Source organism: Mycobacterium sp. E735 (genome assembly GCF_001666955.1).
Taxonomy (GTDB): domain Bacteria; phylum Actinomycetota; class Actinomycetes; order Mycobacteriales; family Mycobacteriaceae; genus Mycobacterium.
The window spans coordinates 1-40409 of the sequence record NZ_LZIX01000242.1 but is presented as its reverse complement, the minus strand read 5'-3'; the positions used below and the strand labels follow the sequence as shown (position 1 = coordinate 40409).

The window sequence follows — 40409 nt, the reverse complement described above, 5'->3', positions numbered from 1 at the left end:
CCAGAATGCTGCGCGACCCGAATTCCCACGCCTGCAACATCGTCGGGTTGAGGCGGAGGTCCAGGTGCTCGGCCCAGCCGGACAGGCGCATTCCCACCGCGCCGCCGACGAGGGCGCCGGTCACCGCGACCAGCGATTGCTCGTTGACCTCTCCGCGCCGGCGGGCTTCGGCGATGAACACGACCGCGGCGGCCAGGACGCCCAGCGCCACGAAGACACCGTGCATCGGCAGCATCACCGAACCGATCCGCCAGTGCGGCACCACGCCGACAGACTATTACGTCGGGACCGCGTCAGCCGGTGGCCGGGCCCGCCCGCGCGGCGGCGCTCGCCGCGCTGCCGAAGACCGCCACGCGGACCGTGACGACCACATCCAGGCCGTCCACCGCACACCCGGTGTCGTCGGCCCGCATCCGCCGGGCCACCGCCGTCGCGCGGGCGCAGGCCGCATCGGCTCCGGACGGCAGCCGGGCCGCGGCGGCCAGCGCGGCCAGATCGGCCGCCGCCTGTGCGCGGTGACGCGCCACCACCACCGCACCCAGGTAAGCGCCGGCACCCGCGACGCCAAGCAACACCGCCACCATCCAGGCCGCGACCAGGGTGGCCGAGCCCCGATCATCCCGACGGCTCCGCCGCCGAGACCGCCTTGGCGGCAATGTCGAGCGCCGGCAACACCTTCGAGCGCGCGACGACGGTGGCAACCAGGAATTCACCTTCGCGGTGCACCTCGACCCGCGCCCCGCCGGGGGCGATGCGGCGGGCCGCGTTGAGGGCTGAGCGGTCGTCGCCGCGCGCGGCGAGCCTGGCGGCTTCGCGAGCGGCGTCCACGCAGCGAACCTGCATCGAGACGGCGGTGACACCGGCCAGACACAGCACCAGCACGACCACCAGGGTGGCGACGCCCAGGGCCGCCTCCACGGTGCTGGCGCCCGCACTGCCGGTCAGGCCTTGGTGTTGAGCGCGCGACCGATGATGTTGGTCAGCGCCGACACGATGGAGTCCCCGGTGACGACGGTGTACAGAATCGCACCGAAGGCGGCGGCCGCCACAGTGCCGATGGCGTATTCGACCGTGGACATGCCCGACTCGTCGGACACCACGACCGTCAGGCGCGCGATCAGCGCCCGAAAAATGTTGTGCAGCAATGCTTCCCTTTCTCTTCACCATAATCCCGATTGAAAGACTTCGCCGGCGAGCCCCGCCACCACGGGAATGATTCCCAGGCACACGAACGCCGGCAGGAAACACAACCCGAGCGGCCCGGCGATCAGCACCCCGGCGCGTTCGGCGGCGGAGGTGGCCGCGTGCGCGGCACCGTGCCGGGAGTCTTCGGCCAACTCGGCGACTCCCTCGGCCAGCGCCGCACCCGAGGCCGCCGAACGCCGAGCGAGCCGCAGCAACGCCTCGACCTGCGCGTCGGCCTCGTGCGGCCGCCGATCCGGCGAGATCGTCCAGGCGACAACGGGATCGGCGCCCAACGCCAGCAGGTCGGCGGCGCGCCGCAGCACGCGGGCCAGCGCGGGCGGGGCGGACGCCGCGGCGGCGGACGCGGCGGCGGCCACGGCCATGCCGGCGCCCAGGCACACCGCCAGCACGTCGAGACAGGACGCGACCGCCAACGGGTCGGGGCCGTTCGCCATCCCGCGCCCCGGGCGCGGCCGATGCCGGCGGACCGGTGCGCGCGCCCGCGTTCGCACCAGCGCCGGGCCCGGACCGATCCACGCCGCCACAGCCAGCAACACCGCCGCCGTGGTCACGACCCGAGCCGATCGGTGATGCGGTCGGCCCATAACAGGCCGCCACACGCCAGCGCCGAACCCACCACCAACAGCCAGCCACCCGCGCGCCCATTGAACAGGAAGGCCAACGGTCGCGCGCCGATCAGCTCGCCCAGCAGCACGCCGAGCGCCGGCAGACCCGCCAGGATCGCCGCGGTCGCCCGCGCGCCGGCCATGTTCGACGTCACCCGGGCCGAAAATCGTTGCCGCTCGGCGATATCGCGCTGCGCGGCGCGCATCAGGGTGGCGATCGCCAGACCGTGCTGGCTGGCCAGCTGCCAGCCCAGCGCGAGGCGATCCCAATGCCCGGGCAGGGCCGACGATTTCGCCGCGGCGCGTAGGCCGGCCGCGACGTCGGCCCCCAACCTGGCCCGGGCCGCGACCGCCCGAAACGACTCCGCCACCGCACCGGCGGTTTCGCCGGCAGCCACCCCGAACGCGCGCACCGGGTGGGAGCCGACACGCAGCTCACCGACGAGCACGTCGAGCGCACCTTCCAGCGCCTGCCCCTCGCGCTGGGCGCACCGGGTGCGATGGCGGCGGCGATAGCGCAGGTTCGCGGTCGTGCCGACCACCGCGACGGCGAGCACCGTCGTCAGCGGTAACAACACCGCGGCCGCACCCACGGCGACCACGGCAAGGCAAGCCGCCTCGCGTGGCCCGGCGACCGGGCGCCACCGGCGGTTCGACGCCATCGGCGCCAGGCGGCGCCGCGGCGACGCCGGAAGCACGAGCAGCGCGAGCGCCAACAGCAGCGCACCGGTGGCCGGGCCGTTCATGCCGGCAACCTGCCCCGCAGCACGCGGTGTAAGAGCTCGGCTTCGTCGGTCATGCCTTCGTCGGCACGCCACACGGTGACCGCCCGCACCCGCCCCGCGACCTGGCGAAGAACGGCGACCTCGCCGAGCCTGCGCCGCCCGCTGCGGTCGCGCGCGACGTGCAACAGCACCTGCACGGCCGCGGCGAGCTGACTGTGCAGCGCCGCGCGATCGAGACCGCCCAGCGCGCCCAGCGCCTCCAGCCGGGCGGGGACCTCGGCCGGGTTGTTCGCGTGCACCGTGCCCGCTCCCCCGTCGTGGCCCGTGTTCAGCGCCGCGAGCAGGTCCACCACCTCGGCGCCCCGCACCTCGCCGACCACGATGCGGTCCGGCCGCATCCGCAGGGCCTGGCGAACGAGCTGGCGCACCGGAACTTCGCCGATGCCTTCGACATTCGCGCACCGCGCGACGAGTTTCACCAGGTGCGGGTGCCGGGGCGCCAGCTCGGCGGCATCCTCGACGCAGACGATCCGCTCGGTGGGCGCGACCGCGCCGAGCATCGCCGCCAACAGCGTCGTCTTGCCCGCTCCTGTTCCGCCGCACACCAGGAAGGCCAACCGGGCGGCGATGATGTCGGCGACCATCGCGGCGGCCTCGGGCGCCAGCGCGCCCGCCGCGATCAGGGCCGCCAGGTCCTGACTGGCCGGCCGCAGCACCCGCAATGACAGGCACGTGCCCGCGGCCGCCACCGGCGGCAGCACGGCGTGCAATCGCACCGCGAACCCGGCGCCGATCCCGGTCAGCTGGCCATCCACCCACGGCTGCGCGTCGTCCAGCCGGCGACCGGCCGCCAGCGCCAGCCGCTGCGCCAGGCGCCGCACCGCCGCTTCGTCGGCGAACCGGACCTGCGTGCGCCGCAAGCCATTTCCGTCGTCAACCCAGACCGCGTCGGGCGCGGTGACCAACACGTCCGTGGTGCCGTCGGCGCACAACAACGGCTCGAGGATGCCGGCGCCGGTGAGCTCCGTCTGCAAGACCCGCAGGTTGGCCAGCACCTCGGTATCGCCGAGCATGCCGCCCGACTCGGCCCGAATGGCGGCGGCCACGACGTTGGCCCCCAGCGGCGCGGATTCGGCGGCCAGCCGCTCCCGTACCCGGTCGATCAGCGAACCACTCACGCGGCCTCGCCTTTTCGTGCCGGCCCCGACGCGCGCGGCAGCACCGCCAGCACCTGCCGAGCCGCCGCCGCGAGCGTAGATCGCCGCCCCAGACGCAGGCCGCCTCGCTCCAGCTGCTCGGCGACCCGGGGCTGTGCTTTGACCGACGCCAGCAACGGCAGCCCGGCGATCTCGGCGATCTCGGCTGCCCGCAACCCACCCGGTGATGGACCGCGCACCACCAATCCCACGTTGGGGTTGACCGCGGCGAGCACCGGCGCCAGCGCACCCGTCGCGGCGCACGCCGGCACGTCGCAGCGGCTGACCACGACGACGAGGTCGGCGGCATCCAGCGCGGCGTGCGCCGCATCGGTGAGACGGCGCGGCAGGTCGCAGACCACCGTCACCGCGCCGCGGCGGCCGGCGTCGACGATGGCGTGCACGGGGCCGGCCGCCAGCTCGTATCCGCGCCGGGTGCCGGAGAGCACGCTGATGCCCCGGTGCCGCGGCAACGCCGCCCGCACGGACGACCAGCTGAGCCGGCCGTCCTGCAGCGCCAGGTCCGGCCAGCGCAAGCCCGCCGCGTTCTCGGCGCCAAGCCGCAGATCGATCCCGCCGCCCCATGGGTCGAGGTCCACCAGCAGCGCGTCCGCCGCCGCGTGCGCCAAGCCGACCGCCAGCGTCGAGGCGCCGGCCCCGCCGCATCCCCCGATGACCGCGACCACCGCGCCGCGAGTCCCGTCGTCGCGCGACGATTCGGCCGCCTCTGCGAGCGCGCGCACCATGTCACGCTCCCGCTCGGGCAGCCGCAGCACGTGCTCGGCGCCGACGGCGACGGCCGCCGTCCATGTCGAGGTCGCCGGGTCGGCCGCCGCCAGCACGGTCACGTGAGCGCGGCGGGGCAGCGCCGCCCGCCCGCACCGTTCGGCCGCCGCCTCGTCCAGCACGACGGCCGCCGCCGCCGACCACGTCTTGCGGCTCACGACGCCACCGGCATGGACTACCCGGACGCCGACGGCCGCGGCCACGCGCTCCAAGTCGCGGCGCAGCTCCGGGTCCGCCAGCATCGCGAGCACGCCCGCGGGAGCCGTCGCGTCGGCCTGCGAGGTGCTCGTCACGTGCCCCACTCTGCGGGCCCGCGATATTGGACACCAGTCCCAAACTGCGGATTTGTGGAGAGAGACGCGAGTGTGCACAAACACGTCGGGCGGCGCACACGATGCGGAAAGCCCGCAACCAATCGGACGGCCACGCCAGGCGGCCCGGTGTCGGCGGAATTTACCCCAGAAAAGGGACGACCCCCGCCAGGGGGGGAGGAGGCGAGGGTCGTCGTGCATCAGCCCCGGGGGGTCGGGCTGATACACCCTCGGCTCAGGCCGAGTAATGCTTACTATACACATGACAAGCGGCGGTAACGCAATAGCTCTTTCTATGAAAGAACACGTTGAGCCGCAAAAACACTGCCGTTACCGTCGGTCCCACTTTGCTGAGCGGCCATTTCGGTCCCAGAACCGCAGCCCGGACCGACGACCCACCTATGCTGGGGCGGTGACCGTCTTCGACCCGGCCGAGGAGCAGCACACGTCGGCTACCACCGCTCCCCGCGCCCGCACAGCGGCCTTCTTCGACTTAGACAAGACCATCATCGCCAAGTCCAGCACGCTGGCTTTCAGCAAACCATTCTTCAACCAAGGACTGCTCAACCGCCGCGCCGTGCTCAAATCCAGCTACGCCCAGTTCATCTATCTGCTCTCCGGTGCTGATCATGACCAGATGGACCGGATGCGCATCCACATGACGAACATGGTCGCCGGTTGGGACGTGGAACAGGTCAAGTCGATCGTCAACGAAACTCTGCACGACATCGTGACGCCGCTGGTGTTCGCCGAAGCGGCGGACCTGATCGCCGCGCACAAATTGTGCGGCCGCGACGTCGTCGTGGTCTCCGCCTCCGGCGAGGAGATCGTGGCGCCGATCGCCCGTGCGCTTGGCGCCACCCACGCGATGGCGACCCGCATGGTCGTCGAGGACGGTCGGTACACCGGGGAGATAGCGTTCTATTGCTACGGCGAGGGCAAGGTGCAGGCGATCCGCGAGCTGGCCGCCCGCGAGGGCTACCCGCTGGAGCATTGCTACGCCTACTCCGACTCGATCACCGACCTGCCGATGCTCGAGTCCGTCGGCCACCCCAGCGTGGTGAATCCCGACCGTGGGCTGCGCCGGGAAGCCGTCGAGCGCGGTTGGCCGGTGCTGTCGTTCTCCCGGCCGGTGTCGCTGCGCGACCGCATCCCGGCACCGTCGGGCGCCGCGATCGCGACGACCGCCGCGGTGGGCGTCAGTGCGTTGGCCGCCGGCGCGGTCACCTATTCGCTGCTGCGCCGCTTCGCGTTCTAGGCCCCGCGTTTCGCAGCAAACGCATTTCCGCATCGGTGCGCGATTTCGAACAAAATTGGGCCTTGCTGCGCTAGAGGTCTAGTAGTACAAAGGAACCACGGAAGCCCGATGAGGCCAAGGTCGATCCGGAAGAGAAGGATCGTTCTCCCGAACCGGGCGCCCAGCACGGAACCCGGCACCCACGCGGAGTCATAGCCGCGATAATGGCAGAAGTGTTGCGGGCCTGCGTAATTGCGAAATACGGACGGTGTCGACGGCCCTTTGGGTGGGGTTGCAACCGGAAGTATCGCAAGATCGCCGAGGCCAACCCACGCAGCCCCGAAATGCACGCATGGTAACCGAGCTCCGTGTTAGCGGGCGGCGGACCGAATCCTTCGGGACGTCGCCCGCTTTACATTGTCCGGCGGTGTTTTCGCCCGGCGCCGGCTACCGATCCAGCTACCGGCTCGACACCGACTCCGCGATCGTCAACGCCTCCTGTGCACCGGCTCGCATCGCCCGGCAGCAGAGCAGCAGCCACGCCCCCACCCCGGCCGGAGTTCCATCCGCAAAGCCTTGCGCCGCATCGCGATAGTCGGCGGGCTGGCGCATCCAGCTCACCTCGGGTACCCCCAACCCGTGCGGGTCCAGCCCGCTGGCGATGGTCACCAACCGCGAGACCGCGCGGGCCACCACGCCGTCCGCGCTGCCGAACGGCCGCAGCGTCAACAGCTCGCCGTGCGCGACCGCGGCGACCACCGGCGCCGGTGCCTCGGTGCCACCACTCACCAAATCCGCCAGCAACTCCAGCCGCGGCCCGACGCCGGCATCGGCGCGGGGCCGGCCCAGCCGCTCCTCGTCGACTTGGTCGGCCGCCGCCAGCATGTGCAGCCGCGCGAGCGCCTGCAGCGGGGCCCGCCGCCACACCCCGACCAGCGGACCCTCGCCGCCCTCCAGCGCCTGCGCCACCCGCAGCGCCCCACCGAACACCGGATCGCTGACCACCGCCGCATCGGCGAGGTCCTCCAGCCGAACGGGGCCGCCGTCCAGCACCGACGAGGCGCGCGCGGCCCGCAACGCCGCCTCGGCGGCGGTCACCGGCCAGCCCCGCAGGTTGGCCCGGTGGCGATGGGCGCGGCCCAGCGCGTCGCGGGCCCGGTCACTGGCCTCGGCGACGCCCGGCAACTCCATCAGCGGGGCCAGTGGATCGGCGGTCACAGGTTGCCAACCTATCCCGGCTTCAACGATCGGGTGTCGGCGCCTTCGGGATGGCCTCCAGCAGCTGGCGGGTGTATTCGTGCCGGGGGCGGGTGAACAGCTCCTCGGTGGCGCCCCGCTCCACCACGCGGCCGGCGCGCATCACCAAGACGTCGTCGGCGATCTGCCGGATCACCGCCAGGTCGTGGCTGATGAACAGGTAGGCGAGGCCCAGCTCGGTTTGCAGGTCGGCCAGCAGATCCAAGATCTGCGCCTGCACCAGGACGTCGAGCGCGGAGACCGCCTCGTCGCAGACCAGCACGTCGGGCCGCAGTGCCAGCGCACGGGCGATCGCCACCCGCTGCCGTTGGCCGCCCGACAGCTCACGGGGCAGCCGCCCCAGCACCGACGACGGCAGGGCCACCTGGTCGACGAGGTCGCGCACCGCGCGCCCGCGCTGCCGGCGGTCGCCGACGCGGTGAATGCGCAGCGGTTCCTCGATGGCGCGAAACACCGTATACATGGGATCCAGGCTGCTGTAGGGGTTTTGAAAGATCGGCTGCACGCGGCGCCGGAAGGCCAGTTGCTGGTCCCGGCTCAGCGCGGCGTCGATGCGGGTGCCGTCGAAGACGACGGTGCCGGAGCTTGGCGCCAGCAGGCCGAGCACCATTCGCGCCAGGGTGGATTTGCCCGACCCCGATTCGCCGGCGATCGCCAGGGTGCTGGCCCGCCGCAGGCCGAACGAAACTCCCTCCACCGCAATGACTTCCGCCCGTCTCCACGGCACACCGCGCGAGTCGCGGTAGACCTTGGTCAGCTCCGAGGCGACCAGGACCGCGTCGGACCCGCCGTCGTCCGCCGGACGCGGCCGGGCGGGGCTCCGCACCGTCAGCGACGGCGCGGCGGCCACCAGCCGCCGGGTGTACTCGTGCTGCGGCTCGCGCAGGATCGACCGCGCCGCACCGGATTCCACCACGGCGCCCTCGCGCATCACGACGACGGACCCGGCGCGTTCTGCGGCCAGCGCCAGGTCGTGGGTGATCAGGAGCAGCGCGGTGCCGAGTTCCGCGGTCAGCCCCTGCAGGTGGTCGAGCACCTGACGCTGCACGGTGACATCCAGCGCCGACGTCGGCTCGTCGGCGATCAGCAGCCGCGGCCGGCCCGCCAACCCGATCGCGACCAGTGCGCGCTGGCACATGCCGCCGGACAGCTGGTGCGGGTAGCGGCCCGCTTGTTTCGCCGGGTCCGGCATGCCGGCCTGACCGAGCAGCTCGACCGCGCGCCGCCGCGTCCGCCGGTCGGAAGTGTTGGCCCGCAACGCTTCCGAGACCTGGAAACCGACCTTCCAGACCGGGTTGAGATTGCTCATCGGGTCCTGTGGAATGTAGCCGATCTCGCGCCCCCGGATGGCGCGCAGCGTCCGTCGGTTGCCGCCGGCGATGTCGGAACCGTCGAAGACGATGCGCCCGGCGGTGATCCGCCCGCCGGGGGGAAGCAGCCCGAGGATCGCGGCCGCCGTGGTGGATTTCCCCGATCCCGATTCGCCGACCACCGCGATGGTTTCGCCCGGCAGGACGGTGAGGTCCACGCCGCGGACGGCGGCGTGATCGCCGAAGCTGACTCTGAGCCCCTCGACGGCCAGCAACGGCGCGCCGGTCACGGCCGCCACGCTCGGGACGCCGGGTCCAGGGCGTCGCGCAACGCGTCACCCATCATCATGAACGCCAGGACCGTGATCGCCAACGCGCCGGCCGGGTAGAACAGAATCGGCGAGCCCGCCCGCAGCCGCGTCTGGGCGAGGTTGATGTCGCCACCCCAGGAGACCACCGTCGGCGGCAGCCCGACGCCCAGGTAGGACAGCGTGGCTTCGGTGACGATGAAGGCGCCCAGGGCGATGGTGGCCATCGCGATGACCGGGCCCAGTGCGTTGGGCAGCGCGTGGCGCAGCAGTATCTGAAAGCGACTCAGCCCCAATGCTTTCGCGGCGAGCACGTAATCGCTGGCGCGCACGGAGAGCACCGATCCGCGGGCGATGCGGGCCACCTGTGGCCAGCCGAACAAGGCGAGGATGGCGATGACGGTCCACACCGTGCGGTGGTGCATGACCTGCATGAGCACGATGGCCGCCAACAGCAGCGGCAGGCCGAAGAAGACGTCGCTGACGCGGGAGACCAGCGTGTCGACCCAGCCCCCGTAGAAGCCGGCCAGCGCGCCGAGCGCGCCGCCGACGACGAACACCACCACCGCGGCCCCCAGGCCGACGGTGACCGAGGCCCGCGCGCCGTAGACGGTGCGGGCGTAGACGTCGTGGCCTTGCAGGTCCGTGCCGAACCAGTGCGCGCCCGATGGCGGAAGCAGGCTCTGGCTGGGATCGGCGTAACTCGGGTCGGCCCCGGTGAACAACGCCGGAAACGTGGCGACCGCAACGATAAACAGGATCAGCAGGCCGGCGAAGACGAACTTCGGCCGGCCGCGCAGCCCCCGCCACGTGTCGCGCCAGAAGCCGCTGCGCTCAGCCATACCGGATCCTCGGATCCAGCGTGGCATACAGCAGGTCCACCGCGAGGTTGGTGATCAGGTAGATCAGCACCAGCACCGTCACGATCGACACCACGGTCGGCGCCTCCTGGCGGGTGACGGCCTGATACAACACACCGCCGACGCCGTGGATGTTGAAAATTCCTTCCGTGACAATGGCTCCGCCCATCAGCGCCCCGAGGTCCGCCCCCAGGAACGTCACCACCGGGATCAGCGAATTGCGCAGGATGTGCACGGTCACCACGCGCGGCCGGGACAACCCCTTGGCGGTGGCGGTGCGGACATGGTCGGCGTGCGCGTTGGCGGCGACCGCCGACCGGGTCAACCGCACCACGTAGGCGAACGACACCGAACCCAGCACGACGCCGGGTAGCAGCAGGCGCCCGATCGTCGACCTCTCGCCCACCGTGACCGGTGCGATGCCCAGCTTCACCCCGAACACGAACTGGGCCAGGAACCCCAGCACGAAGATGGGGACCGCGATGATGACGAGCCCCGCGATCAGGACGGTCGAGTCGAAGATCCCGCCGGTGCGCAGCCCGGCGATCACCCCGAAGCCGATGCCCAGCACCGCTTCGACGACCAGGGCGATCAGCGCCAGCCGCAGAGTCACCGGAAAGGCGTGTGCGAGAACGTCGCTCACCGGCAGCCCCGAGTAGGAGCGGCCCAAGTCACCGTGCAGGACGCCGCCGAGGTAGCGCAGGTACTGGACGATGAACGGGTCGTCGAGGTGGTAGCGGGCCCGAAGCTGCGCGGCGACCTCGGGCGTCAGCGGGCGGTCCCCGGCGATCGCGGCCACCGGGTCGCCGGGCAACAGGAACACCATGCCGTAGATCAGCAACGTGGCGCCGAGGAAGACGGGAACCATGACGGCGATCCGGCGCGCGATGTAGGAACCCATGCCGTTACGCCTTGCCGATGTTCTCGTAGTCGGGCAGACCGTTCCACGTGAGCTTGACGCCGCTCACCGGCGACGACCATCCGACCACCGCGATGTAGTACCACAGCGGCACGGCGGGCATGTCGCGCAACAGGATCCGCTGGGCCTTATTGACCAGCACGTCCGCCTGTTGCAGGTCGGGTGCGGCCTCGGCGGCGGCGAGGCCGGCGTCGAAGTCCCGGTTCGAGTATCCGACGTCGTTGGATCCCGCTCCGGTGGCGTACAGCGGGGCGAGGAACTCGATCATCGACGGGTAGTCGCCGATCCAGCCGGCGCGGAACGCGGTATCGATGGTGCGGTTGGTGATCTGGGTGCGGAAACCGGCGAACGTGGGGTGCGGCGCGCCGACGGCGTCGATGCCCAGCACGTTCTTGATGCTGTTGGCCACCGCGTCCACCCACTCTTGATGGCCGCTGTCGGCGTTGTAGGCGATCAAGTAGCGCCCGCTCCACGGCGAGATCGCGTTGGCCTGCGCCCAGAGTTGGCGGGCCCGTTCGGGATTGAAGTCCAATGCGTCGTTGCCCGGGATGTGCGGATCGAATCCGGGCAACGAGCTCGCGGTGAAGTCGCGGGCAGGGCTGCGGGTGGCGTTGAAGATCTGCCGGCAGATCTGTGGCCGGTTGATCGCAGCCGACAACGCCAACCGGCGCAGCCGGCCTTCTTCGCCGCCGAAATGCGGCAGCCGCAGTGGCGTGTCGAGCGATTGGCTGACCGCGACCGGTCCACTGGCCGCGTTGCCGCCCAGGTCACGCTTGTAGATTGTGAGTGCACTCGACGGAATCGTGTCCAGCACATCGAGATTGCCCGACAGCAGGTCGGCGTAGGCGGTGTCGAGGTTGGCGTAGAACTCGAACCGCAGGCCCTTGTTGTGGGGCTTGCGATTGCCGTGGTAGTCGGGGTTGGGTTTCAGGTCGATCTTGACGTTGTGTTCCCAGGCCGGCCCGTCGGGACCGTCAGCCAACTCGTAGGGGCCGTTGCCGACCGGGTTGCGGCCGAACGCGGCCATGTCCCGAAAAGCCCTTTCCGGCAACGGGTAAAAGGCATTGTGTCCCAGCCGCAACGTGAAGTCGACGGTCGGCGCCTTGAGCCGCACGTCGAACTCGAGATCGTTGACGACTTGCAGCCCGGACATGGTGGTCCGGGCCGGCTTCCCGTCTGCGGTCAGGGCGGCGACCTCGTCGTACCCGACGATCGGGCTGAAAAAGCTTTGTTGCAGTTGGGCATTGGTGCTCAGCGCGCCGTAATTCCACGCGTCGACGAACGAATGGGCCGTCACCGGCGAGCCGTCGGTGAACTTCCAGCCGGGCTTGAGCAAGATCCGGTAGTTCACGTTGTCGGTGGTCTCGACCGACCGCGCCACTTCCGGTGAGGGTTTGCCTGCGGCGTCATAGGACACCAAGCCGGCGAACAGCCGATCCAGGATTCGCCCGCCGAGGCTGTCGTTCGTGCCGGTCGGAACCAGCGGGTTCGGCGGTTCCCCGCCGTTGACCACCACCAGCTCGGGGCTCAGGGCCCCGCCGCCGCAACCCGTGAGCGCGGCGAGCGCCACGACCACGGTGGCCGCCACGGCCCGCATCCGGTGCATGACCCGACCCTAGGGCCTGCCGCGCAGCGGCGGTGAAGTGCCCGCACGGGCTTCGGCGACCTACGATCCCGTGGTGGTCGTCGCGTATCTTGCCTCCGCCGAGGATTCCGCCGTGCACGCGGGCCGGCTGATGTTCTTGCTCGGCCTCCCGACGGCCGGCTTGATCTGTCTGGTGATCGGGCTGTGGGAGCTCTCGCGTGGCCGCCGAAAGCAACCCCCGCCCGCCTACCCGTATCCCCCGGGCCCGCCACCGCAGGCGATCGGCTACCCCGGTTGGCCCCATCCCGGTTACCCGCCCGGCGCCCCGCCGCGGCCGCGGACGAGCAAGTCCGCCACCACGCTGATCACCGTCGGTTTGGTCTTGGTGGCGCTGGGCGGGTTCGGGATCGTCAGCCACGCCGCACGCGCGATCTCGAGCCAAAAGAACGAGTCCTTGCTGCGGGTGGGCGATTGCATCAGCGAAAGTGATTACCGGGCAAACCGTTTCGACGCCCGCCTGATCAGCGGCTGTAGCGACCCCGCGGCGACTTACGAACTCGCGTTCAAGGGGAATGCCTCGGACAGCTGCCCCGACGGTAAACGGGAGCACTCGATCTACGAGCGTGCGAGCAACCACTCGACGACACTGTGCTTTCTCATCAACCTGCAACAGGGCCGTTGCTATCTGTACATCAGCGACGGCGAAGCCGTGAGCCTGAGGCCGGGCGACTGCGGCGACTCAAACCGGGTACAGGTGAAAATCGTGCAGCGCATCGATGGCAGCACGGACAAAACCCAATGCCCGCAAGGGTCAAAGGGCGTCAGCTACCCGGAGCCGGCCCGCGTGTATTGCCTGGCGAGGGCCGACTCGTAACGTCGCTCAGACGGGCGTCACCGGATGCACCTGCAGCGCGCAGGCGTCGATGGTGGCCGGCACGCTCAGCACGACGGTCGTGTCCGGCGGATTGACCAGCAGATCGGTGTAGGTCGGGCACGGCTCGCCGTTCGCGTCGATGGCCACCCCCTCCACCACGGCCTGCGCCTGGGTGGACAAGGACAGGATCACGGTGGGCGGCACGTCGGCGCCGCCGGGTAGGCCGCCCATGTAGCCGCGCAGGGTGGGCTGGGCGTGGATCAGCGGTCCGCCGGACCCCGAGTCGACGCCGGGATATCCGGTCAGCGTGCAGGGCTCCGCGCCGCCGGCAAGGCTGAACACCAGCGTGGCCCCGCGGTGGCCCACGGCGGCCTGGGTCGGCGATGCGGTGACGGCGATCTGGTCCGACCAGCACGGGGTTGGTGCGTCGGCGGTGTCGATCGGGACGGCCCACGCCGCTGGCCCCGGCAGGGCGGCGGCCGCGTAAACCGTTGCGGCCGCGGCGAAGCTGGGAACGAGTCGGCGGATGCGCCGCCGCTGGCCGGGCACACCGGTGATTATCCGTCATGGGGCTGCGGTTCGACCTGAATTTGAAGCTTCCCTTTTTACCTTGCGGCGTTAGGCTCTGACGGTTGACGAGCCTCGACACTAGGAGGAAGCCAGTGACCACCACCGACGCCGTAGGCCCGTCGTCGTATCCCCCGCCGCCGGCGTTCGCCGAGCAGGCCAACGCCGGCGAGGAGTTGTATCGCGAGGCCGAAGAGGACCGGCTGGCCTTCTGGGCCGAACAGGCGAACCGGCTCTCCTGGTCGACGCCGTTCACCGAGGTGCTCGACTGGTCGCAGGCGCCGTTCGCGAAATGGTTCGCCGACGGCAAGCTCAACGTCGCCTACAACTGCGTGGACCGCCACGTCGAGGCCGGCCTCGGCGACCGCGTCGCCATCCACTGGGAGGGCGAGCCCGGCGACAGCCGCAGCCTGAGCTATTCCGAGCTGCAGGCCGAGGTGTGCAAGGCGGCCAACGCGCTGACCGCCCTGGGCCTGGTCGCCGGCGACCGCGTCGCGATCTACCTTCCGTTGATCCCCGAAGCGGTGATATCGATGCTCGCCTGCGCCCGGCTGGGCATCATGCACAGCGTGGTGTTCGCCGGCTTCACCGCGAAGGCGCTACGGGCCCGCATCGCCGATGCCCAGGCCAAGTTGGTGATCACCAGCGACGGGCAGTTCCGCCGCGGCAAGCCCGCACCGTTGAAGGACGCCGCCGACGAGGCGGTCGACGATCCCGAGAGCCCCGTCGAGCACATCCTGGTGGTGCGGCGCACCGGGATCGACGTGTCGTGGAACGACGACCGCGACGTGTGGTGGCACGACGTCGTCGACGACGCGTCGCCCGAACACACGCCGGAGCCCTTCGACGCGGAGCAGCCGCTGTTCCTGCTGTACACCTCCGGCACCACCGGCAAGCCCAAGGGCATCGTGCACACCAGCGGCGGCTACCTGACCCAGTGCTCCTACACGCACTACTACATCTTCGACATCAAGCCCGAACGCGACGTCTTCTGGTGCACCGCCGACATCGGCTGGGTCACCGGCCACACCTACGGCGTCTACGGCCCGCTGTCCAACGGGGTCACCGAGGTGCTCTACGAGGGCACGCCCGACTCGCCGACCCAGCACCGGCACTTCGAGATCATCGAAAAGTACGGCGTCACAATCTATTACACCGCGCCGACGCTCATCCGGACGTTCATGAAGTGGGGCCGCGAGATCCCCGACGCGCACGACCTGTCCAGCCTGCGACTGCTGGGCACCGTGGGCGAGCCGATCAACCCCGAGGCGTGGCGCTGGTACCGCAAGGTGATCGGCGCCGACAGCCTGCCGATCGTCGACACCTGGTGGCAGACCGAGACGGGCGCGGCGATGATCTCCCCGCTGCCCGGCGTCGCCGCGGCCAAACCGGGTTCGGCGATGAGGGCGCTGCCGGGCATCTCCGCGAGCATCGTCGACGACCACGGCGAACACCTGACGCCCACCGTCCATCACGGCGAACACGTCACCGGCTACCTGGTGTTGGACCAGCCGTGGCCGTCCATGCTGCGCGGCATCTGGGGCGACCCGGACCGCTACGTCGAGACCTACTGGTCTCGGTTCGCCGAGCAGGGCTGGTATTTCGCCGGGGACAGCGCCTATTACGACCGCGACGGCGCCATCTGGGTGGTGGGCCGCATCGACGACGTGATGAACGTGTCGGGGCACCGGCTCTCGAGCGCCGAGTTGGAGTCGGCGCTCGTCGGCCACCACGGAGTGGCCGAGGCCGCGGTGGTCGCCAAGACCGACGAGACCACGGGCCAGGCCGTCTGTGCGTTCGTCGTCTTGTGCGCCGAGTACGAGGTGCACGACGGAATCGTCGACGAGCTGCGCGCCGAGGTGGCTCGCGAGATCTCACCCATCGCCAAGCCGCGGGAGATCCACGTGGTGCCCGAACTGCCCAAGACCCGCAGCGGCAAGATCATGCGCAGGCTCCTGCGTGACGTCGCCGAGAAGCGGGAACTCGGAGACACATCGACCCTGCTGGACCCCGGCGTTTTCGACGCGATCCAGGCCGCGAAGTAGCTCAGATCAGGCCGGTAGCGGGGTAAACCCCGCGCCCGGCCGGTGCTTGGCGTTGACGTCGGCCAGGATCGCGTTGAACGACTGCACCACGGCCGGCGTGTGCAGCGGGATGTACTTGATGATGCAGGTCGGCAGGTTGTCGCTGAACGCCCCGTGGATCATGCCGACCAGCATGTTGTTCACCGTCACCGGCGCGCCGGAATCGCCGGGCTGCCCGCACACCTGCATGACGATCGTGCCGGGGTCCTGGCCCGGGCCCCAGGTGACGCCGCACGAGTTCCCGGTGGTGCGGCCCTGCTTGCAGGCGATCTCGCCGAAGGCCGGGTCCGGGCCCAGGCCGTTGATCGCGAAGCCGTTGTAGTTGGCCGTCGGTGTCACCTTCGCGGGATCGAACTTGATGACTGCGTAGTCCAGGTTGTCGTTGCCGGCCACCATGGTGCCCAGGGTGCCGGCGTTCTCCGCGCCCTCGGCGGCGACCTGCGCGCCCGGGCCGCCGCAGTGCGCCGAAGTGAAGCCGATCAGGTCTCCGGCGGTATCGCCCCCGATGGTCGTCAGGGTGCACATGGTGTCCCCGTTGATGACGATGCCGGCGCCGCCGCCCATCGGGATCCTGACATCGGCGGCCGCGGCGCGCACGGGGTAGCCCACCAGGACCAGGAGCGCCGCCCCCATTGCCGCCACGAAGCACCGGTGCGCCGTCTGCACAGCACCACTCCCATCGACAGGCCGGACCCGGACCGGCTTGGCCAGTCTAGTCGGCCGGGCCCCTCGCCCGCCGTGCCCAGCGCGGCCCGCGGGGCGATGGCCCCGGGGCGGTGTGATGCGGCAACGGCCCGCCTCGCGCGTGGGCTCCCGGCAAAGGGCCTGGTTCGGCGCGTTCCGATCGGGTATCAGTTGGCCGACGGGCCGGAGACGGCCTGGTCGACCCGGACCCGGACGTGGCCGGCTTCGGCTGGCCTCGTCTGGCCCGGCGGCGCATGGCAACATGAACCGCGACGACAGCGAGCCGGGCAGTGACGAAAGAGGGGACCGTCTGTGAGCAAAGCCGATGGCAAGAACGGTGTGCCCAGCACCCTGACCACGATCCCCCTCGCCGACCCGCACGCCCGCCCCGCGGAGCCGTCGATCGGTGACCTGATCAAGGACGCGACCACCCAGGTGTCCACGCTGGTGCGCGCCGAGGTGGAGCTGGCCCGCGCGGAGATCACCCGTGATGTCAAGAAAGGCCTGACCGGCAGCGTCTTCTTCATCGCCGCGCTGGTGGTGCTGTTCTACTCCACCTTCTTTTTCTTCTTCTTCGTGGCCGAGCTGCTCGACACCTGGCTGTGGCGCTGGGCGGCTTTCCTGATCGTGTTCGGAATTCAGGTGGTGGTCGGGGCCGTGCTGGCCCTGCTGGGCTTCCTCAAGGTGCGCCGGATCCGCGGGCCGCGGGAGACCATCGAGTCGGTCAAGGAGACGCGCACCGCACTCACCCCGGGTCACGACAAGGCGCAGGGCGCGGTCAGGCAGCTCGATGGGCGTGGGAAGCACGAGAAGCCCGAATCCGATCCGTCGGGTTGGTAAATGGCACCGCCGGACCCGTCGGTAACCCGCATCGACGGGCCGTGGCGGCATTTCGACGTGCACGCCAACGGGATCCGGTTCCATGTCGTGGAGGCGCTGCCCGCCGACACCGACTCGGCCGCGCCGCCCACCGCCCGACCGCTGGTGATGCTGCTGCATGGTTTCGGTTCGTTCTGGTGGTCGTGGCGCCATCAGCTGCGGGGACTGACCGGGGCGCGGGTGGTCGCGGTCGACCTTCGTGGCTACGGCGGCAGCGATAAGCCGCCCCGGGGCTACGACGGCTGGACGCTGGCCGGCGACACCGCGGGCCTCATCCGCGCGCTGGGCCACTCCTCGGCGACGCTGGTCGGCCACGCCGACGGCGGGCTGGCGTGCTGGGCCACCGCGCTGCTGCACGCGCGGTTGGTGTCGGCCATCGCGCTGGTCAGTTCCCCGCACCCCGCGGCCCTGCGCCGGTCCACGCTGACCCGCCGCGACCAGGGTTACGCGCTGTTGGCGACGCTGCTGCGCTACCAGGTGCCCGTGTGGCCGGAACGGCTGCTGACCCGCGACAACGGGGCCGAGATCGAGCGCCTCGTCCGCAGCCGCAGCTGCGCGAAATGGGTTGCCTCCGAAGACTTTTCCGAAGCCATCCGCTACCAGCGGCTGGCGATCCAGATTCCCTCGGCGGCGCACTGCGCGCTGGAATATCAGCGCTGGGCGGTGCGCAGCCAACTGCGTGATGAGGGCCGGCGATTCATGAAGTCGATGAGCCGGCAGCTCGGCGTGCCGCTGCTACACCTGCGCGGCGAGGCCGACCCCTACGTACTGGCCGACCCGGTCGACCGGACGCAGCGTTATGCCCCGCAGGGGCGTTACGTATCCGTCGCCGGCGCAGGGCATTTCAGCCACGAGGAGGCGCCGGAGGAAATCAACCGGCACTTGATGCGGTTCCTGGACTCCGTGGTCAGCTGACGCAGGCGCCGGTGGTGACCTGTTGGGTGTCGCCGATCTTGGCGAGCTGACTGTTCACCTCGTCGGCCGTCAACACGAACCCGGTGTCGGGGTCGTCGACGGCGGCACCGAACACGACGCCGAGCACCTGACCGTTCAGGTCGATCAATGGCCCGCCCGAATTCCCTTGCTCCACATTGGCTCTGATGGTGTAGACGTCGCGGGTGACCGGGGCGGGGTCGCGGTAGATGTCGGGGCCGCTGAGCTTGATGACCTCGCGGATGCGGGCCGGGGTGGCGGTGAAGTTGCCGCCGCCGGGATAACCGAGCACCACGACGCTGGTACCGGTTTTCGCCTCGGTCTGCGCGAAGGCCAACGGCGGGGGCGGCAGGTTGGGGACGGCGAGGATCGCGATGTCGACCGACGGGTCGTAGGACACGACGGTGGCGTCCAGCGGGCTTCCGCTGGCGTAGATCTGCACGCTGTTGGAGCCGGCCACCACGTGCGCGTTGGTCATCACACGGTCGGGTGCGACCACAAACCCACTGCCCTCCAACACTTTCTGGCAACTCGGCGCCAGGCTGCGCACCTTGACAACGCTGGGCGCGGTGGACTGAACCACCGGATTGTTGGCCAGCGCAGGGTCCGGCGAGGCGACCGGGATCACCGGGGTGCGGCTGAACGGCTCCAGCACCGCGGGCAGGCCCGAGGTGTTCAGCAGCGCCGAAAGCCGTTTGGGCACCGTCTTCAGCCACGGCGGGGCGACCTCGTTGACCTGGGCCAGCACCCGCGAGCCGCGGACCGCGGCGGCCAGCTCCGGCTGGTCCTTGGACTGCGTCAGCGGCGTGGCCAGCAACCAGGCCGCGGTCAAGACCACCACCAACTGGACGCCCACCCCGATGAACGAGTCGACCGTGCGGATGGTGCGGCTGCGGATCGCGCCGCGCACCGCCCGTCCGAGCACAACTCCGGCGACCTCGCCGATGACCACCAGCGCGAGGATCAAGAACAGGGCGGCGAACAGCTTGGCCCGCGGCGCCGCGATGTGGCTGACCAGGTGGGGCGCCAGCAGCACACCCGCGATCGCGCCCAGCAACACCCCGACGAACGAGAACAGTGAGCCCACCGCGCCGGACCGCCAGCCCGAGACGGCCGCGATGAAGGCGACCGACAGCACGGCGATGTCCAGCCACTGGGACGGGGTCATCGAGTTCATGTTCATCGGTGGGCACCACCCTGGTCGCCGACCAGCGCCATCGCCGCGTCCAATTCGCGGACGTCGGTGGTGTCCCAGGGCTGGGCCCAGCCGGCGACGTCGAGCATCGCACAAATCACCTGGCCAGTGAATCCCCAAACCAGCATCTCATTCAGCAGAAACGCCGGTCCGGCCCACCGGCGCCCGAGGTCGCCCCGATACACCATCAGCCGGTTGGCCGGATTGATGAAGGCGCGCAACGGAACTCGCGCGACGATCGCGGTTTCGGCCTCGTTGACGACGGCCACCGGACCCGGATCCGGCGAGTAGGCCAGCACCGGGACGACGTGAAACCGCGACGGCGCGATGAACGTGCGTTCCATCGTGACCAGGGGGCGCAACCGGGAGACGTCGATCCCGGTCTCCTCCTGAGCTTCCCGCAGGGCGGTGGCCACCGGGCCGTCGTCCGTCGGATCGGAGGCTCCGCCGGGGAACGCGGCCTGGCCCGCGTGGTGGCGCAGCGTGGAGGCCCGCACGGTGACCAGTAAGTCGGCGTCGTCGGGGACGCCGCCGTCGGCTGGCGCGGACTCCGGCCCGGAGAACAACACCAGGACGGCGGCTTCCCGGCCGCTGCCGCGCAGCGCCGATACCGCCTTGCCGGTGATTAAGGCCAGCACGTCGGCCGGCAGCCGGCGCCGGTACGCCTCCGGCATCCGCTCGACGTTATCGACCAGGGGGCGCAGCCACGGCGGGGAGGCGTCGGGCGTCAGGGGCAGCGCCCCGCGCGCGGCGCCCTGGGCCGCACCGCCCGCGGGCGGGGGCGTGCCCCCAACACTCACCGGGCGCTCCAGTCGGTCCAATTTTCGGCTTATCCCTTGTCTTTTCCGACCGCGGCCGCGATCTCGTCGGCACTGTCGAAGGCCCGCGGCAGCATCTGCGCAACGCTACCGTCCGGCCGCAGAACCACCGTCGCGGGCATGACGTTTACGACACCGAGCGCCGCCGCGACCCGGCGGCGGCCGTCCTGCAGGGTCGGCAGCCGAACGCCCAGTTCGGCCAGCCGCAGCAACGCGGCCGTCTCGTTCTCGTCCTGATGCACCGTCACCACCGTCACGTCCGGCCCGGCCCGGCGTTGATACTCCGCCATCGCGGGCAGTTCGGCCGCACACGGCGCGCACCAATACGCCCAGAGGTTGAGGACCACCCGACGCCCGGCCAGCGCGCGGGCGACGTCGACGACCGAGCCGTCGGCCGCGCAATCGACCGTGATCCCCCGCAGCGCCGGCGGTCCGGGACCGTCGCCGGCGCCCGGACAGGGCGCCAGATCGGCCCGCTGCCGCGGCCCCGCCAGCGCCGCCGGCGTGTCGGCGTCCCGGTGTTCACGGTCCGGCGCGTTCACCGCGGTGCCGGGCCGGGTCGTCGTCGCGGACTGGTCGCGCAGCTGGGCCACCAGGGCCGCGACCAACGCCGCCACCACCGCGAGGATCGCGATCGTCCAGCGCGTGGTGCGCGTCAAGGCCGTGCTCTACAGGCCGGCCAGCGCCAGCAGGTGCTCGGTCTCCGGGCCGCGCACCAGGGGCGCCGCCAGCAGCGGCTCGGTGGGGCCGAGGCCGAAAGACGGACAGTCCTTGGCCACCACGCACACCCCGCAGGCCGGCTTGCGCGCGTGGCACACCCGTCGGCCATGGAAGATCACCCGGTGGCTCAACATGGTCCACTCGCTGCGTTCGATCAGTTCGCCCGCCGCGCGCTCGATCTTGACCGGGTCCTTGTCGGTGGTCCAGCGCCAGCGGTGCAGCAGCCGGGCGAAATGGGTGTCGACGGTGATGCCGGGAACCCCAAAAGCGTTGCCCAAGATGACGTTGGCGGTCTTGCGGCCCACCCCGGGCAGCGTGACCAGTTCTTCCATGGTGGAGGGCACCTCGCCGTCGAACCGTTCGACCAGGGCCTGACCGAGGCCGATGAGCGAGGTCGCCTTGTTCCGGAAGAACCCCGTCGGGCGGATGAGCGCTTCCAGTTCGTCGCGGTCGGCCTGCGCGTAGTCCAGCGCGCTGGGGTACCGCTTGAACAAGGCCGGCGTCGTCAGGTTCACCCTCTTGTCGGTGCTCTGCGCGGACAGGATGGTGGCGACCGTCAGCTCCAGTGGCGTGGTGAAGTCCAGCTCGCAGTGCGCGTCCGGAAACGCCTGCGCGAGCGCCCGATTCATCCGGCGGGCCCGTCGCACCAGGCCGACCCGGGTCTCCTCGGCCCACCGTTGCCCGGTGTCACCGCCCGCAGGGGCCGATGCCGACTTCGCCCGCCCGGACGACTTTGCCGCTGTCACCTACGACAGAGTACTGATTTCGTGATCTCGCCGAGACCTCGTGTTGATTGAAGGCCCTGTTTACTCTCCTTGTGTCATGGTTGCTGGTGGCCTGCGTTCCTGGGCTACTGATGCTGGCGGCGCTCGGCTTGGGACGGCTCGAACGGGGGCTGGCCCGCGAGGACGTCGCGATGATCGCGGTCACCGAGCTTTACGAACACACCGAGCTCGTGGACCTGCGCACGTTGGCGCGGGAGGGCATGCCCGAGGCGCTGGAGCTCCTGCATCGCCGCGATGCCCGGGAACTCGCCGAGGCCGCGCTGGCCGGGCTGACGGCCGCGCCGCGCCACGCCGCGCCGTCGTTTGCCGCCAGCTTCATCGACCACACCGAGCTGACATTGCCGACGCGAATACACGCGCATTCGCGGATCAATCCGCAGTTTAGGGCCACTAGACACGTCAATCGTGTGTAGCGTTGCACGTTGGACAAAATGTCCTACCGCTAGACTCATCACGCGAGCACGGGATTAACCTGGCCGTATCACAAACATTGAAACTTTGAAGAGGCAATGTGGACGAGATCCTGGCAAGGGCAGGAATCTTCCAAGGGGTTGAGCCGGGCGCGGTCGCCGCGCTTACCAAGCAGCTGCAACCCGTCGACTTTCCCCGTGGGCACACGGTCTTCGCCGAAGGCGAGCCGGGCGATCGGCTCTACATCATCGTCTCCGGGAAGGTGAAGATCGGCCGTCGCTCACCCGATGGCCGGGAGAACCTGCTGACGATCATGGGCCCGTCGGACATGTTCGGCGAATTGTCGATTTTCGACCCGGGCCCGCGGACCTCCAGCGCGACCACCATCACCGAGGTGCGCGCGGTGTCGATGGACCGCGACGCGCTGCGGGCGTGGATCGCCGACCGCCCCGAGATCGCCGAGCAGCTGTTGCGGGTGCTGGCCCGGCGGCTGCGCCGCACCAACAACAATCTGGCCGACCTGATCTTCACCGACGTGCCCGGCCGGGTGGCCAAGCAGCTGCTGCAGCTCGCCCAGCGTTTCGGCACCCAGGAGGGTGGCGCCATGCGGGTCACCCACGACCTGACCCAGGAGGAGATCGCCCAGCTGGTGGGCGCCTCGCGGGAGACGGTGAATAAGGCGCTGGCCGACTTCGCCCACCGCGGCTGGATCCGCCTGGAGGGCAAGAGCGTGCTGATTTCGGACTCCGAAAGGCTGGCCCGCCGAGCGAGGTAAGCGCGCGCGGAGCGCGGGCGCAACCGAGCGAGAAATCCGAACCCGAGCGAGGTAAGCGCGCGCGGAGCGCGGGCGCAACCGAGCGAGAATCCGACCCCGAGCGAGGTAAGCGCGCCCGGAGCGCGGGCGCAACCGAGCGAGAATCCGAACCCGAGCGAGGTAAGCGCGCGGGAATTGCGCCGAGCCGGTAATTTCGCAGGCCCTTACTCGCAGTTCTCCTGCAGATTTTCAGGTTCGCTGCAAATAGTTCAGCTGCGCCTGAACGGACCATTCGGCCGCGTCCCAGAGTTTCTCGTCGACGTCCACATAGACGTGTTCGACGACCTGCCGCGCGGTGGCGTCCTCGCCGATGTCACGCAGCGCCGCGCGCACCTGCTCCAGGCGCTCGTGCCGGTGCACCAGGTAGCCCGATGCGACGGCCTCCAGGTTGGCCAGGTCCGGCCCGTGACCGGGCAGCACCGTGCGGGGCCCTAGGCCGCGGAGCCGCCGCAACGATTCCAGGTAGTCGGCCAGGCTGCCGTCTTCTTTATCTATGACGGCGGTGCCACGGCCCAGCACGCTGTCCGCGGTGAGCACCGCGTCGTCGACCAGAAACGACAGCGAGTCGGCGGTGTGGCCGGGGGTGGCCATCACCTTGATCTTCAGGCCGGCCGCGTCGATCACCTCGCCGTCGGTCAGGTGACCGCCGAGGCCGCGCAAGAACCCGCTGCCCGCCGACCGCACCGTCGCGCCGGTGCGCTCGACGAGCTTGTCGATACCGTCGGTGTGGTCGCCGTGCCGGTGACTGATCAGCACCAGCGTGATCCGGCCCAGCCCGGCAACGCGGTCGATGTGCTCGTCGTCGTCCGGGCCGGGGTCCACGACCACCAGCTCGTCGCTGCCCTTGCCGCGAAGCACCCAGGTGTTGGTGCCCTCGAGGGTCAGCAATCCCGGGTTGTCGGCCAGCAGGACCGAGGCGGTCTCGGTGACCGCCCGCAGCCTGCCGTAGGCGGGGTGGCTCAGCGACTCGGGCGCGGCGGTCACGGTCGTGAGCCGACCTCCACGATCAGCTCCACCTCTACCGGCGCATCCAGGGGCAGCTCGGACACGCCGACCGCCGAGCGCGCGTGGGCGCCGGCATCGCCGAACACCTCGGCCAGCAGCTGGGAGGCCCCGTTGATGACGCTGGGCTGGCCGTTGAAACCGGGGGCCGACGCAACGAAGCCGACGACCTTGACCACCCGCGTCACCGCGTCGATGCCCACCAGCGAGTCGATGGCGGCCAGGGCGTTGAGTGCGCAGATCCGCGCGAGCGCCTTGCCCTCTTCCGGGCTGACGTGGGCCCCGACCTTACCCGTCCCGGCGAGCTGTCCGTCCTGCATCGGCAGCTGACCGGCGGTGTAGACCAGGTCACCCGTCCGCACCGCGGGCACGTAGGCGGCCAGCGGGGCCACCACCGCGGGCAGCGCGACACCGAGTTCGGAGAGCCGGGCCGACGCCGTCATCTACTTCGGGCGCTTCAGATACGCGACGTGTTGCTCCCCGGTGGGCCCGGGCAGCACGGACACCAGTTCCCAACCGTCGGCGCCCCACTGGTCGAGGATCTGTTTGGTGGCGTGCGTCAGCAGCGGGACCGTGACGTATTCCCATGCGATCGGTTGGCTCATGGCGCGAGCTTATCGGTCGGGTGTGAACGCCTCTGGCCTGCCCGGGGGCCCGGCGCCGGCCGGGCTAGCATGCGAAGGTGGCAAACATATCGAGCGGCGGTAGCGCCGTCGGCTGGCCGGCGCGGTTGTCGAAGGCCCGCCTGCATTTCGTCACCGGCAAAGGCGGCACGGGCAAGTCGACGATAGCGGCCGCGCTCGCGCTCACCCTGGCAGCCGGGGGCCGAAAGGTTCTCCTCGTGGAAGTCGAAGGGCGGCAAGGCATTGCGCAGCTCTTCGACGTGCCGCCGCTGCCCTACCAGGAGGTCAAGATCGCGACCGCCGAGCGCGGCGGCCAGGTCAACGCCCTGGCGATCGACATCGAGGCGGCCTTCCTGGAATACCTGGACATGTTCTACAACCTCGGTATCGCCGGGCGGGCGATGCGCCGCATCGGCGCCATCGAATTCGCGACGACGATCGCGCCCGGTCTGCGCGACGTGCTGCTGACCGGAAAGATCAAGGAATCGGTGGTGCGGCTGAACAAGGGGGCCAAGACCCCGGTTTACGACGCGGTTGTGGTCGACGCACCGCCGACGGGTCGGATCGCCCGCTTCCTGGACGTCACCAAGGCCGTCTCGGATCTGGCCAAGGGCGGCCCGGTGCACTCGCAGAGCGAGGGCGTGGTGAAGCTGCTGCACTCTGAGCAGACCGCCATCCACCTCGTCACCCTGTTGGAGGCGCTGCCGGTGCAGGAAACGCTCGAGGCCATCGAGGAGCTCGCCGAGATGGAGCTGCCGATCGGCAGCGTGATCGTGAACCGCAACATCGCCTCGTACCTGCAGCCCGCCGACCTGGCCAAGGCCGCCGAGGGACACGTCGACGCGGACTCGGTGCGGACGGGGCTGGAAATGGCTGGGATCAAGCTGAATGACAACGACTTCGCGGGCCTGCTGACCGAAACCATCGAGCACGCGACGGTCATCGCCGCGCGAGCCGAGATCGCGCAACAACTGGACGCGTTGAAGGTGCCGCGGCTCGAACTGCCGACGATCTCCGACGGCGTCGACCTCGGCAGCCTCTATGAGCTTTCGGAAGTGCTTGCGCAGCAGGGGGTTCGATGAGTACCACGCCGAACAAGCTTGATATGGCCACGATCCTGGCCGACACGACCAACCGGGTGGTGGTGTGCTGCGGCGCGGGCGGGGTGGGCAAGACCACCACTGCTGCCGCGATGGCCTTGCGCGCGGCCGAATACGGCCGCAACGTCTGCGTTTTGACGATCGACCCGGCCAAGCGGCTGGCCCAGGCGCTCGGGGTCAACGACCTGGGCAACACCCCTCAGCGCGTGCCGTTGGCGCCGGAGGTTCCCGGCGAGCTGCACGCGATGATGCTCGACATGCGCCGCACGTTCGACGAAATGGTGGTCCAGTACTCCGGAACCGGCCGCGCGCAAGCGATTCTGGACAACCAGTTCTATCAAACGGTCGCCAGCTCGCTCGCCGGCACGCAGGAGTACATGGCGATGGAGAAGCTCGGCCAACTGCTGGCCGAGGACCGCTGGGACCTGGTGGTGGTGGACACCCCGCCGTCGCGCAACGCGCTGGACTTCCTGGACGCGCCCAAGCGGCTGGGTAGCTTCATGGACAGTAGGCTGTGGCGACTGCTGCTCGCGCCGGGCCGGGGTATCGGCCGATTGGTCACCGGCGCAATGGGTTTGGCGATGAAGGCGATGTCAACCGTGCTCGGCTCACAGATGTTGAGCGACGCGGCGGCCTTCGTGCAATCGCTGGACGCCACCTTCGGTGGTTTCCGGGAGAAGGCCGACCGTACCTACGCGCTGCTGAAGCGGCGGGGCACGCAGTTCGTCGTGGTCTCGGCGGCCGAACCCGATGCGCTGCGCGAGGCCTCCTTCTTCGTCGACCGGTTGTCCACCGAAGGAATGCCGCTCGCCGGGCTGGTCTTGAACCGCACCCACCCGACGTTGTGCTCGCTTCCCGCCGAGCGGGCGATCGACGGAACCGAAACGCTGGAGGCCGAAGCGGACTCCGAGGCGGCGTCGCTGGCCGCGGCCGTGCTCAGGATTCATGCCGACCGTGCGCAGACCGCGAAACGGGAAATCAGGTTGCTGTCGCGGTTCACCGGGGCCAATCCGCACGTGCCCGTCGTCGGGGTTCCGTCGCTGCCCTTCGACGTCTCGGACCTGGAAGCGTTGCGCGCCCTCGCCGATCAGATCGCACCGGTTGGCGACGACGCGGCCCGCGCGGCGGCGCAGGGGCCCCTGCACTAGCGGGAGCGATGGGTCCGCGGGTCAGCCGACGCTGCGGGTGCGCCTCTTGTCGAAGAAGTCGGCCCAGGAGACCACCTCGGGGTGCTGCTTGAGCAGGGCGCGGCGTTGACGCTCGGTCATGCCGCCCCAGACGCCGAACTCGACCTTATTGTCGAGGGCGTCGGCCCCGCACTCCTGCATCACCGGGCAGTGCCGGCAAATAACGGCCGCTTTGCGCTGCGCGGCGCCACGGACGAATAGCTCGTCCGGGTCGGTGGTTCGACACAGTGCTTTGGAAACCCAGGCGATCCGTTCTTCGGCATCAACGCTGCGGAGTACCCCTTGAGCGGCCGCAATGTTTGTCCTACGCGCCGCAGGCCGTGTTCCTGACACGAACTGTTCCCTTCCCTACCGGCCGCTCTCGCGACCGCCCTCCTGGGGTGCAGATCCTGACCTGCGATCTACGCCACACTGTGTACATCGGTGTTACCTGAATCTCACCGTGTGTCTAAGTTAGGTGGTCAGCCACCAATTGCGCAACAGTCCGATAACGCTTTTTTTGGGACGGGCGTGCCGTCTCGTCCAAAACGGCGGGCCAAGAAGTGATCTTGGACACGCCCGTTCGGGGGGTCCATTCACTGACGCACGCGCAAATTTTATCCCTGCCGCGGCCGTAAAGCGCTGGTCAATGACGGGGTGAAAAAGTGGGTGAACGCGCAGCGTGGCGGCGTGACAGGGGGCCGCTACTGTAGTAGCCATGTCAGACCGGCCCCAGGCCTTTCTCACCATCCTCAAGCTCGCGGGTTACTGCTTGCTGGCCGGTGTCGTCGCCACGGCGCTGATGTTTCCGTTCGCGGGCGGATTGGGACTGGTGTCCAACCGGGCCTCCGAAGTCGTCGCCAACGGCTCGGCCCAACTCCTCGAGGGTGAGGTCCCCGCGGTTTCGACGATGGTCGACGCGAAGGGCAACACCATCGCCTGGCTGTACTCCCAGCGCCGCTTCGAGGTGCCCACCGACAAGATCGCCAACACCATGAAGCTGGCGATCGTGTCCATCGAGGACAAGCGGTTCGCCGAGCATGCCGGGGTGGACTGGAAGGGCACGCTGACCGGGCTGGCCGGCTACGCCCGCGGCGACGTCGACACCCGCGGCGGGTCGACCATCGAGCAGCAGTACATCAAGAACTACCAACTGCTGGTGACGGCGAAGACCGACGCCGAGAAGCGCGCCGCCGTGGAGACCACCCCGGCGCGCAAGCTGCGCGAGATCCGGATGGCGCTCACGCTCGACAAGACCTTCACCAAGCCCGAGATTCTCACCCGCTACCTGAACCTGGTGTCGTTCGGCAACGGGTCGTTCGGGGTGCAGGACGCGGCGCAGACCTACTTCGGCATCAACGCTTCGGACCTGAACTGGCAGCAGGCGGCGCTGCTGGCGGGCATGGTGCAGTCGACCAGCGCGCTCAACCCCTACACCAATCCCGAGGGCGCGCTGGCGCGGCGAAACCTGGTGCTGGACACCATGATCGAGAACATCCCGCAGGAGGCCGACGCGCTGCGCGCCGCCAAGGCCACACCGCTGGGCGTGCTGCCGCAGCCCAATGAGCTACCGCGGGGTTGCATCGCCGCCGGCGATCGCGCGTTCTTCTGCGACTACGTCCAGGAGTACCTGTCGCGGGCGGGGATCAGCAAAGAGCAGGTGGCCCGCGGCGGCTACCTGATCCGCACCACGCTGGACCCGGACGTGCAGGTGCCGGTCAAGTCGGCGATCGACCAGTTCGCGAGCCCGACGCTGCCGGGCATCTCCAGCGTGATGAGCGTGATCCAGCCCGGCAAGACCTCGCACAAGGTGATGGCGATGGCCAGCAACCGGACCTACGGGCTGGACAGCGACGCCGGGCAGACCATGCGGCCGCAGCCCTTCTCGCTGGTCGGTGACGGCGCGGGCTCGGTCTTCAAGATCTTCACGACGGCCGCCGCCCTGGACATGGGCATGGGCATCAACGCAACCCTCGACGTGCCGCCGCGCTTCCAGACCAAGGGCATGGGTAGCGGTGGAGCCAAGGGCTGCCCCAAGGACAACTGGTGTGTGGTCAACGCCGGCAACTACCGCGGGTCGATGAATGTCACCGAGGCCCTCGCCACCTCGCCCAATACCGCCTTCGCCAAGCTGATTCAGCAGGTCGGGGTGACCCGCACCGTGGACATGGCGATCAAGCTGGGGCTGCGGTCCTACGCCGACCCCGGCACCGCGCGCGACTACAACCCGGACAGCAACGAGAGCCTGGCCGACTTCGTCAAACGGCAGAACATCGGCTCGTTCACGCTGGGCCCCATCGAAGTCAACGCGCTGGAGCTGTCCAACGTCGCGGCGACGCTGGCCTCGGGCGGCACCTGGTGCCCGCCCAACCCGATCGACAAGCTGATCGACCGGCACGGCAACGAGGTCGCCGTGACCACCGAGACCTGTGACCAGGTGGTGCCCGAAGGCCTGGCCAACACCCTGGCGAACGCGATGAGCAAAGACGCGGTGGGCGGCGGCACCGCCTCCGGTTCCGCCGGCGCCGCGGGGTGGACGCTGCCGATGTCCGGCAAGACCGGCACCACCGAGGCGCACCGCTCCTCCGGCTTCGTGGGCTTCACCAACCACTACGCCGCGGCCAACTACATCTATGACGACTCACCCTCGCCGACGGACCTGTGCTCGTCGCCGCTGCGCCACTGCGGCGAGGGCGACTTGTACGGCGGTAACGAGCCGGCCCGCACCTGGTTCACGGCGATGAAGCCGATCGCCACCAATTTCGGCCCGGTGCAGCTGCCGCCCACCGATCCCCGCTACGTCGACGGCTCACCCGGGTCGCGGGTGCCCAGCGTCGCCGGGTTGGACATCGATGCCGCGCGCGCCCGCCTCAAGGAGGCCGGCTTCCAGGTCGCCGACCAGAACAACTTCGTCAACAGCTCCGCCAAGCAGGGCGAGGTGGTCGGGACCTCGCCGAGCGGCGCGACGATCCCCGGGTCGATCATCACCATCCAGGTCAGCAACGGCATCCCGCCTGCCCCACCGCCGCCCCCGGAGGGCGCGCCGGTGCCGGTCGGCTCGCAGGTGGTGGAGATCCCGGGTCTGCCCCCGATCACCATTCCGCTCCTGGCGCCACCGCCCCCGCCGCCGGGGCAGCCGCCCCCGTAGACCGGGCGAGCTGTGACGCCGCGGCGCAAGCTATACGTTGCCAAAGCGCAACCGGCAGTAGGCTGCCAGCATGGCTGATGCAAGCTCAATGGCCCCCCTCCACGGCGGTCCGCTGCGCGGACCGCATCGTCGCGGGGCGTTGCCCACGCTGATACGCACCGGTGCCGTCGCGCTCGGTTCGGCCGTCGCCGGTATCGGTTACGCCGCCGTCGTCGAGCGCAACGCCTTCGTCCTGCGCGAGATCACGATGCCCGTCCTGACGCCGGGTTCCACGCCGCTGCGGGTGCTGCACATCAGCGATCTGCACATGCTGCCCACCCAGCGCCGAAAACAGGCCTGGCTGCGGGAGCTGAGCAACTGGGAACCCGACCTGGTGGTCAACACCGGGGACAACCTGGCGCACCCGAAGGCGGTGCCCGCGGTGGTGCAGGCCCTGGGCGACCTGCTGTCGCGGCCCGGCGTCTTCGTGTTCGGCAGCAACGACTACTTCGGGCCGCGCCTGAAGAACCCCCTGAATTACGTGACCAACCCGTCGCACCGGGTCCACGGCGAACCGCTGCCCTGGCAGGACCTGCGGGCGGCGTTCACCGAGCGCGGCTGGCTCGACCTGACCCACACGCGGCGCGAGTTCGAGGTGGCCGGCCTGCACGTCGCCGCGGCCGGCGTCGACGACCCGCACATCGACCGGGACCGCTACGAGACGATCGCCGGCCCGGCCAGCCCGGCCGCGAACCTGCGCCTGGGACTTACCCATTCGCCGGAGCCGCGCGTGCTGGACCGCTTCGCCGCCGACGGCTATCAGCTGGTGATGGCCGGCCACACCCACGGCGGGCAGGTCTGCCTGCCGCTCTACGGCGCGCTGGTGACCAACTGCGGCCTGGACCGGTCCCGCGCCAAGGGACCGTCCCGGTGGGGCGCGAACATTGCACTGCACGTCTCCGGCGGCATCGGCACCTCCCCATTCGCCCCGGTGCGGTTCTGCTGCCGGCCCGAGGCCACCCTGCTGACGTTGATCGCCACGCCGATGGGCGGTCACGACTCGGCCAGCGACCTGAGCCGTTCGCAGCCAACAGTTTCGGTGCGTTGACCGAGCGGACCCGGATCGCGGTCCGCAGCCACTCCCGGTCCTGGACGGACAACGCGGTCCGGCTGATCCAGGCCGACGCCCGCCGCAGCGCGGACACGCACCTGCTGCGCTACCCGCTGCCGGAGGCATGGGCTAGAAACGGCTCAGACACCGATGTGGCGCTGTACCTCAAGGACGAGACCACCCACATCACCGGCAGCCTGAAACACCGGCTGGCGCGCTCGCTGTTCCTCTACGCACTCTGCAACGGGTGGATCAACGAGAAGACCACGGTGGTCGAGGCCTCGTCGGGATCGACGGCGGTGTCGGAGGCCTACTTCGCGGCCCTGCTGGGTCTGCCGTTCGTCGCCGTGATGCCGGCGTCGACCAGCTCGTCCAAGGTGGCGCTGATCGAAGCCCAGGGCGGCCGTTGCCATTTCGTGCAGAAGTCCAGCGAGGTGTACGCCGAGGCCGAACGCGTGGCCCGCGACACCGGCGGGCATTACCTCGACCAGTTCACCAACGCCGAACGCGCCACCGACTGGCGGGGCAACAACAACATCGCCGAGTCGATCTTCGAGCAGATGGGCGAGGAGACGCATCCGATTCCGGAGTGGATCGTCGTCGGGGCGGGCACCGGCGGCACCAGCGCCACGATCGGCCGCTACATCCGCTACCGGCGGCACACGACCCGGTTGTGCGTCGTCGACCCGGAGAACTCCGCGTTCTTCCCCGCCTACGAAGACGACCGGTACGACCTCGTGATGCCCGCCTCGTCGCGCATCGAGGGAATCGGCAGGCCGCGCGTGGAGCCGTCGTTTCTGCCCGGTGTGGTCGACCGGATGGTGGCGGTGCCCGACGCGGCGTCCGTCGCCGCCGCCCGCCACGTCAGCACCGTCCTGGGCCGCCGGGTGGGTCCCTCGACCGGCACGAACCTGTGGGGCGCCTTCGGCTTGCTCGCCGAGATGGTCGCCGAACGGCGCAGCGGTTCGGTGGTCACGCTGCTCGCCGACAGCGGCGACCGCTATCACGACACCTACTTCGACGACGACTGGGTCGCCGCGCAGGGACTCGATCCGAGCGGTCCGGCCGCGGCGCTGGTGGAGTTCGAGCGTTCCTGCCGGTGGCAGTGACCCGGCACACCGCGGTTTGGCCAGCCGATGGGCGGGTGCGATAGGCTGTCGGAGCTTCAAGCGGGGTGTGGCGCAGCTTGGTAGCGCGCTTCGTTCGGGACGAAGAGGCCGTGGGTTCAAATCCCGCCACCCCGACTCAGTTTGTGTTAGCTGGCAGGACAGCCGGCCAGAGCGTCTGACACTGCGGACGCGCGGCTTTGCCATTAAGCTCAGCCCGCATGGCGCTGGTAAGCCGGACGCCCGAGCAAGGGCGGCGACGCGAGGTCGGCCGACAGGTCGCCCGGTTTGCTGACACCGCGTCGTCGGATGAGGACCCCGCCCACCCGACCCTGGCGGAGATCGCCCGGCGCAAGCAGGAGATCGAGGCCTGGGAAGCGTTCGACGTCGGCGGTTACCGCTTCGCCAAACCCGGCACCATCATCGGGGCGCTGGTCTCCGCCGTGCTGGTGGTTCTCGTGCTGACCCCTCTCCCGCCGAACTGGCCGTGGGACATTCCGACCATGATCCTGGCCGTCTTCACGGCGGTGGCCACGGTGACGTGTGGCCTGTTGTGGTTCGACAATCCGCACCCGCTGCCCCGCCCCGATTCGCTGGTGATCGTGCCTTTCACCCGGGCGGAGAACCTGCGACTGATGGCGGCTCAACCGGTGGAGCCCTACCGCGCGATCTGCGCCTGCCCGGGCTGCGGCGACACGTCCGCGCACCTGATCCGCGAGCCCGGCAAGGACGAACCTGACTGGGCGATGGTCACCCGGCGCTGCGCCGTGTGCGAGCGCGAATGGGCGCAATCCTGAAATTCGTTGCCCGCCAACGCTCTAACCCTGCCCAGGGTTTACGGCCCTAGGCGCAGTCGGCGCAGATCTGCAGGCCCGCCTTCGTGCTGCGCAACCGGCTGCGGTGCTGCACCAAGAAACAACTCGAGCAGGTGAACTCGTCGGAGCGCTGGGGAATCACCGTCACGGACAGCTCTTCACCGGACAGGTCGGCGCCGGGCAGCTCGAAGAAGTGGACGTCGTTGGGATCTTCATCGACCACTGCGGTGACCGAGCCCTGCAAGGTCGGGGCCAGCTCGCGTATCGCGGACTTGTCCTGAGTGTCCATGTCGGAGACCCGGCGTGCGTCATAGTCGCTTGCGGTCGCCATGGCAGTTCCTTCCTGCTGATGAGCCGGGCTGACGCACTTTCCTGTACTCATCCCGTTGGCGCAGGCTGTACCCCGTTCAGGCTCGAGTTACACCGACCGTCTCGAAAAAGTTGCGCCGGCGGAACCTGAGCTGCCTCAGCCGCCGGGCCGCGGCGGGGTAATGCGCCAGCGCCAGGCCCAACCACGGCGCAACGACCGAGACCAGCAGCGCCCCGATGGCCACCCCTTCGTGCCCCACCAATAGCTCGAACAAACCGATCGCCAGGCTGACCGCCCAGACGGCCACGGCCGCGAGGCCGAGCAGCGGGAAATCCCGCTCGTACTCGGCCGGATAGTTTGCTGCTCGCAACGGGACTGGCGCGACCATGATCGACTCTTACCCGGTCACGACCGCGATCAAACGTGTGGTTGGCCCGAGGCGGGCAGGTGTTCGTTAGCTCACAGGGTCAGCTGCTCGGCGGCGGGGCGGGCTGGTCGGAATTCGCGGCGTGCCAGGCAAGTTCGGCGTCGCGCACCTTGCGATGGGTGCGCGCCAGCCACACCACGCTCGCCGCACCCAGCAGCGCGGCCAGGACCACCGCGGTCAGGCCCGCCGCAAAGTGCCGGGTCGCCAACTCGAATAGACCCACGATCAGGGCGAGCACCGCGACGGCCGAGCCCGCCAGGCCGGGTGCGTTGGCCCCGTTGGTGACGGTTTCACCGGCGTGCTGACGGAACGTCCGTTGGTGATCGATCGGGTCATCGTTGCGGGAATTCAACTGGCCTCCTCGCGAGAAATCTTGCGCGTCAGGGTGATTCGTGCGGCATCTGGCCCGCCGATCGAGCCGGCGCCTGAGGCGGCGGCCACCCCGCGACCCATAAACCGCAACCGCTTCGCGGGATCATCAACGGCGGTTACCCGCCGCCCCAGTCCCCAAACCGTTCGCCGCACCGGTGTCAGCCGGCCCCGAGGTGGGTATGCCGCGCAGATGAAACCCGCCGTTCTGTTCGACGTCGACGGAAGCCTGATCGACTCCAACTATCTGCACGTCTGCGCGTGGCTGCGCGCCTTCGACGACGAGGGACTGCCCGTGGCCGCCTGGCAGATCCACCGTTGCATCGGAATGGACGGCTCCACATTGGTCCGGACCCTCTCCGATGACGCACCGGACGAGGTTCAGGAGCGGCTGAGCGACGGGCACAGCCGTTACTACCGGGAGAGCACCCACCTGCTCACGCCCCTGCCCGGCGCCCAGGCGCTGCTGCGGCGGGTCGCCGACCTGGGCCTGCAGGTCGTGCTGGCGACGTCGGCGCCCGACGACGAATTAGAGATCTTGCGCAAGGTCCTCGATTGCGAGGAGGTCATTTCGGAGACCACGTCGTCGCGGGACGTCGACACCGCCAAACCCGAGCCGGGCATCGTGCAGGTCGCGCTGGACCGCGCCGGGGTCAACGCCGATCATGCGGTGTTCGTCGGGGACGCCGTGTGGGATGCGCACGCGGCGGGAGGCGCCAAGTTGCCGTGCATCGGCCTGCTCAGCGGCGGGATCGCGCGCGAGGAACTGCAGGCGGCGGGTGCGTCACCGATCTTCGCCGATCCCCAGGACCTGCTGAACCATCTGGACTCGACGCGAATCCACGAACTCGCGCTACATGCCGCGCGAGCGCAGTAGCAGCGGCAGCAGCCACCAGAAGAACGTAAACAGCGTCAGCGCACACGCTCCCGCGATCAGGGCCGGGCTGCGCCCCGCCACCGCGGCGAACACGATGACCGTCACCCCGGTCAGGGCGAGGCCGAGCAGCGCCAGCCCCGCGTAGGCGCACCGATGGGCGGCCGACACCAAGACCTGTAGGCGGTGCCGGCGGAACAGCATTCTGTGCATGCCTACCGGGGCGATCAGCAGGACGGTCGCGCCCACCGAACAACCCACCGTGATCAGGTAGGCGTCGCGCAGGACGGGCGCCAGGACGTCGAACCGCTGCTGGAACGGCAACGTCAGCAGGAAGCCGGTGAGCAGCTGCACCCCGGTCTGCACCACGCGCAGCTCCTGCAGCAGGCTGTTCCAATTGCGGTCCAGCCGTTGGATTTCAGTTTCGCCGCGCTCGCGGCTGTCCCAGTGCTGGTCGTCTTGCGGGTGATCGACGTCCATAGCCGTGATCATCGCACCTGGCGCACCCGCCAGCGCCGTTTCCCGACGAGGAATCGAGGTGTTGAATTCGAATTGCACTCGGCGGTCGGCCGATTTGCAATCGAATTCCACCAAATACGTTGTGCCGCAAGACACGGCGATACCCGAGCGCCTAGCGGCTGATGTTGTCGTCCCGGACCGCGGTCAGGGCGTCGTCGAGCGTCGGGTGCAGCGGGAAGGTCTTGTCCAGGCCGGTCAGGTGAATCGGCCGCCTGGTTGCCGGACCACGCGCGACCACCCCGAACCCCGTCGCCTCGCCCAGCTTCTCGTACGTCGCCGCCAGGATCTTCAGCCCCACCGAACCGAGGAACTCCACCGCCGAAAGATCGATGACCAGAGCCGCCGGGTTCTCCGCCACTACCGCGCCGATGGCCTGTTCCAGGGCCGGCGCCGTGACCAAATCGATTTCGCCGCTGACACTGACCACGGACACGCCATCGTGGTCCTCAACCAACGTGGTAATCGAATCAGGAGCTGACAATGGCGATCCTTTGTCCTGGGCCTTAAGTGTGGTGCAAGCCTAGCCTGCGTTGCGAACTGCGAGAAGAATATGCCCTCGACACCTGCCCCGCGACAACCCACGCTAGTCTCGCAAAATCGAGCCTGCACGCGACGGGGCGCGAACCGGCACTCGGGAGGCCACATGTCAGATTCGCCGTCGGAGTTCGGCAGCGCGGGTGCCGCCGCCCAGGCAGCCACCATTTCCAGCGAGGGCCTGCTGCCCCAGCTCGTCCAGCATCTGCGGCAGAACCGAACGGTGCTGCGCGAGGAATGGGCGCGCAGGATCACCGAGGCCGAACTGCTCACCGCGATGACGCCCGAGGAGCTGTTCTCCGAGGCGACCGCCGTCTACGACAACTACGTGGAGGTGCTCGAGACCGGTAGCGTCGAGGCGCTGCAGGCCTACGCGCGCGACCTGTCGGAGCGCATCATTCCGCGGGGCGTGGAAACCGACGAGGTCGTCGGCATCGTGTTGTTGCTGCGTGACGTGCTGGCGCGCTCGTTGTTCGAGAAGTACCAGGCCGAGTTCGAGATGCTCAACCGGGTGCTGGACGCCTACGAACCGGCGGCCAACCGCATCGCCAACACCGTGGCCGTGTCCTTCGTGCAGGAACGCGAGCGCATCATCCGCCAGCAGCAGGAGGCGATCCGCGAGCTGTCGACGCCGGTGCTGCAGGTGCGTGAGCAGTTGCTGATTCTGCCGATCATCGGTGTGCTCGATTCCCAGCGCGCCCGCCAGGTCACCGAGCAGCTGTTGAGAGCCATCCGCGCGAACCGCGCGAAGGTGGTGGTCATCGACATCACCGGCGTGCCGACCATCGACTCCACGGTGGCCAACCACCTGGTGCAGACGGTCGACGCGTCGGGCCTGATGGGCGCCAGCGTCATCATCACCGGCCTGTCCTCCGAAATCGCCCTGACCCTGGTGACGATCGGCCTGGACCTGTCCAAGATGAACGCGGTCGGCGACCTGCAGGGCGGCATCGAGGAAGCCGAGCGCCTGCTGGGCTACGAAGTCTCCCGCACCGGCGAGCAGCCAGGCTAGACATCAGGAACGCGAGCGCCCCATGCCAGTACCGATTCTGAAACAGGGTGCGATTCTGATCGCCTCGGTACAGGCCGCGCTCAGCGATTCCGACGCCGAGCGGCTGCGCTACGACCTGATGGAGCGGGTCAGCCGGTTCCGCGCGCAGGGCATCATCGTCGACGTCACCGCCATCGACGTGATGGACTCCTTCGCGGCCCGGTCGCTGCGCACGATCGCGCACATGACCCGGCTGCGCGGCGCGGACACGGTGATCGTCGGACTGCAGCCGGAAGTCGCCTTCGCCATGGTCCAGCTGGGGTTGGCGTTCGACGACATGAACACCGCGCTTGACCTCGAAGAGGGCCTGGCACTGCTGAATCGCCAACTGGCGCAACGAAAACCGACGATCGGGCGCGACGGTGGCGGCTGATATAGTCGTCGACATCGACAATTCCGACGACATCGTCGAAGCTCGCAAAGCCGGACACCAACTCGCCCTCGATCTGGGATTCTCCCTCACCGACGTCACGATGATCGCCACGGCGATCTCCGAGATCGCGCGCAACATCACCAGCTACGCCGGCCGGGGCACCGTCCGAGTGTTCGTGGCCGACCGCGACGGCCGCAAGGCCCTGGTGGTGCGCGCCGAGGACGAGGGTCCGGGCATCGCCGACATCGAGCGGGCGATGGAGGACGGTTATTCGACCGGTCGCGGGCTGGGAATGGGCCTGCCCGGCTCCCGCCGGCTGATGGACCGACTGTTCGTGGAGTCGGCGCTGGGCAAGGGAACGGCCGTCGAGATGTGGAAATGGGTGCCGCCCCGTGCATGAGAACGGCCGGTTCGGTCCCATCGAGTGGGCGAGGGCGGGGCGCCCTCTGCCCAGCGAGTACACCTCGGGTGACCGGGGCCTCGCCGTCGACCTCGCCGGCGCCGCCGCCCTGTTCGGCGTGGTCGACGGCCTCGGCCACGGCCCCGAAGCCGCAGCCGCCGCGCTGCGCGCCGTCGAAACGGTCCAGCGCTCCAGCACCGAGCGCCTGGAGGTGCTGATCCAGCTGTGTCACCGCGTGCTCGAGGGCAGCAGGGGCGTCGCGATGACCTTGGCGCGTATGGACTTCGCGGCCAACACGCTGACCTGGACCGGCGTCGGCAACGTCACCGCCGACCTGGTGGCCAAATCCCCGACCGGCGTGCAGATTCGACACAGCGCGCGGCTGACCGCGGGAATCGTCGGCTACCGCATACCGGAAATCCGGCCGGCGCAGATCATTTCGATCCGTCCCGGGGACCTGCTGGTGATCAGTACCGACGGGATCACCGAGAATTACCTGGACCACATCGACTTCTCGGCCACCGCCGTCGTCATCGCCGAGGAACTGCTCGGTAAGGACGCCAAGGAAACCGACGATGCCATGGTACTGACCGCTCGTCATCGGGGGACTTCGACGTGAGCGACAGCGACGACTTCCACGCCCAGTACGCCGCGGCCTTGCGCGCCTACATGCAGGCGCGGGACGAGGACAGCCTGGCCGCCGCGTACGAACTCGGCCGCCGGGCCCTGCAAGAGGAAGTCAGCCTGCTCGCGATCATCGAGCGGCACGTGCAGCTGATTCTCGGCCTGGCCAAGGACATTCAGATCGACGCGCCGATCGCGCTGGAATTCCTGTTGCAGATGCTGGTCCCCCTCGACATCGCCACCCGGGGCTTTCTGGACGGCACGCGCCGCTTCGCGCGCGAGCGCGCCCGCGCCGAGGGGCTGGCCGACCGCGACAGATTCCGCACCGCGGTCGTGAATTCGTTGCAGGAGGGATTCTTCGTCGCCGACCACGAGGGCTCCGTGATCGAGATGAACAACGCCCTGATCGAAATCCTGGGTTATCCGGCGGAGGGTCTGCCCTACCGATGGCCACATCCGTGGTTGGTCGACCAGAAGGGCGCGAGCCAACAACAGTCGCTGGTGCAAAGCATCGGCGCCACCGCCTACGAGACACCCATCCGCCATCGCGACGGGCATCTGGTCTGGGTAACGGTCAGTATCAACGCCGTTCAGGGCAGCGGCAGCGACCAGGACGTCTTCGTGGGGACGATCCGTGACATCACCGCCGAACGCGCCTTCGCCGCAAGGGAAAGCGCGGTCCTGCGCCTGGCGACGGCCGTGGCCGTCGCCAAAAGCGTGGACGAGCTGCTGTCCATCACGCTCGACGAGTGCAGCACGGCGATCGACGTGCAACGCGTGGTCGCGATCTCGTGGCCGACCGGCGAGGGTGAACCCACCGTGCAGGTGGCGGGCGAGTCGTCCCAAATACCTTGGCGCAGGCTGGATCCGTGGCTGCGCCGGACGTTTGAGGACGCCCGCCATCAGCTGCCGCTGACGGCGAGAACGGTCGAGCACCCCGACAATCCCGGCAAGGCACAGGGTTTGGTGGCGGTACTCTCCGGCGCGGGCGACCTGGCGTTGTGGTTGGAGCTGCGCTCGCCACGCTGGGTCAGTGCCGAAGACCGGCTGCTGGTCACCGTCCTCATCGGACACCTCAGCCTCGCGATGCAACACGTCCGCCAATTCGAGAGCGCCCGCGAGACGTCGCTGACCTTGCAGCGCGCCCTGCTGCCGACGATGGAGCCGCCGCCGGGCTTCGCCGTGCGTTACGAGCCCGCCGTCCCGCCGTTGGAGATCGGCGGCGACTGGTACGACGTGCTGCCGATCGGCGACCACCGCATCGGCATCGTGGTCGGCGACTGCGTGGGCCGTGGCCTGCCGGCGGCCGCGGTCATGGGTCAGCTACGCAGCTCCGCGCGGGCGTTGCTGATCAACGGGGCCGAGCCCGCGCTGCTGCTCGATCAACTGGACTCGGCGGCCTCGCTCATCCCGAACGCCTACTGCACCACCGTCTTCCTGGCGATCCTGGACACCGAATCCGGGGTCCTGCAGTACAGCAACGCCGGCCACATGCCCGCCCTGCTGGTGGGGCCGGAACCGGACACGACCGCGATGTTGACCGACGCGGCGTCGGTGCCGCTGGCCGTGCGCCGCGCGGAACCCCGCCCGCAGGCCAGTCGCGTACTGCCACCGGGGTCCACCCTGATGCTGTTCACCGACGGGCTGGTGGAGCGCAAGCACGAATCCATCGACGACGGGATCAACCGGGCCGCCGCGGTCCTGGTGAAGACGACCGCGCTGCCACTGGATTCCGTCGCCGATGCGGTTTTGCGTGAGTTGGCCCCTCCGGCTGGGTATGACGACGATGTGGCAATGGTGATCTACCGG

46 protein-coding genes, 1 tRNA gene and 1 pseudogene are annotated in these 40409 nt (G+C 69.4%); 20 read left to right on the top strand and 28 right to left on the bottom strand.

All coding sequences use genetic code 11. The annotated features are described in order from the left end of the window. The 8 genes and pseudogenes from A5704_RS19710 to ssd form a co-directional block, all read right to left on the bottom strand. Window positions 1-235 (bottom strand): annotated as a pseudogene (locus A5704_RS19710) (diacylglyceryl transferase); the annotation flags it as partial. Window positions 236-293: 58 nt separating this feature from the next. Then, window positions 294-584, bottom strand: coding sequence for an Rv3654c family TadE-like protein (locus tag A5704_RS19705; protein ID WP_369807386.1), 291 nt, complete (start codon window positions 582-584; stop codon window positions 294-296). 31 nt (window positions 585-615) lie between these two features. Then, window positions 616-918 (bottom strand): TadE family type IV pilus minor pilin, encoded by a 303-nt coding sequence (locus A5704_RS19700; RefSeq protein ID WP_082950329.1) that lies wholly within the window; start codon window positions 916-918, stop codon window positions 616-618. Window positions 919-941: 23 nt separating this feature from the next. Continuing rightward, the gene (locus A5704_RS19695) at window positions 942-1142 is read right to left on the bottom strand and encodes a DUF4244 domain-containing protein (RefSeq protein ID WP_067890577.1); all 201 of its coding nucleotides are present in this window, start codon (window positions 1140-1142) and stop codon (window positions 942-944) included. Between the two features lie 18 nt (window positions 1143-1160). Further along, window positions 1161-1757 (bottom strand): type II secretion system F family protein, encoded by a 597-nt coding sequence (locus tag A5704_RS19690; RefSeq protein WP_197499127.1) that lies wholly within the window; start codon window positions 1755-1757, stop codon window positions 1161-1163. Then, on the bottom strand, window positions 1754-2557 hold the full coding sequence (locus A5704_RS19685; RefSeq protein ID WP_067749539.1) for a type II secretion system F family protein: 804 nt from the start codon (window positions 2555-2557) through the stop codon (window positions 1754-1756). The genes A5704_RS19690 and A5704_RS19685 overlap by 4 nt, the downstream gene beginning before the upstream one ends. Then, window positions 2554-3714, bottom strand: coding sequence for a TadA family conjugal transfer-associated ATPase (locus A5704_RS19680; protein WP_067749541.1), 1161 nt, complete (start codon window positions 3712-3714; stop codon window positions 2554-2556). Before A5704_RS19680 ends, A5704_RS19685 begins: the two co-directional genes overlap by 4 nt. Next, entirely contained in the window at window positions 3711-4760 is a 1050-nt protein-coding gene (gene ssd, locus A5704_RS19675) for a septum site-determining protein Ssd (RefSeq protein WP_067749585.1), read from the bottom strand. Before ssd ends, A5704_RS19680 begins: the two co-directional genes overlap by 4 nt. Before the next feature lie 481 nt (window positions 4761-5241). Here ssd and A5704_RS19670 point away from each other — a divergent pair, with 481 nt between their 5' ends. After that, entirely contained in the window at window positions 5242-6087 is an 846-nt protein-coding gene (locus A5704_RS19670; RefSeq protein ID WP_067749543.1) for an HAD-IB family hydrolase, read from the top strand. A 438-nt stretch (window positions 6088-6525) separates the two neighbouring features. Here the strand turns inward: A5704_RS19670 and A5704_RS19665 are convergent, their stop codons facing one another. The 5 genes from A5704_RS19665 to A5704_RS19645 are packed head-to-tail and all read right to left on the bottom strand — an operon-like array spanning window position 6526 to window position 12326. Then, window positions 6526-7284 carry an oxidoreductase gene (locus A5704_RS19665; protein ID WP_067749544.1) on the bottom strand — a complete coding sequence of 253 codons (759 nt, stop codon included), beginning with the start codon at window positions 7282-7284 and terminating at the stop codon, window positions 6526-6528. Window positions 7285-7306: 22 nt separating this feature from the next. After that, window positions 7307-8932 carry an ABC transporter ATP-binding protein gene (locus A5704_RS19660; protein ID WP_067890570.1) on the bottom strand — a complete coding sequence of 542 codons (1626 nt, stop codon included), beginning with the start codon at window positions 8930-8932 and terminating at the stop codon, window positions 7307-7309. Then, complete coding sequence (locus A5704_RS19655) at window positions 8920-9810, bottom strand: ABC transporter permease (protein WP_369807387.1); 891 nt, start codon at window positions 9808-9810, stop codon at window positions 8920-8922. The genes A5704_RS19660 and A5704_RS19655 overlap by 13 nt, the downstream gene beginning before the upstream one ends. Further along, window positions 9776-10702, bottom strand: a complete 927-nt coding sequence (locus A5704_RS19650) for an ABC transporter permease (RefSeq protein ID WP_067749549.1) — start codon at window positions 10700-10702, stop codon at window positions 9776-9778. Before A5704_RS19650 ends, A5704_RS19655 begins: the two co-directional genes overlap by 35 nt. A gap of 4 nt (window positions 10703-10706) precedes the next feature. After that, complete coding sequence (locus A5704_RS19645) at window positions 10707-12326, bottom strand: ABC transporter substrate-binding protein (protein WP_067890567.1); 1620 nt, start codon at window positions 12324-12326, stop codon at window positions 10707-10709. Window positions 12327-12399: 73 nt separating this feature from the next. Here A5704_RS19645 and A5704_RS19640 point away from each other — a divergent pair, with 73 nt between their 5' ends. Next, entirely contained in the window at window positions 12400-13179 is a 780-nt protein-coding gene (locus A5704_RS19640; protein WP_067890574.1) for a hypothetical protein, read from the top strand. A gap of 6 nt (window positions 13180-13185) precedes the next feature. Here A5704_RS19640 and A5704_RS19635 read toward each other — a convergent pair whose 3' ends face one another. Next, a complete protein-coding gene (locus A5704_RS19635; protein WP_082950330.1) occupies window positions 13186-13728 on the bottom strand; it encodes a DUF4232 domain-containing protein in 543 nt (180 codons plus the stop codon). 113 nt (window positions 13729-13841) lie between these two features. Here A5704_RS19635 and acs point away from each other — a divergent pair, with 113 nt between their 5' ends. Continuing rightward, window positions 13842-15791 carry an acetate--CoA ligase gene (acs, locus tag A5704_RS19630; RefSeq protein WP_067749553.1) on the top strand — a complete coding sequence of 650 codons (1950 nt, stop codon included), beginning with the start codon at window positions 13842-13844 and terminating at the stop codon, window positions 15789-15791. Between the two features lie 6 nt (window positions 15792-15797). On the opposite strand, the gene A5704_RS19625 is transcribed toward acs, so the two are convergent. Further along, window positions 15798-16496, bottom strand: coding sequence for a serine protease (locus tag A5704_RS19625; protein WP_156669929.1), 699 nt, complete (start codon window positions 16494-16496; stop codon window positions 15798-15800). A 330-nt stretch (window positions 16497-16826) separates the two neighbouring features. Between A5704_RS19625 and A5704_RS19620 the strand changes: the two genes are divergently transcribed. Both A5704_RS19620 and A5704_RS19615 read left to right on the top strand, forming a co-directional pair. After that, entirely contained in the window at window positions 16827-17354 is a 528-nt protein-coding gene (locus A5704_RS19620; RefSeq protein ID WP_067749555.1) for a phage holin family protein, read from the top strand. Beyond that, on the top strand, window positions 17355-18308 hold the full coding sequence (locus tag A5704_RS19615) for an alpha/beta fold hydrolase (RefSeq protein ID WP_067749557.1): 954 nt from the start codon (window positions 17355-17357) through the stop codon (window positions 18306-18308). It abuts the gene before it with no gap. Here A5704_RS19615 and marP read toward each other — a convergent pair. From marP to nth, 4 genes are read right to left on the bottom strand one after another with little or no spacing between them, the layout of a single operon-like run. Further along, window positions 18301-19494, bottom strand: a complete 1194-nt coding sequence (gene marP, locus A5704_RS19610; RefSeq protein WP_156669930.1) for an acid resistance serine protease MarP — start codon at window positions 19492-19494, stop codon at window positions 18301-18303. The genes A5704_RS19615 and marP overlap by 8 nt on opposite strands. Before the next feature lie 11 nt (window positions 19495-19505). Continuing rightward, window positions 19506-20321, bottom strand: coding sequence for a CoA pyrophosphatase (locus A5704_RS19605; protein ID WP_067749561.1), 816 nt, complete (start codon window positions 20319-20321; stop codon window positions 19506-19508). 29 nt (window positions 20322-20350) lie between these two features. Beyond that, window positions 20351-20998 carry a TlpA disulfide reductase family protein gene (locus A5704_RS19600; RefSeq protein WP_067749563.1) on the bottom strand — a complete coding sequence of 216 codons (648 nt, stop codon included), beginning with the start codon at window positions 20996-20998 and terminating at the stop codon, window positions 20351-20353. Between the two features lie 9 nt (window positions 20999-21007). Further along, entirely contained in the window at window positions 21008-21688 is a 681-nt protein-coding gene (nth, locus tag A5704_RS19595; protein ID WP_067749565.1) for an endonuclease III, read from the bottom strand. Between the two features lie 173 nt (window positions 21689-21861). On the opposite strand from nth, the gene A5704_RS19590 reads away from it, so the two are divergent. Continuing rightward, window positions 21862-22257 carry a hypothetical protein gene (locus A5704_RS19590; RefSeq protein WP_231969184.1) on the top strand — a complete coding sequence of 132 codons (396 nt, stop codon included), beginning with the start codon at window positions 21862-21864 and terminating at the stop codon, window positions 22255-22257. Window positions 22258-22355: 98 nt separating this feature from the next. Then, complete coding sequence (gene crp / locus A5704_RS19585) at window positions 22356-23030, top strand: cAMP-activated global transcriptional regulator CRP (RefSeq protein WP_044508824.1); 675 nt, start codon at window positions 22356-22358, stop codon at window positions 23028-23030. 228 nt (window positions 23031-23258) lie between these two features. On the opposite strand, the gene A5704_RS19580 is transcribed toward crp, so the two are convergent. Genes A5704_RS19580 through A5704_RS28465 form a run of 3 tightly spaced genes read right to left on the bottom strand, consistent with a single transcriptional unit; the run spans window position 23259 to window position 24676 of the window. Next, window positions 23259-24053, bottom strand: a complete 795-nt coding sequence (locus A5704_RS19580; protein WP_067749569.1) for an MBL fold metallo-hydrolase — start codon at window positions 24051-24053, stop codon at window positions 23259-23261. Next, the gene (locus tag A5704_RS19575) at window positions 24050-24514 is read right to left on the bottom strand and encodes a RidA family protein (protein ID WP_067749572.1); all 465 of its coding nucleotides are present in this window, start codon (window positions 24512-24514) and stop codon (window positions 24050-24052) included. The genes A5704_RS19580 and A5704_RS19575 overlap by 4 nt, the downstream gene beginning before the upstream one ends. Continuing rightward, the gene (locus A5704_RS28465; protein ID WP_073871548.1) at window positions 24515-24676 is read right to left on the bottom strand and encodes a DUF4177 domain-containing protein; all 162 of its coding nucleotides are present in this window, start codon (window positions 24674-24676) and stop codon (window positions 24515-24517) included. 77 nt (window positions 24677-24753) lie between these two features. Between A5704_RS28465 and A5704_RS19570 the strand changes: the two genes are divergently transcribed. Together A5704_RS19570 and A5704_RS19565 are read left to right on the top strand one after the other, a co-directional pair. Then, window positions 24754-25776, top strand: a complete 1023-nt coding sequence (locus tag A5704_RS19570) for an ArsA family ATPase (protein ID WP_067749574.1) — start codon at window positions 24754-24756, stop codon at window positions 25774-25776. Further along, window positions 25773-26942 carry an ArsA family ATPase gene (locus tag A5704_RS19565; RefSeq protein WP_067783353.1) on the top strand — a complete coding sequence of 390 codons (1170 nt, stop codon included), beginning with the start codon at window positions 25773-25775 and terminating at the stop codon, window positions 26940-26942. Before A5704_RS19570 ends, A5704_RS19565 begins: the two co-directional genes overlap by 4 nt. Window positions 26943-26963: 21 nt before the next feature. Here A5704_RS19565 and A5704_RS19560 read toward each other — a convergent pair whose 3' ends face one another. Further along, window positions 26964-27314, bottom strand: coding sequence for a WhiB family transcriptional regulator (locus A5704_RS19560; RefSeq protein WP_065443482.1), 351 nt, complete (start codon window positions 27312-27314; stop codon window positions 26964-26966). Between the two features lie 364 nt (window positions 27315-27678). Between A5704_RS19560 and ponA2 the strand changes: the two genes are divergently transcribed. The 5 genes from ponA2 (at window position 27679) to A5704_RS19535 (ending at window position 33101) form a co-directional block, all read left to right on the top strand. Further along, window positions 27679-30108 (top strand): transglycosylase/D,D-transpeptidase PonA2, encoded by a 2430-nt coding sequence (ponA2, locus tag A5704_RS19555; RefSeq protein ID WP_067890564.1) that lies wholly within the window; start codon window positions 27679-27681, stop codon window positions 30106-30108. A gap of 88 nt (window positions 30109-30196) precedes the next feature. Then, window positions 30197-31195 carry a metallophosphoesterase gene (locus A5704_RS19550; protein WP_082954909.1) on the top strand — a complete coding sequence of 333 codons (999 nt, stop codon included), beginning with the start codon at window positions 30197-30199 and terminating at the stop codon, window positions 31193-31195. Next, entirely contained in the window at window positions 31192-32307 is a 1116-nt protein-coding gene (locus A5704_RS19545) for a PLP-dependent cysteine synthase family protein (protein WP_067759860.1), read from the top strand. Before A5704_RS19550 ends, A5704_RS19545 begins: the two co-directional genes overlap by 4 nt. Before the next feature lie 61 nt (window positions 32308-32368). Continuing rightward, window positions 32369-32442, top strand: a tRNA-Pro gene (locus A5704_RS19540). Between the two features lie 83 nt (window positions 32443-32525). After that, the gene (locus tag A5704_RS19535) at window positions 32526-33101 is read left to right on the top strand and encodes a hypothetical protein (RefSeq protein ID WP_067783340.1); all 576 of its coding nucleotides are present in this window, start codon (window positions 32526-32528) and stop codon (window positions 33099-33101) included. Between the two features lie 46 nt (window positions 33102-33147). Here the strand turns inward: A5704_RS19535 and A5704_RS19530 are convergent, their stop codons facing one another. The 3 genes from A5704_RS19530 to A5704_RS19520 form a co-directional block, all read right to left on the bottom strand. Then, window positions 33148-33450: a DUF4193 domain-containing protein gene (locus A5704_RS19530; protein WP_067749329.1), complete on the bottom strand. Its 303-nt coding sequence runs from the start codon at window positions 33448-33450 to the stop codon at window positions 33148-33150. A gap of 76 nt (window positions 33451-33526) precedes the next feature. Then, window positions 33527-33817: a hypothetical protein gene (locus A5704_RS19525; protein ID WP_082950332.1), complete on the bottom strand. Its 291-nt coding sequence runs from the start codon at window positions 33815-33817 to the stop codon at window positions 33527-33529. Between the two features lie 79 nt (window positions 33818-33896). After that, window positions 33897-34208: a hypothetical protein gene (locus A5704_RS19520; protein ID WP_067749326.1), complete on the bottom strand. Its 312-nt coding sequence runs from the start codon at window positions 34206-34208 to the stop codon at window positions 33897-33899. Between the two features lie 210 nt (window positions 34209-34418). Here A5704_RS19520 and A5704_RS19515 point away from each other — a divergent pair, with 210 nt between their 5' ends. After that, the gene (locus tag A5704_RS19515; RefSeq protein ID WP_067749315.1) at window positions 34419-35102 is read left to right on the top strand and encodes an HAD family hydrolase; all 684 of its coding nucleotides are present in this window, start codon (window positions 34419-34421) and stop codon (window positions 35100-35102) included. On the opposite strand, the gene A5704_RS19510 is transcribed toward A5704_RS19515, so the two are convergent. Beyond that, on the bottom strand, window positions 35079-35579 hold the full coding sequence (locus A5704_RS19510) for a DUF6328 family protein (protein ID WP_067749333.1): 501 nt from the start codon (window positions 35577-35579) through the stop codon (window positions 35079-35081). The two genes, A5704_RS19515 and A5704_RS19510, sit on opposite strands and share 24 nt — an antisense overlap. 151 nt (window positions 35580-35730) lie before the next feature. After that, window positions 35731-36099: an STAS domain-containing protein gene (locus A5704_RS19505; RefSeq protein ID WP_156669914.1), complete on the bottom strand. Its 369-nt coding sequence runs from the start codon at window positions 36097-36099 to the stop codon at window positions 35731-35733. Between the two features lie 162 nt (window positions 36100-36261). On the opposite strand from A5704_RS19505, the gene A5704_RS19500 reads away from it, so the two are divergent. The 5 genes from A5704_RS19500 to A5704_RS19480 all read left to right on the top strand — a co-directional run. Beyond that, window positions 36262-37164: an STAS domain-containing protein gene (locus tag A5704_RS19500; RefSeq protein WP_067749310.1), complete on the top strand. Its 903-nt coding sequence runs from the start codon at window positions 36262-36264 to the stop codon at window positions 37162-37164. Window positions 37165-37186: 22 nt separating this feature from the next. Further along, window positions 37187-37576 (top strand): STAS domain-containing protein, encoded by a 390-nt coding sequence (locus A5704_RS19495; RefSeq protein WP_067270791.1) that lies wholly within the window; start codon window positions 37187-37189, stop codon window positions 37574-37576. Continuing rightward, entirely contained in the window at window positions 37566-37976 is a 411-nt protein-coding gene (locus A5704_RS19490) for an anti-sigma regulatory factor (protein ID WP_067749308.1), read from the top strand. The genes A5704_RS19495 and A5704_RS19490 overlap by 11 nt, the downstream gene beginning before the upstream one ends. Continuing rightward, complete coding sequence (locus A5704_RS19485; protein WP_067749307.1) at window positions 37969-38595, top strand: SpoIIE family protein phosphatase; 627 nt, start codon at window positions 37969-37971, stop codon at window positions 38593-38595. The genes A5704_RS19490 and A5704_RS19485 overlap by 8 nt, the downstream gene beginning before the upstream one ends. Then, a partial coding sequence (locus tag A5704_RS19480; protein ID WP_067749306.1) for a SpoIIE family protein phosphatase occupies window positions 38592-40409 on the top strand: 1818 nt, incomplete at its 3' end. The genes A5704_RS19485 and A5704_RS19480, both read left to right, overlap by 4 nt.

Excerpts from the sequence above, each read along its gene's own strand:
- A5704_RS19645 (WP_067890567.1), bottom strand. The coding sequence starts at position 12,326 with ATGCACCGGATGCGGGCCGTGGCGGCCACCGTGGTCGTGGCGCTCGCC.
- A5704_RS19615 (WP_067749557.1), top strand. The coding sequence starts at position 17,355 with ATGGCACCGCCGGACCCGTCGGTAACCCGCATCGACGGGCCGTGGCGG.
- A5704_RS19575 (WP_067749572.1), bottom strand. The coding sequence starts at position 24,514 with ATGACGGCGTCGGCCCGGCTCTCCGAACTCGGTGTCGCGCTGCCCGCG.
- nth (WP_067749565.1), bottom strand. The coding sequence starts at position 21,688 with ATGAATCGGGCGCTCGCGCAGGCGTTTCCGGACGCGCACTGCGAGCTG.
- A5704_RS19705 (WP_369807386.1), bottom strand. The coding sequence starts at position 584 with ATGGTGGCGGTGTTGCTTGGCGTCGCGGGTGCCGGCGCTTACCTGGGT.
- A5704_RS19525 (WP_082950332.1), bottom strand. The coding sequence starts at position 33,817 with ATGGTCGCGCCAGTCCCGTTGCGAGCAGCAAACTATCCGGCCGAGTAC.
- A5704_RS19650 (WP_067749549.1), bottom strand. The coding sequence starts at position 10,702 with ATGGGTTCCTACATCGCGCGCCGGATCGCCGTCATGGTTCCCGTCTTC.
- A5704_RS19510 (WP_067749333.1), bottom strand. The coding sequence starts at position 35,579 with ATGGACGTCGATCACCCGCAAGACGACCAGCACTGGGACAGCCGCGAG.
- A5704_RS19535 (WP_067783340.1), top strand. The coding sequence starts at position 32,526 with ATGGCGCTGGTAAGCCGGACGCCCGAGCAAGGGCGGCGACGCGAGGTC.
- A5704_RS19515 (WP_067749315.1), top strand. The coding sequence starts at position 34,419 with ATGAAACCCGCCGTTCTGTTCGACGTCGACGGAAGCCTGATCGACTCC.
- A5704_RS19655 (WP_369807387.1), bottom strand. The coding sequence starts at position 9,810 with ATGCCACGCTGGATCCGAGGATCCGGTATGGCTGAGCGCAGCGGCTTC.
- A5704_RS19530 (WP_067749329.1), bottom strand. The coding sequence starts at position 33,450 with ATGGCGACCGCAAGCGACTATGACGCACGCCGGGTCTCCGACATGGAC.
- marP (WP_156669930.1), bottom strand. The coding sequence starts at position 19,494 with ATGACCCCGTCCCAGTGGCTGGACATCGCCGTGCTGTCGGTCGCCTTC.
- ponA2 (WP_067890564.1), top strand. The coding sequence starts at position 27,679 with ATGTCAGACCGGCCCCAGGCCTTTCTCACCATCCTCAAGCTCGCGGGT.
- A5704_RS19550 (WP_082954909.1), top strand. The coding sequence starts at position 30,197 with ATGGCCCCCCTCCACGGCGGTCCGCTGCGCGGACCGCATCGTCGCGGG.
- A5704_RS19495 (WP_067270791.1), top strand. The coding sequence starts at position 37,187 with ATGCCAGTACCGATTCTGAAACAGGGTGCGATTCTGATCGCCTCGGTA.
- A5704_RS19500 (WP_067749310.1), top strand. The coding sequence starts at position 36,262 with ATGTCAGATTCGCCGTCGGAGTTCGGCAGCGCGGGTGCCGCCGCCCAG.
- ssd (WP_067749585.1), bottom strand. The coding sequence starts at position 4,760 with ATGCTGGCGGACCCGGAGCTGCGCCGCGACTTGGAGCGCGTGGCCGCG.
- A5704_RS19565 (WP_067783353.1), top strand. The coding sequence starts at position 25,773 with ATGAGTACCACGCCGAACAAGCTTGATATGGCCACGATCCTGGCCGAC.
- A5704_RS28465 (WP_073871548.1), bottom strand. The coding sequence starts at position 24,676 with ATGAGCCAACCGATCGCATGGGAATACGTCACGGTCCCGCTGCTGACG.
- A5704_RS19685 (WP_067749539.1), bottom strand. The coding sequence starts at position 2,557 with ATGAACGGCCCGGCCACCGGTGCGCTGCTGTTGGCGCTCGCGCTGCTC.